We start from the raw sequence: 46,904 nt of genomic DNA, 5'->3' as shown, positions 1-46,904 counted from the left end.
GGGTACCAGCACCGGTACCGACGCCGGGACGAGCACGGGCACGGACGCGGGTACCAGCACCGGTACCGACGCCGGGACCACCGCGGGTACCGACGCGGGCGCGGCCGCGGGGACGGACGCCGGGACGGCCGCGGGCACGGCCGCCCAGGGCGCCACCGGCTGACACCGGACGGCGCCCGGCGGGTCCCGCGATCACCGGGACCCGCCGGTCACCCGGTGAACGCGTCGCGCACCGCCTCGTACTCCCGGGTCCACCACACCACCAGGGCCGACGCCGCGGGGAACTGCGGGTCGGCCCTGCTGTCGTGCAACTGGTAGCGCCAGCGCAGTATCCAGAAGTCGTTGAGCCGCTCCCACCACACGCGGTGCACCGCCGCCGACAGCTCCGCCGGGTCCGCGCCGGTCGCCCGCCGGTAGGCGCGGGCGTACGCCCGGACCTTGGTCAGTTCCAGGCCGCCCGCCGGCTGCACGAAGAAGATCACCGCGGCCCGTACCGCCTCCTCCGCGCGCGGCTGCACCCCCAGCCGGTCCCAGTCGATGATCGCTGCCGGCTCCGCGCCCCGGTAGAGCAGGTTCAGGGGGTGGAAGTCCCCGTGCACCCAGCCGCCCGCGTCGGCCGGCGGCGGCCTGCGGTGGGCGTGGTCGGCGAGCAGCCGCCGCCGCTCCAGCAGCCGGTGCACGGCCAGTTCGTCGAAGGAGCCGCGGGGATGCCGTCCCCGCGCCAGCGCGAGCAGCTCGTCGATGAGCCGGAAGGTCTCGTCCGGGTCGGCGCTGCCGTACTCGCGGTCGGCCCCGGGATGGGCCCCCATGACCTTCTCCAGGCAGGTGTGGACCAGCCCGAGCAGGGAGCCGAGCCGCCGGGAGCCGGTCGCCGTGAGCTGCGCACCGCCCCTGTGCCGCCCCTCGATCCAGGGGTGCAGGGCGTAGCAGCGCCCGCCGATCTCCGCGACGGTGCGGCCCTCGGAGTCGGGGAGCGGCGGGGCGACCGGGACGCCGAGATCGTGCAGCCGCTGGGTCGCGTGGTGCTGCCGGGTGATGGTGTCCCGGTCGGCGGTGGGGGCGTCCAGGTGCTGTTTGAGGAAGTAGGCGCCCCGGGTGGTCGAGAGGCGGTAGCCGCGATTGAGCAGGCCCTGGGTGACGGGGACGCAGGAGAGGGGTTCGCCCGGCTGCTCGTAGCGGCGCAGGAGCGCACGCACGGGTGGGGCGGAGGGTTCAGATGAGCGCGGCACTCACCAAATGTTAGATCACGGAGCGTGGTGAAGAAGACGCTCTTCGGAGTAGTCCAAGGAGTGGACAGAAGCGAACTGGGGCTCGATTCGCAGATACACCGGAGCGAAGCTCTCGCCGTCCGCGTGGCGGGGCGGCGGACCGAAGAGCGCGAGCTCCCGGGCGGTCGGCTCGACGATCCACGCGGTGCCGGTGAGCTGCACGGACCACAGGATGTCCGCGCCGAGGTTGAGGTTGTCGGCGCCGTAGGTGACGACGCTGCCGTGGCACGCGCGGTGGTAGCCGTGGCCGCTGTGCATCCGCAGCAGGACGCAGTCGTCGACCAGGATGTGCCGGGCGGGGGCGACGCAGGGCATGGCCCGCATGCTCGTCGCCACGCGGCCGTACGGAACGCGTCCGAGCAGCTCGATGGCGCGGAGTTCGGTCGACATGCCTCCACTGTCGTCCAGCGGGACGGGCCGGAGAAAGGGCCCAAGGGCCCGAGTCGGGACGTACCCGCCGGGGAAGCGGGCCCTACGGACGCAGGGCCCTCCGTACGGCCCTCCGGATCCGCCGTACGGCCGTACGGGCCCTGTGCGGCTACGTGGCCGTACGGAGGGCCGGACGGGCCGGAACGGGTCCGGACGGGCCGGATGGCGCGGATGGAGCACGAGGGGGCCGGGACGGGCCTACGGGCCGGATGGAGCGCGAGGGGGCTGCCCGGACGGGCCGGATGGGCCGCCGGGTCAGCGGCGCTCCGCCTGCAGGCGGGCCACGTAGGCCGCGGCCTGCGAACGGCGCTCCATGCCCAGTTTGGACAGCAGGCTGGACACGTAGTTCTTGATGGTCTTCTCGGCGAGGTGCAGCCGCTCGCCGATGGCCCGGTTGGTCAGCCCCTCGCCGATCAGGTCCAGGATCTTCCGCTCCTGGTCGGTGAGGTCGGAGAGCCGGTCGTCGCGGCGAGGGCTGTTCCCGTCGCGCAGCCGCTCCAGTACGCGCGCCGTGGCGACCGGGTCCAGCAGCGACTTGCCGGCCGCCACGTCCCGCACCGCGTTCAGCAGTTCGCCGCCGCGGATCGCCTTGAGGACATACCCGGACGCACCAGCCATGATCGCGTCGAAGAGGGCCTCGTCGTCGGCGAACGAGGTGAGCATCAGGCAGTGGATGGAGTCGTTCCGCGAACGGATCTCCCGGCACACCTCGACCCCGCTGCCGTCCGGCAGCCGGACATCGAGCACAGCCACGTCGGGACGGGTCGCCGGGATCCTGACCAGGGCATCAGCGGCCGTACCGGCCTCGCCGACGACCTCGATGTCGTCCTCCACGGAGAGCAGCTCATGGACCCCGCGCCGGACGACTTCGTGGTCGTCCAACAGAAATACGGTGATTTTTCCATCTTCGCGCACGGAATCAGTCTCACATACTCACTCTTCCCGTGTCCGGGGTGCGCGGGATAACGTGCCCGTGTTCCGGCGGCCCGCAAGGCTGTGACCAGTGATGTTCCCCTATTTCTCGATTTACTTGGAAATCCAAGCAAAATCGCAGGTCAAATGGGGTTTCGCAGTAATGCGAAACACTGGGTAACGTGCCTTTGACAGGGTGCTCGCCGGGGCACCTGTCACGCCTGTTCCCGGCCGAGAGCACCCACCCCGTGCAGACGTACGGAGACAGGCGAGCCGCACTGGTCGCCCGGCGGACCCCGGGGGCCGGACAGACGGAGGAGCACGCACGTGACCGTGGAGAGCACTGCCGCGCGCAAGCCGCGACGCAGCAGCGGTGCCAAGCGCAGCGCGAGCGCGACCGCGCGCACCAGCGCGAGCGCGAAGAAGGCACAGAGTTCCGAACCCCAGCTCGTACAGCTGCTGACGCCCGAGGGCGAGCGGGTCGAGCATTCCGAGTACGACAGCTACGTAGCCGACATCACGCCCGAATCGCTGCGCGGCCTGTACCGGGACATGGTGCTGACCCGTCGCTTCGACGCCGAGGCCACCGCTCTCCAGCGCCAGGGCGAGCTGGGCCTGTGGGCCTCGCTCCTCGGCCAGGAGGCCGCCCAGATCGGTTCCGGCCGGGCCCTGCGGGACGACGACTACGTCTTCCCGACGTACCGCGAGCACGGCGTCGCCTGGTGCCGCGGGGTCGATCCGACCAATCTGCTCGGCATGTTCCGGGGCGTGAACCACGGCGGCTGGGACCCGAACAGCAACAACTTCCACCTGTACACGATCGTCATCGGCTCGCAGACGCTGCACGCCACCGGTTACGCCATGGGCGTGGCCAAGGACGGCGCCGACAGCGCGGTCATCGCGTATTTCGGTGACGGCGCGTCCAGCCAGGGCGACGTCGCCGAATCGTTCACCTTCTCCGCGGTCTACAACGCACCGGTCGTCTTCTTCTGCCAGAACAACCAGTGGGCGATCTCCGAGCCCACCGAGCGCCAGACCCGCGTCCCGCTCTATCAGCGCGCGCAGGGCTACGGCTTCCCCGGCGTCCGCGTCGACGGCAACGACGTGCTCGCCTGCCTGGCCGTGACCCGGTCGGCGCTGGAGCGGGCCCGTCGCGGCGAGGGCCCGACCCTGGTCGAGGCGTTCACCTACCGGATGGGCGCCCACACCACGTCCGACGACCCGACCAAGTACCGGGCGGACGAGGAGCGGGAGGCCTGGGAGGCCAAGGACCCGATCCTGCGGCTGCGCACCTACCTGGAGCGGCAGGGGATCGCCGACGAGGCGTTCTTCGCGGCGCTGGAGACGGAGAGCGAGGCCCTCGGCAAGCGCGTCCGCGAGGCCGTGCGGGCCATGCCCGACCCCGACCACCTGGCGATCTTCGAGAATGTGTACGCCGACGGGCACGCGCTCGTCGACGAGGAGCGCGCGCAGTTCGCCGCCTACCAGGCGTCGTTCGCGGATGGCGAGGTCAAGTAACCATGGCTGTACAGAAGCTCCCCCTCGCGAAGGCGCTCAACGAGTCGCTGCGCAAGGCCCTGGAGACCGACCCCAAGGTCCTCGTCATGGGCGAGGACGTCGGCAAGCTCGGCGGTGTCTTCCGCGTCACCGACGGCCTGCAGAAGGACTTCGGCGAGGAGCGGGTCATCGACACCCCGCTCGCCGAGTCGGGCATCGTCGGCACGGCGATCGGGCTGGCGCTGCGCGGCTACCGCCCGGTCGTGGAGATCCAGTTCGACGGCTTCGTCTTCCCCGCGTACGACCAGATCGTCACGCAGCTCGCCAAGATGCACGCGCGTTCCCTGGGCAAGATCAAGCTCCCGGTCGTCGTGCGCATTCCGTACGGCGGCGGGATCGGCGCGGTCGAGCACCACAGCGAGTCGCCCGAGGCCCTGTTCGCGCACGTCGCGGGCCTCAAGGTGATCTCGCCGTCCAACTCCTCGGACGCCTACTGGATGCTGCAGCAGGCCATCCAGAGCGACGACCCGGTGATCTTCTTCGAGCCGAAGCGGCGTTACTGGGACAAGGGCGAGCTCGACACCGAGGCGATCCCCGGCGAGCTGCACAAGGCCCGTACGGTCCGCGAGGGCACCGACCTGACGCTGGCCGCCTACGGCCCGATGGTGAAGGTCTGCCTCGAAGCCGCGGCGGCGGCCGCCGAGGAGGGCAAGTCGGTCGAGGTCCTCGACCTGCGCTCGATGTCCCCGATCGACTTCGACGCGATCCAGGTGTCGGTGGAGAAGACGCGCCGGCTGGTCGTGGTGCACGAGGCGCCCGTCTTCTACGGCTCCGGCGCGGAGATCGCCGCACGCGTCACGGAGCGGTGCTTCTACCACCTGGAGGCACCGGTCCTGCGGGTGGGCGGCTACCACGCGCCCTATCCGCCCGCACGGCTGGAAGAGGAATACCTGCCGGGGCTGGACCGGGTGCTCGACGCCGTCGACCGCTCGCTCGCGTACTGAGGAGTGCCGTGACCATGACAGACACTTCTGCTCGCTACCGCGAGTTCAAGATGCCCGACGTGGGCGAGGGGCTCACCGAGGCGGAGATCCTCAAGTGGTACGTCCAGCCGGGTGACACCGTCACCGACGGGCAGGTCGTGTGCGAGGTCGAGACCGCCAAGGCGGCCGTCGAGCTGCCGATCCCCTACGACGGCGTGGTGCACGAGCTGCGTTTCCCCGAGGGCACCACCGTCGACGTCGGCGAGGTGATCATCGCCGTGGACGTGGCTCCGGGCTCGGATGACGAGCAGCCGGTGGCCGAGGCCCCCGCGGCCGCGCCCGCCGCCGCTCCGGCCGGGCCCGACGCCGGGGACGCCCCCCGGCCGGCCGCCGCCGAACCGGCCGCCCGCCAGCCGGTCCTCGTCGGATACGGCGTCGCCGAGGCGTCCACCAAGCGCCGTCCGCGCAAGCAGGCCACCGGCGTGCCGGCGCCGCAGGCGCTCGCGGCGGCGATCCAGGGCGAGCTGAACGGCCGCACGGGCGCCCCGGCCCCGGTCGCCCCGGCCCCGGTCGTCCCCGCCCCGGCCGCCCCCGCGGGCGGCTCCCGCCCGCTCGCCAAGCCGCCGGTGCGCAAGCTGGCCAAGGACCTGGGTGTGGACCTGGCGACGGTCGTCCCGACCGGGCCCGACGGGATCGTCACCCGCGAGGACGTCCACGCGGCGGTCTCGCCGGCGGCCGCTTCGGCCGCCGCCCCCGCGCCCGTACCGGCGGCGACGCCACCGGCCCCGCGGACCGAGGCGGCACCCGCCGCCGCGACCGCCCCGGCCGTGGGCGAGGCGCGCGAGACCCGTATCCCCGTCAAGGGCGTGCGGAAGGCCACCGCGCAGGCCATGATCGGCTCCGCCTTCACCGCGCCGCACGTCACCGAGTTCGTCACGGTCGACGTCACCCGCACCATGCGGCTGGTCGAGGAGCTCAGGTCCGACAAGGACATGGCCGGACTGCGGGTCAACCCGCTGCTGCTGATCGCCAAGGCACTGCTCGTCGCGATCAGGCGCAACCCGGAGGTCAACGCGGCCTGGGACGAGGCGGCCCAGGAAATCGTGCTCAAGCACTACGTGAACCTGGGCATCGCGGCGGCGACGCCGCGCGGCCTGATCGTGCCGAACATCAAGGACGCGCACGCCAAGACCCTGCCCCAGCTGGCCGAGTCGCTCGGTGAACTGGTGTCCACCGCCCGCGAGGGCAGGACGACCCCCGCGGCGATGCAGGGCGGCACGGTCACCATCACCAACGTGGGCGTCTTCGGCGTCGACACCGGTACGCCGATCCTCAACCCGGGCGAGTCGGCGATCCTCGCGGTCGGCGCGATCAAGCTCCAGCCGTGGGTCCACAAGGGCAAGGTGAAGCCCCGTCAGGTCACCACCCTGGCACTCTCCTTCGACCACCGCCTGGTCGACGGCGAGCTCGGCTCCAAGGTCCTCGCGGACGTCGCCGCGGTCCTGGAACAGCCGAAGCGGCTCATCACCTGGGGCTGACCGCCCCGGGCCGCAACGAGCGAGCACAGGGCCGTAGACGGCCGACGGGCCCGTCCGCATCGCGGACGGGCCTGTCTGTTGCGCACTACTTGTATCTATGCTGTGTGCATGCCTTCCGCACCCCCCGCCGCCGACCGCGTCTACACCCACGTCAAGCAGGCGGTCCTGGACCGCCGTTACGAGGGCGGCACGCTCCTCACCGAGGGCGAGCTCGCCGAGGCCGTCGGGGTGTCCCGCACACCCGTGCGCGAGGCGCTGCTCAAACTGGAGATGGAAGGGCTCCTCAAGCTCTACCCCAAGAAGGGCGCCCTGGTCCTCGCCGTCTCCGCGCAGGAGATCACGGACGTGGTGGAGACCCGGCTGCTGGTGGAGGAGTTCGCCGTCCGCAAGGCCGTACCGGCCTCCGCGCGCCTCGTCGAGCGGCTGGAGGAACTGCTGGAGGAGCAGCGGCAGCGCGCCGAACACGGCGACCTCGCCGCCGTCGCCGTGACCGACCGCTGCTTCCACCTGGAGATCGTCCGCAACGCCGGCAACGAGATCCTCTCCCGTCTCTACGACCAGATGCGCGACCGGCAGCTGCGGATGGGCGTCGCCGTCATGGAGGCCCACCCCGACCGGGTCGCCAAGAACATCGCCGAGCACGCCGAGATCCTCCAGGCCATCCGCGCCGGTGACGCCGAGGGCGCCGCCCGCTGTGTGCACCGCCACGTCAGCCGGGTCAAGGTCCTGGTCCGGGGTGAGGACCGGTGAGCGCGGGCACCGTCGGACTGCCGTCCGACCCTCCCGGAGGGAGGCGGGCCGCCCTGGTCTGGGGGGTCGGTGTCGCCGTCTACTTCGTCGCCGTCATCTTCCGTACGTCCCTGGGCGTGGCCGGCCTCGACGCCGCCGACCGTTTCGGCATCAACGCCTCGGCACTCTCCACCTTCTCCATACTCCAGCTGCTCGTGTACGCGGGCATGCAGATACCCGTCGGCCTGATGGTCGACCGGCTCGGCACCAGGAAGGTCCTGACCCTGGGCGTCGTACTGTTCACGGTGGGACAGCTGGGCTTCGCGTTCTCACCCTCGTACGGGACGGCCCTCGCCTCACGCGCCCTGCTCGGCTGCGGTGACGCCATGACGTTCATCTCCGTGCTGCGGCTGGGCTCCCGCTGGTTCCCCGCCCGGCGCGGGCCGCTGATAGCCCAGGTCGCCGCGCTCTTCGGAGTGGCGGGCAACCTGGTGTCCACGATCGTCATCTCGCGGACGCTCGACGGACTGGGCTGGACGACCACGTTCGCCGGCAGCGCGGCGGCGGGCGTCCTGGTGCTCGCGCTGCTCCTGCTCTTCCTGAAGGACCACCCCGAGGGCCACGAGCCCGCTCCCGCGGAACACGCCGGACCGGCGTTCCTGCGCCGCCAGATAGCGCAGTCCTGGCGGGAGCCCGGCACCCGGCTCGGCATGTGGGTCCACTTCACCACCCAGTTCCCCGCCATGGTGTTCCTGCTCCTGTGGGGCCTGCCCTTCCTCGTCGAGGCACAGGGCATGTCCCGGGGCACGGCCGGTGAACTGCTCACCCTGGTGGTGCTCTCCAACATGGTGGTGGGGCTCGCGTACGGCCAGATCATCGCCCGGCACCACTCGGCGAGGGCACCTCTCGCCCTCGGAACCGTCGCGGCCACGGCGGTGGTGTGGGCGGCCACCCTCGCGTACCCCGCCGACCGGGCCCCCATGTGGCTGCTGATCACCCTCTGCACGGTCCTCGGGGCGTGCGGCCCGGCGTCGATGATCGGGTTCGACTTCGCCCGCCCGGCCAATCCGCCGGAGCGTCAGGGGACCGCGTCGGGCATCGTCAACATGGGCGGCTTCACCGCGTCGATGACGACACTGCTGGCGGTCGGCGTGCTGCTGGACGCGACCGGCGACAACTACCGGGTGGCGTTCGCGTCGGTCTTCGTGCTCCAGGCGGTCGGGGTCGCGCAGATCCTGCGCCTGCGGGCCCGCACGGCCCGGCGCGAGCGGGAACGGCTGGTCGCGAGCCGCGTGGAGGCCGTGCACGTCCCGGTATGACCGCGGGTGAGGGCCCCGGGCGCGGCCGGACGGCCGGACGCCCGGACAGCGACCGATGGCGGCCGACGGCGGCCGGGCGGGAGGCGCGCGGTGGACGGCTCGGCGGGGGCGGGAACGCGCTACGGCGTCACCGCGAGGTTGTTCAGGATCGCCGCCGCCAGGTCCGTGTCGCCCTCCGTCCTGACCCGGTCCGCGACGGCCGCCGGGCGCACCCGCCCGCAGGCCAGCCGCATGTACGTCTCCCAGTCCATGGCGATCGTCGCGGCGGGACCCAGCGACGGCGCGCCGTCCACCGTCCCGTGGCCGTTCGCGTCCACGCGGACCGTGCGCAGGAACTCCACCGGGCCGTGGATGTCGAAGACGACGGCCGAGTTCGGCGGCGCGCCCGCGTCCTTGGCGACCACCTTCGGCAGGACGTGCAGGAAGTTGTCCCGGGCCACATAGGCGCCGGGGGAGTCCAGGTTGCCCGGCCGGCCCAGCGCGGTGCGCAGGTCCTGCTCGTGCACCCACACGTCGAACGCCCGCATCCGGTACGCCAGTTCCAGGGACTGCTCGGCGCCGAGGGGGGCGCGGATCAGGGTGTCCGGGGAGCGGGTCTCGTTGCGCAGCTGACGGGCGCGGCGGATGAGGGTGTACTCCAGCTCCGCGGTCATCTCCGGACCGGTGTGGTGCCGCCGTACATCGACCTGCATCTCCATGTAGCGGGCGAAGTCACTGCGCACATGGTAGAGATCGCGCGGCAGCGAGTGGATGGGCCGCGGATCGCCGAGCATCTCGCACTCCATGCCGATGATGTGCGAGACGATGTCGCGCACCGACCAGCCGGGGCAGGGGGTGGCGCGATTCCACTCACCCTCGACAAGTGGCTGCACCAGCTCGGATATCGCCTCGATGGAGTGGGTCCAGGCGTCGGCGTAAGTCTGGAGGCTGGGATGGACGGTCACGGGACCCCTCGGGCGGTTGGTGCGCGGGCTGGGTGCTGTAGGAGCTAAATTACGCTGACCTCAGGCACCTCGGCAGTGCTTTCGTGTGACGATCGTAGGCCCGTGTTGACGGCTTGAAATGCCAGGACGGTGGTAGTGTGCGCGCCTCGTTGATCCAGATCGCAGTAGACCCGGACGAAGCAGTCGATACCCGAAGGCAGCGCGTCGCCGCGCTGGTCCGTGAACGACGCGGCGCGGACCTGGTCGTCCTGCCGGAGCTCTGGCCGGTGGGCGCCTTCGCCTACGAGCTGTTCGCCGATGAGGCCGAACCGCTGGAAGGCCCGACGTACGCGGCGATGGCCGAGGCCGCCCGGGACGCCGGGGTCTGGCTGCACGCCGGCTCCATCGTCGAACGGGACCCGGACGGAACGCTGTTCAACACCTCGCTCGTCTTCTCGCCCGCCGGTGAGCTGGTCCGCTCGTACCGGAAGATCCACCGCTTCGGCTTCGACCAGGGCGAGGCCGTGCTGATGGCTCCGGGCGAGGATCTGGTGACCGTGCCGCACCCGGAGCTCCCGTTCGGCGTGGCCACCTGCTACGACCTGCGCTTCCCCGAGCTGTTCCGGGGCCTCGTCGACGCCGGCGCGCTGGCCTTCGTCGTCCCCGCCGGCTGGCCGGCCCGCCGCCGCGAGCACTGGACGCTGCTGGCCAGGGCCCGCGCGGTGGAGAACCAGGCATACGTCCTGGCCTGCGGCACCGGCGGCACCCACGCGGGCGTGGAGCAGGCCGGGCACAGCATCGTCGTCGACCCGTGGGGCGAGGTGCTGGCCGAGGCGGGCGCCGGCGAGGAGGTGCTCGACGTGGAGCTGGACCCCGCGAAGGTCACGGCCACCCGCGACCAGTTCCCGGCCCTCAAGGACCGTCTGCTGGGCCTGAGCGCCCCCCGACGCTGACACCGTCGTCCGCGCCCCGCCGTACCCCCGGGTGACCCGCCGGGTACGGCGGGCGCGGCGCTCCGGGACGCGCCGGCCCGGGCCCGGCCGGTGACCGGGGCGGCTCGTCCCGCCCGGGCGGGGGCCCGCGTCGTACCGGTGTGATCCGGCGTTCACGACCGGATGGCACTCTTGAAGCATGAACGATGCCGCCCCGGCGCCCACCCCCGCGCCCGCGCCCCGCCGTGCCCGTGTCCGTGCCCCCGAGCTGATCGGCAAGGGCGGCTGGCTCAACACCGGCGGGAAGGAACTGAAGCTCGCCGACTTCCGGGGTCGCGTATTGATCCTGGATTTCTGGACGTTCTGCTGCATCAACTGCCTGCACGTCCTGGACGAGCTGCGGGAGCTGGAGGAGAAGCACCGGGACACGGTGGTGATCGTCGGGGTGCACTCGCCGAAGTTCGTGCACGAGGCCGAGCACCAGGCCGTCGTCGACGCCGTCGAGCGGTACGAGGTGCACCACCCGGTGCTGGACGACCCCGAGCTCGCCACCTGGAAGCAGTACGCCGTACGGGCCTGGCCCACTCTCGTCGTCATCGACCCCGAGGGGTACATCGTCGCCCAGCACGCCGGTGAGGGGCACGCCACGGCCATCGCGACGCTCGTCGAGGAGCTGGAGGCCGAGCACGAGGCCAAGGGCACCCTGCGGCGCGGCGACGGGCCCTATGTGGCGCCCGAGCCGGTCGCCACCCATCTGCGCTTCCCCGGCAAGGCGATCCTCCTGGACGGCGGGAACCTCCTGGTCTCGGACACCACGCGCCACCAGCTGGTCGAGCTCGCCGCGGACGGCGAGAGCGTCGTCCGCCGGTTCGGCACCGGCGAGCGCGGGCTCGTGGACGGCAAGGCCGACGAGGCCCGCTTCAACGAGCCGCAGGGGCTGGCCGCGCTCCCCGACGGCCGGGTGGTCGTCGCCGACACCGTCAACCACGCCCTGCGGGTCCTCGACCCGGTCAGCGGGGAGACCGGCACGCTCGCCGGAACCGGCAAGCAGTGGTGGCAGGGCTCCCCCACCTCCGGGCCGGCGCGTGAGGTGGCGCTGTCCTCGCCGTGGGACGTCGCGTGGTGGCAGGGCAAGGTCTGGATCGCCATGGCGGGCGTCCACCAGCTGTGGTCGTACGACCCGGACGGCCCGGCCGGAGGCACCGTCCGGGTGGCGGCGGGCACCACCAACGAGGGCCTGGTGGACGGGCCGGCCGCCGAGGCGTGGTTCGCCCAGCCGTCCGGGCTCGCGGCGGCCGGGGAGCGGCTGTGGATCGCGGACTCGGAGACCAGCGCCCTGCGCTGGATCGACCTGGAGGGCGCGGTCCACACGGCGGTCGGCACCGGTCTGTTCGACTTCGGGCACCGGGACGGCGAGGCCGCCCAGGCGCTGCTGCAGCACCCGCTGGGCGTCACCGCGCTGCCCGACGGCTCGGTCGCCGTCTGCGACACGTACAACCACGCCCTGCGCCGCTACGACCCGGCGAGCGGCGAGGTCACCACGGTGGCGACCGATCTGCGGGAGCCGAGCGACGCGGTGCTGGTGGGCGAGGAGATCGTGGTCGTCGAGTCCGCACGGCACCGGCTGACCCGGCTGCGGCTGCCCGAGGAGGCCGTCCAGGTGGACGCCGTGGCGCACCGTACGCGGCGTGAGGCGACCGAGATCGCGCCCGGCACGCTGCGGGTGGACGTGGTGTTCCGCGCGCCGGCCGGCCAGAAGCTGGACGAGCGGTACGGCCCGTCGACCCGGCTGCTGGTCTCCTCGACGCCGCCGGAGCTCCTGGTGGCGGGTGAGGGCACCGGCACGGACCTCAGCCGTGAGGTGACGCTCGATCCGGCGATCACCGAGGGCGTGCTGCACGTGTCGGCGATGGCGGCGTCGTGCGACGACGACCCGGCGAACGAGTACCCGGCCTGCCATGTGCACCAGCAGGACTGGGGCGTCCCGGTGAAGGTCACGGAGCGGGGCGTCTCGCGCCTCCCGCTGATCCTCGCCGGTCTCGACGAGCCGCGGGAGGGCGACCGGGAGGGGACGGTCTAGTAGGCGAGGCCCTGGTGCCGGGACGGTCTTCCGGCCGCCCCGTCCAGGCAGCCGGCCACCCACTCCGCCGGGTTGTGGGTGGCCTTGGGGCCGCCCAGCCCTTCGGTCTCCATGCGTGCGCACCCCCCGCCGAGGAGCTCGCGCACCCGGTCGCCGTGCACGTCGTACTGGCGGATGCGGGTGCCCTGGACGAACCCGGCCTCGTAAGCGATGTCCGTGCCCCACGGGGGACGCTCGTGGTACGTGGTGATGATCAGTCCGCCCACCGTGAGGCAGGCGGCCGCCGCGGCGGCGACGGCGGTGACGAACCCGCGTCGCGTCGGCCCCCTTGTGGCGTACGAGGGCCGTGTGGTGTCCCAGCAGAACCATGCCGGACACCGTGTCAGGCCCGGCCTTTCGCGGACGTTTCGCGGCCGGGCGTCGGTGAGGGCGTCGGCGGCGGGGTCAGTAGCGCCGCTCGTCCTGCGGGTCGACCACCGTCGGCGCCACGGGCGGGACGATGGCCCGGCGGCGGCGCGCGATGCTGGTGAACGTCGCGACTCCGATGATGCCGACCGCCATCAGGATCAGTCCGACCAGGTCGAGGTTGACGCTCTCGGCCTCCCAGTCGGTCGCGAAGGTGAGGATCGCCCCCACCCCGATGAGAACAATGCAGCCACCCAGGCCCATGAATCCCGCCTCCTCGTCAGCGTAGGCGTTCCGGGTACCCCCTCCCGGAACGCCTACGCAACGACGTGGCGAGCGGCGTCACTTCACGTCGGCGTGGTCCGTCACGCCGTGGCTCCGCAGGTGCGCGCAGCCCGGGTGCCCGGGTGCCCGGCGAGCCGGCTGCCGTCGCCGGCCGCGCGGACCCCTCACCGGTCGTCCGGTCCTACCGGACGTCGACGGACGCCTCGACCGAGGGGCTCGCGAGGTGCTTGTCGTTCGGGAACTGGTGCAGGGCGAAGAAGGTGCCGTCGCCGCGCTCCTTGACGTTCTTGGTGAACGTGCCGTTGGCGGCGGACTTCACCTCGGTGACCAGCTGGGACTGGGTGGTGCCGTGGGGCCGGAAGTAGATGAGCACCGGCTTGTCGGCGTATGCCTGCCAGCTCGGCGTGCGGTGGAGCAGCGTGCCGGAGATCGTGACCCAGCCGCCCTTGGCGACCGTGGCGGGCGCGGCCTTGTAGTCCTTGATGCGGGTCTCGGCGCGGCCCGCGTACAGGACCGGGCTCATCGAGGACGCGACGGTCGCCGAGCCGGCGTAGGCGGCGCGGTAGTAGCCGGTCGGCTTGGCGGGGATGGTCTCGTAGAACCAGCCGTCCTTGTCGATCGGGATCGTCTTCAGCCTGGACCAGCCGTCCGTGCCGGTGCGGGACTCCTGGATCTCGACGGTGTGCACGGGCAGCGGGGCGCCCTCGACGTCCACGCTTCCGTACACGAGGAGTTCGGAGTTGCCGTTGAGCGAGGCGTTGTAGCCGGTGACGGCCGAGGTGGCGATGGAGTCGAAGGCGACCGGTACGACCGGCTTGTTGGAGAACCAGCCCTGGTGCGTGGCCTCCACCCGCAGCGAGCTGCCGACGGCCGGGACGGTCGTGTCGATGCTGAAGCGGCCGTCCCGGTCGGTGAGGCCGAGGCGCAGGTTCTCCCCGCGCTCGTCGGTGATCTGCAGCCTGACCAGATCGGCGGTCTTCCAGACGCCGGCGTCGTCGAAGTCGACCTTGCCGCTGATGGTGACGGGCGCGCCGAAGGCGCCGCCGTGCTGCGTCTTGTCCAGCGTGATGCGGGCCGGCAGTTTCCTGGCGGTGATGGTCTTCGTGCCGCTGTGGGCCGCGCCGTAGCGGGCGAAGACCTCGATGGGCTTGTACGAGTCGGCGCCCACCCAGTGGGTGAACCTGCCCTCGTGGTCGGTGTCGATGTACCCGGGGACGAAGTCTTCCTCGGACGAGACGAACAGGACCTTCCTGTCCACCAGCGGCTTGCGCTCGTGGGTGATCGGCTGCCATTCGACGAGTCGGCCGCTGACCTCCACCACCGGGTCGTCGGCCGTGGGGTTCGCGTTGTCGGGCCCGAAGCTCTCGAAGAGGGGCTGTGCGGTGTAGTCGTAGGTGCCGGCGTCCTTGAGCGTGGTCTCGTCGCCGTCGGTCTCGGTGATGACGAGGTCCACGGCGAACTTGCCGGTGATCTCCAGTCCGACGTCGCTGGTGGTGATCCAGTCGCCGGTCTTCCGGTCGCCTTCGGCGACCTGGAAGTCGTGGACGGTGTCGATGGCGACGTCCTCGCCGGTGCGGTGGATGACCGCGCGGATGGCCGTGACGTCGCTGTCGGTCCTCAGGTCGTCGATGAAGAGGTGGCCGAGCTTCTGCTGGTGGTGCGCGACCGACCCGATGGTCGCCTGGCCGTCGGCCGCGAAGGCGGTGCCGGGCACCGCGAGAGCGCCCAGCACCACGGACGTGGACAGGGCAAGGGAAATGCTGTGTCTCAACTGAGTGTCCCCCCGGACATATCAAGGGGCGCGTGTGAGAGAAAGGTCCGCAAGTGGTCGGAGTGACGCGCCCCGACCCCCACATCCTACGGGGGCCGGGGCGTGTCGCCCACTGGGTTTGTCAGTCCGTCAGAAACGCCGTCAGCGCGTTGGCGAGGAGGAACGGGTCGTCCGCGCCGCACAGTTCACGGGCGCTGTGCATCGACAGGATCGCCACGCCGATGTCCACCGTGCGGATGCCGTGCCGGGCGGCGGTGATCGGTCCGATCGTGGTTCCGCACGGCATGTCGTTGTTGGAGACGAACGACTGCCACGGCACGCCCGCCTTCTCGCACGCCGCCGCGAAGACCGCCCGGCCGCTGCCGTCCGTCGCGTACCGCTGGTTGACGTTGACCTTGAGGATGGGGCCGCCGTTGGCGCGCGGGTGGTGCGTCGGGTCGTGGCGCTCGGCGTAGTTGGGGTGCACCGCGTGCCCGGTGTCCGACGACAGGCAGACGGTCCCGGCGAAGGCCCGGGCCTTGTCCTCGTAACCGCCGCCGCGCGCGAGGACGGACCGCTCCAGGACGTTGCCGAGCAGCGGCCCCTGGGCGCCGGTGTCGGACTCCGAGCCGTTCTCCTCGTGGTCGAACCCGGCGAGTACGGGGATGTGGTCGAGCCTGTCGGACGCCGAGGCGGCGATCAGCGCGGCCACGCCCGCGTGGACGGACATCAGGTTGTCCATGCGCGGGCCCGCCAGCAGCTCACGGTCCCGTCCGAGGTAGGCGGGCGGCTCGATGGAGTGCACCATCAGGTCCCAGCCGGCCACCTCGCCGGAGTCCAGCCCCGCCTCGTCGGCGACGAAGCGGATCAGGTCGCCCTCGTGGACGTCGTCGCCCAGGCCCCAGATCGGCTGCATATGGCGCTGGCGGTCGAGCTTCAGCCCGTCGTTGGCCTGCCGGTCGAGGTGGATCGCCAGCTGCGGCACCCGCAGCAGCGGCCGGTCGATGTTCACCAGCCGGTGGCTGCCGTCGCGCAGGGTCAGCCGGCCGGCCAGTCCCAGGTCGCGGTCGAGCCAGGTGTTGAGCAGCGTTCCGCCGTACGTCTCGACGGCGACCTGCCGCCAGCCGTGTGCCCCGGTGTCGGGCTGCGGCTTCACACGGAGGTTGGGCGAGTCGGTGTGGGCGCCCACGATCCGGAACGGGGTGTGCGGGGCGGCTCCCTCCGGTACGTACCAGGCGATGACGGCGCCACCCCGGACGACGTACTTGCCGCCGCTCGTCGCGTCCCACGCGGCGGTCTCCTCGACCTGGCGGAAGCCGGCCTTCTCCAGCCGTTCCCCCGCGTTGGCCACGGCGTGGTACGGCGAGGGCGAGGCCGCCAGGTAGGTCATCAGGTCGTCGGTGTGGCCGCGGTCGAAGCGGGCGGATGAGCTGCTCATGCCCACACCATATGCGTGGCCCGGGGCGGCCAACGGGGCGTTGTGACCAACCGGTCCGTTCCGGTCCGGCGAGCGGGCCACGTTCCGTTGTCAGTGGTGCCTGTCAGTATCGGGAGCAGTCCGCTGAACGCGACCGGAGGTGCACTGGTGACAACGATGACCGCGCCCGTCTGCGCCGCATGCGAGGCACCCGGGGCGCAGTGGAGCGCCCCGCTCGGGATGCCGCTCTGCGCGGCGTGCACGAGCGCCGCGACGGGCACGCCGGAGCGGGATCCGGTGCGCCTCGGGGACATTCTGCCGGTGACCGCCGCGTCACTGCGGATACCCGTGCCGTCGCCGCGCACCGGCTCGCCCATGACCTGTCGTCACTGCGGTGGAGCCGCCCTGTGGCATCGCACGGTGGGCGGCGGGTGGGTGGCGGTCGAGCCGGGTTCCCGGCCCGCCGCGGCCGTGCCGCGGGGCGAGCGCTGGCACATCGCGGGCGACGGCACGGCCGTCAATCTGCGCGGTGCGGTGCCGTCGGACACCTGCCGGGTCAGCCACTTCTTCGTCTGCCCGCGCGGGCGGGGCGGCCTGGCGGCTGACGCTCGTGAGGGCCGTGAGGGCCGTGAGGGGACGGGGAGGGCGGTGTAGGGGGGCGCGGGACGGCGTGCGGGGAGCCGGGGAGCAGAGGGGCGCCGCGCCGGCGGGGGTACGACGGCGGCCCGCCCCCGTTTCCCGGGAGCGGGCCGCCGTCGTAGGAGAGGAGATCTAGAAGGCCGCCTCGTCCAGCTCCATCAGAGAGTTGTCGACCGCCTCGGCCAGCGCGCGCTCGGTCGAGACGCCCGGCAGGACGTTGGCGGCGAAGAACTTCGCGGCCGCGATCTTGCCCTGGTAGAAGGCGCGGTCCTTGTTGGACGCCGTCTCCAGCTTCTCGGCCGCCACCGCCGCGCCGCGCAGCAGCAGGTAACCGACGACGACGTCACCGGAGGCCATCAGCAGGCGGGTGGTGTTGAGACCGACCTTGTAGATGTTCTTGACGTCCTCGCCGGTGGCCGTGAGGTCCGTCAGCATCGTGCCGACGATCGCCTCCAGGTCGACGGCGGCCTTGGCGAGCGCGTCGCGGGCGGGGGCCAGCTCCTCGCCGCCGGTGCCGACGGCCAGGAACTTCTTGATCTCCTCGGCGAGGGCGTTCAGCGAGGCACCCTGGTCGCGGACGATCTTCCGGAAGAAGAAGTCCTGGCCCTGGATGGCCGTGGTGCCCTCGTAGAGGGTGTCGATCTTGGCGTCGCGGATGTACTGCTCGATCGGGTACTCCTGGAGGTACCCGGAGCCGCCGAAGGTCTGGAGCGACTGGGCGAGCAGCTCGTAGGACTTCTCGGAGCCGTAGCCCTTGACGATCGGCAGGAGCAGGTCGTTCAGGCCGTGCAGCGCCTTGGAGTCCTCGCCCGCGGCCTCCTTGACGGCGATCTCGTCCTGGACGGTGGCCGTGTACAGCACGAGGGAGCGCATGCCCTCGGCGTACGCCTTCTGCGTCATGAGCGAGCGGCGCACGTCCGGGTGGTGCGTGATGGTGACCTTCGGCGCGGTCTTGTCCATGAAGTTCGCCAGGTCGGTGCCCTGGACGCGCTCCTTGGCGTACTCCAGCGCGTTCAGGTAACCCGTCGACAGGGTGGCGATCGCCTTCGTGCCGACCATCATGCGCGCGAACTCGATGATCATGAACATCTGGCGGATGCCGTCGTGCTTGTCGCCGACCAGCCAGCCCTTGGCGGGGTGCTGGTCGCCGAACGTCATCTCGCAGGTGTTGGACGCCTTGAGGCCCATCTTGTGCTCGACGTTGGTGGCGTACACGCCGTTGCGCTCACCCAGCTCGCCGGTCTCCCAGTCGAAGTGGAACTTCGGCACCAGGAAGAGCGACAGGCCCTTGGTGCCCGGACCGGCACCTTCGGGACGGGCGAGGACGTAGTGGAAGATGTTCTCCTCCATGTCGTGCTCACCGGACGTGATGAAGCGCTTCACGCCCTCGATGTGCCAGGAGCCGTCCTCCTGCTGCACGGCCTTGGTGCGGCCCGCGCCCACGTCCGAGCCGGCGTCCGGCTCGGTGAGGACCATGGTGGAGCCCCAGCGCTTCTCGACGGCGATACGGGCGATCTTCTTCTGCGCCTCGTTGCCCTCCTCGAAGAGGATGCCGGCGAAGGCCGGGCCGGAGGAGTACATCCACACGGCCGGGTTGGCGCCGAGCAGGAACTCCGCGTACGCCCAGATCAGCGAGCGCGGCGACGTCGTGCCGCCGATCTCCTCGGGGATGCCCAGGCGCCAGTACTCGGAGTCCATGAACGCCTTGTAGGACTTCTTGAACGATGCCGGGACCGGCGCCGTGTTCGTCTCCGGGTCGAAGACCGGCGGGTTGCGGTCCGCGTCGGTGAAGGACTCGGCGAGGTCGTTCTCGGCGAGGCGGCAGAGCTCGTCGAGGATGCTCTTGGCGGTCTCGACGTCCATCTCCCCGAACGGACCGGTGCCGTACACCTTGTCGCGGCCGAGCACCTCGAAGAGGTTGAACTCGATGTCGCGGAGATTCGACTTGTAGTGCCCCATGGCGACGGCTCCGTAAGGCTCGGGAGGCGGGATCCTCGTACACGTACCAGTAAGTAGCTACGATGATGCTACCCGTCGGTAATAAGAGCAACCCCCCTCGGGTCATCTGTGACGCGTCTCTATCCGCCCGGGGTGCGCGACGGCGTGGAGCGGGGACGCGGGGGCCGCCCGTACGAGCGTCCGCGCACGGTGTGACGCGGGCGGGTGCGGGACGTGACGGGGACGCGTGCGGTGCGTGTACGAGGTGGCGCGCGGTACGGGGCACGGCGGGGCGCGGGGCGCCGGGGGGCGGATGCCGGACGGGTCCAGGGCCCCCGGCTCATCCTGGGCGCCGGGGAAGCGCCTGTCCGGGTGTGTGCGCGGGTCACCTCCCGCACCACCCCGCACCGGCGGCCCGCGCGACAGGTGCGGCGGGTGCGGCGGGTGACGGGGCGGCGGGCGCTCGGAGCGCCGGGCGGGCCCGGCCGGGAGACCCGGCCTGCCCGGGGGCTCAGTGCACGAAGGTGTAGCTGAGCCAGGGAGTGGCGTCGGGCGCGATGTCGTCCGCCGACATGGTCGGCACGTAGATCGACTCCTTGCCCGAGCAGTCGGGCGTCGGGTACAGGACCATGTCGTTCAGCGTGTCGTTCTCGACCTCGACGGCGCCGGGGGCCGTGATCTTGTGGCAGCCCGTCACCGGCGGGCTCGTCAGGGTGGTGTGGTGCCCGTCCGCGGTCAGGTACGTGAGGGTCCCGACCGCCGTGCGGCCCATGCCCGAGCAGCCCGCGACGGCCGCCGCCAGGAACACCGCGCCGACGGCGACTCGGATACGCCGGTGACCGGACATGGCCGCTCCTCGTCTGTGGTTCCGCGCTCGTGCTCGCCACCCTGCCGGTCCGCCGGCCGGACGGCATGCCGGAGGGGGCCGTCCGGGGGACGGCGGCGGCCCGTCGGGGCGCCGGGCGCGGGGCAGTTCACGGGTCGAGGGGAGTCGGGTGTACCGGCCCGGCGGGCGCGAGCCCTCGGTACTCTTACGGGCATGTACGGCTACGACCAGAACCAGGGCGCCCAGCAGCAGTACGCCCCGCCCCAGCAGGGGTACGCGCAGCAGCCGCCGCTGTACCCCGAGCCGTCGCCGCCCTCGCTCGCCGACGCGGTGCGGGCCTTCACCACCGGGTCGCTGTCCGCCGAGGACTTCCAGCAGATCTTCGCGACCTCCAAGGTGTACTGCCCGCGCGGTGACAACCCCGGATTCCTGGCGCTGCACAACACCCAGCAGCCGGTCATCCCGATGTTCACCTCCCTCAAGGAGCTGCGCAGGTACGCGGGCAAGGAGTCCAAGTACTTCGTGATCACCGGCGCCGAGGTGATCGACCTGCTGCCCACCGGGTACGGCTTCGTGCTCGACATGGAGGGCGACCACCGGATGGTCTTCGACGCGAAGGCCGTGGAGCAGATGGTCGACTTCGCGATGCGCCGCATGTACGGCTGACGGCCCGCCGGCCGCCGCCCGCTTCGTACCGAACGGGCGTGTCACCTCCGGGTGTGCCGTCTTCGGTACGCCGTCCGCCGTACGCGCCCCGCCCGCCCGCGCGCGCCGAAAGTCGTCGTACCGTGCGACTTCCGGCCGACGAGGCGGACGCCCGCGCTGCCTACTGTGCGCCGTATGCAGCAGATGAGTGAGTCCCCGTGGCGCGGAGGACCACCGCGCCCGTGCGCCGGTACGCCATCACCGGCCCCCTGGGGCGTGATGTCCTCGCCTCCGCCGAGCGGAAGCGCCCGCGCTCCAGGGACACGTCACGCTCCAGGGGCACGTCACGTTCCAGGGACCCGTCACGTTCCAGCCCGGCGAGGGCCGCTCCGGCGTGCCGTTCGCGTGCCCCTCGGGCCCGCCCGGGAGGACGGGCCGGTGATGCCGGCCGAGCGCGGGACGGGCCCGGCCGACCGGTGCGCCGTACGGCCGGAGGGCCCGGTCCCCGGCCGGTGTCCGGCGCTGCGCGCGGCGGTCCCGCCGGACGCCCCGCGGTCCCGCCGGCGGGGGGAGGTCCCGCCCGGACGACGGGGAATGCATGCGGCGGTCCGCGTGTTCCGGTAGCAAGAAGTTCAGCATTCAACTAATCTGAGGGTACGCCGCCGTTCAAGGAGGACCCGTCATGCCTGCCGTAACCGTCGAGAACCCGCTCACCCTGCCGCGTGTCGCCGCGCCGGCCGAGGCGGCCGCCCGTCCGGTGCTCGCCGTGACGACCGCGCCCACCGGCTTCGAGGGGGAGGGCTTCCCGGTGCGTCGCGCGTTCGCCGGGATCGACTACCGCCGCCTCGACCCGTTCATCATGATGGACCAGATGGGAGAGGTGGAGTACGGCGTCGGAGAGGCGAAGGGGACCCCCTGGCACCCGCACCGCGGCTTCGAGACCGTCACCTACCTGATCGACGGAACGTTCGTCCACCAGGACAGCAACGGTGGCGGCGGCACCATCCGCAACGGCGACACCCAGTGGATGACGGCGGGCTCCGGGCTGCTCCACATCGAGGCCCCGCCGGAGAACCTGGTCATGTCGGGCGGCCTCTTCCACGGCCTCCAGCTGTGGGTCAACCTGCCCGCCGCCGACAAGATGATGGACCCCCGCTACCAGGACATCCGCGGCGGCCAGGTCCAGCTCCTCACCTCCGCGGACGGCGGCGCGCTGCTGCGGGTCATCGCCGGCGAGCTGGACGGCCACGAGGGCCCGGGCATCACGCACACCCCGATCACCATGATCCACGCCACGCTGCGCCCGGGCGCCGAGGTCACGCTGCCCTGGCGGCAGGAGTTCAACGGGCTCGCGTACGTGCTGGCCGGGCGCGGCTCGGCCGGTACGGAGCGGCGGCCGGTCCGCATGGGCCAGACCGCGGTCTTCGGCGAGGGCGGCTCGCTGACCGTCCGCGCGGACGAGAAGCAGGACGGCCACACCCCCGACCTGGAGATCGTGCTGCTGGGCGGGCGGCCGATCCGTGAGCCGATGGCGCACTACGGGCCGTTCGTGATGAACAGCCAGGAAGAGCTCAGGCAGGCGTTCGAGGACTTCCAGGCCGGCCGCCTCGGACGCGTCCCGGCGGTCCACGGCATGGGCGAGAACCTCTGACGGACCGGGGGACGGACCAGGGGACGGGCCGGGGTCCTCGACGGACCGTGGGGCGGACCGGGGGCGGCGGAGGCACCGGCCCGGTTGACGGGGCGTCACCCGCCCGGGCCCGCCTACGGGCGGGCCCGTCGCGGGCGTGATCGGCTGGGGGCGTGATGCCGCTGCTGCCCGAGTCCGCCCGTCTGCTGCCCGAGCCCGTACGCCGTCTCGCCGCCTGGTGTCTCGTCATCCTGCTGGTCACCGGCGTCATGGCCGTCGCGATCTGGCTGTGCGTGACCTTCAAGACGGTCGTCACACCCGTCCTGCTGGCCCTTCTCGGGACCGCCCTCCTCGGGCCGCTGTACCGGCGGCTCGTCGCCATGAAGGTCAACCGCTCCCTCGCCGCCGGGCTGACCTGCGCGGCCGTGGTCGCCGTCGTCGGCGGCGCCGCCTACATCGTGGTCAACGCGCTCGTCGAGTCGGGCGACCAGATCGTCGCCTCCCTGCGACAGGCCGCGAGGGACCTGGCCGCCCACTTCGGCGCCGCCGGGACCTCACTGGACGACGTCGCCGCCAACTCCGAGGACCTGCTCGGCAGGTTCGGCCAGACCGCGGCCTCCGGAGTGCTCACCGGGCTCGGCGTCGTCGCCGAGACGGCCGCGGTGGCGCTCCTCGCGCTGCTGCTCGTGTTCTTCTTCCTCCGCGACTCGCCCCGGGCCGTCCGCGCCCTGCGCGCCCTGTCCCCGCGCTCCACCGGGGACACCGCCGAGGCCATGGCGCGACGCGCCTTCGAGGCCGTCGAGGGGTTCATGCGCGGCACCACCTTCATCGCGCTGATCGACGCCCTGTGCATCACCGTGGGGCTGCTCGTCCTGCGGGTGCCGGGTGCGGTCGGGCTGGGCGCGCTCGTCTTCGTCGGCGCCTACATCCCGTACCTCGGCGCCTTCATCTCCGGCGCCGTCGCCGTGCTCGTCGCGCTCGCCGACCGGGGCTTCGCCATCGCGCTCTGGGTGCTCGGCGTCGTCCTGGCGGTCCAGCTCCTGGAGGGGCACGTCCTCCAGCCCATGATCCAGAGCCGGACCGTGCAGATGCACCCGGCCGTGGTGCTGCTGGCGATCACCGCGGGCGCGTCCGTCGCCGGGATCCTCGGCATGCTGCTCTCCGTGCCGGTGACCGCCGCCGCGTTCGGCGTCTTCGGGGAGCTGCGCAAGCACTACACGGCGGGCGGTACCCACGACGGGGCGTCCTCGCCCTCGTAGAGCTCGAACCAGATCGACTTGCCCTCGCCCCGGGGATCCACGCCCCACTTGTGGGCGAGCATCTCCATCAGGACCAGGCCGCGTCCCGAGGAGGCCATCTCGCCCGGCCGCCGCTTGTGCGGCAGCTCGTCGCTGGAGTCCGCGACCTCGACCCGCAGCCGCCGGGTGCCGTGCTCGCCGGTGGCCTCCGCGATCAGCAGGGCGTCCCCGTCGGTGTGGACCAGCACGTTGGTGACCATCTCGGAGACCATCAGCACCGCCGCGTCGACCTGCTCCGCCTCCGCCCAGTCGTGCAGCAGCTCCCGCAGGTGCCCTCGGGCCCCCGCGATCCGTTCGGGCTCCGCCTGCGCGATGGTCAGGGCGGTACGGCGGGCCGCGGCCTCCTTCGACGGCGAGCCCGTGCGGCACAGCAGCAGCATCGCGATGTCGTCCTCGCGCCGGTCCGCGAGCGGGCCCGTCGTGTGGTGCGACCCCGGGCCGTGCACCGCCTCGACGAGGGTGTCGGCGAGCACCTCCAGGGACTCCCCGTCGTGCTGTTCCAGCAGGGCCCGGATGCGGCTCCAGCCGGTGTCCAGGTCGTGCCCGCCGGTCTCCAGCAGCCCGTCGGTGCAGATCATCAGGGTCTCGCCGGGCTCCAGGGTGAGCCGGGTCGTCGGATAGTCCGCGTCCGGGACGATGCCGAGCGGCAGCCCGCCGGCGGTGGGCCGCAGCATCACCGTCCCGTCGGCCATCCGGATCGCCGGATCGGGGTGGCCGGCCCGGGCGATGTCGAGCGTGCCGGTCTCCGGGTCGACCTCCAGGTACAGGCAGGTCGCGAAACGGGCGCCGTGGTCCCCCTCGACGCCGTCGGTGATCCCGTACAGGAAGCGGGAGGCGCGCGAGAGCACCGCGTCCGGCCGGTGGCCCTCGGAGGCGTACGCCCGCAGCGCGATCCGCAACTGCCCCATCAGCCCGGCGGCCCGCACGTCGTGCCCCTGCACGTCGCCGATCACGAGCGCGATCCGGCCGCCCGGCAGCTGGATCATGTCGTACCAGTCGCCGCCGACCTGGAGGCCGCCGCCCGTCGGCACGTACCGGGCCGCCACCGTCATCCCGGGGATCGCCGGGCCCAGCACCGGCATCATCGTGCGCTGGAGCCCCAGCGAGAGCTCCCGCTCGGACTCCGCGACCCCCGCCCGGGCCAGCGCCTGCGCGAGCATCCGCGCCACGGTCGTCAGCACCGAGCGCTCGTCGGGCGTGAAGACGACCGGGTACGTGAACGCCGCCATCCAGGCGCCCATGGTGCGGCCCGCCACGATCAGCGGCAGGAACGCCCAGGACGCCCGCCCGAAACGCTGGGCCAGCGGCCATGTCGTACCGAAGCGCTCCCGGTACTCGTCCGGGGAGGGCAGGTAGATCGCCCGGCCGGTCCGCACCACCTCGGCGGCCGGGTAGTCGGTGTCCAGCGGCATGTCCGAGAAGGGGACGTCGTCACCGGCGCTGTGGCCGTGGTGCCCGATGATCGTCAGCCGGTCGCCCGCCACCCCGAAGACCGCGAGCCCGTCCGGCGAGAACCCCGGCATGGACAGCGACGCCGCCACCCGCAGCACCTCGGCCGTGGACCTGGCCTCGGCCAGGGCCCGCCCCGCGTCCAGCAGGAACGCCTCCCTGGACCTGCGCCAGTCGCCCGTGACGGGGGTCCGGGCCGCGGTGCCGGGCTGCGGCTCGGCGACCTCCTGGAGGGTGCCCACCAGCTGGTAGTCCCGGCCCTTGATCAGGGGCTTGGAGCGGCTGCGCACGGTACGGACCACGCGCCCGTTCTCGTCCATGATCCGCAGCCGGGACTCGGCCAGGGTGCCCTCGGCGACCGCCAGGTTCACCACGCCGTCGATCTCGTTCCAGTCCACGGGGTGGAAGCGGGAGCGTACGGCCGCCTCGGTGAGTTCGGCGGGCTCGGCGGGCAGCCCGAGCAGCCGGGCGGCCTCCGCGTCGAGGGTGACGATCCCGGAGGCGTTGTCCCAGCGCCACAGGCCGGTCAGGATCGTGGCCAGTACGTCCTCGGTGCGCATTGCCCCACTTTAAGAAGATGGACCGATCAGCCGCCAGTGAGCGTACCGAAAGGGGATCTTGGTGCGGACGGTAACCTTGACGAGTCGAGCTATACCCCCGATCCCGAAGAGTGGATGAACGACGATGCATCGGTACAGGTCCCACACCTGCGGCGAGCTCCGCGCCTCTGACGTCGGCACCGACGTCCGGCTGAGCGGCTGGCTGCACAATCGGCGCGACCTGGGCGGCATCCTCTTCATCGATCTGCGCGACCACTACGGCATCACGCAGCTCGTCGCCCGGCCGGGCACGGCGGCCGCCGAGGTCCTCGACAAGCTGACGAAGGAGACGGTCGTCCGGGTCGACGGCAAGGTCGTCTCCCGCGGCGCCGAGAACGTGAACCCCGAGCTGCCGACCGGCGAGATCGAGATCGAGGCCGCCGAGGTCGAGGTCCTGGGCGCCGCCAAGCAGATCCCGTTCACGATCAACGCGGACGACGGCGTCAACGAGGAGCGGCGCCTGGAGTACCGCTTCCTCGACCTGCGCCGTGAGCGCATGCACCGCAACATCATGCTGCGCTCCGCCGTCATCGCCGCCATCCGCTCCAAGATGGTGGCCCTCGGCTTCAACGAGATGGCGACCCCGATCCTCGCCGCGACCTCCCCCGAGGGCGCCCGCGACTTCGTCGTCCCGTCCCGTCTGAACCCGGGCAAGTTCTACGCGCTGCCGCAGGCGCCGCAGCAGTTCAAGCAGCTGCTGATGATCTCCGGCTTCGACCGGTACTTCCAGATCGCGCCCTGCTTCCGCGACGAGGACGCCCGCGCCGACCGCTCGCCGGGCGAGTTCTACCAGCTCGACGTCGAGATGAGCTTCGTCGAGCAGGAGGACGTCTTCCAGCCGATCGAGAAGCTCATGACCGAGCTGTTCGAGGAGTTCGGCGGCGGCCGGCACGTCACCTCGCCCTTCCCGCGGATCCCGTTCCGCGAGGCGATGCTGACGTACGGCTCCGACAAGCCGGACCTGCGCGCCCAGCTGAAGCTCGTCGACATCACCGACGTCTTCGAGGGCTCGGAGTTCAAGGCGTTCGCGGGCAAGCACGTGCGCGCGCTGCCGGTGCCGGACGTCGCGTCGCAGCCCCGCAAGTTCTTCGACGGCCTCGGCGACTACGCCGTCGAGCAGGGCGCCAAGGGCCTGGCCTGGGTGCGGGTCGGCGAGGACGGCGGGCTCAGCGGCCCGATCGCCAAGTTCCTCACCGAGGAGAACGTCAAGGTCCTCACCGAGCGCCTCGGCCTCGCCGCCGGGCACGCCGTCTTCTTCGGCGCCGGCGAGTTCGACGAGGTCTCCAAGATCATGGGCGCGGTCCGGGTCGAGGCCGCCAAGCGCGCGGGCCACTTCGAGGACGGCGTCTTCCGGTTCGCCTGGATCGTCGACTTCCCGATGTACGAGAAGGACGAGGAGACCGGGAAGATCGACTTCTCGCACAACCCGTTCTCGATGCCGCAGGGCGGCCTGGAGGCCCTGGAGACCCAGGACCCGCTGGACGTCCTCGGCTGGCAGTACGACATCGTCTGCAACGGTGTCGAGCTGTCCTCCGGCGCGATCCGGAACCACGAGCCCGAGATCATGTTCAAGGCCTTCGAGATCGCGGGCTACTCGCGCGAGACGGTCGAGCAGGAGTTCGCGGGCATGCTGCGCGCCTTCGAGTTCGGCGCCCCGCCGCACGGCGGAATCGCCCCGGGCGTGGACCGCATCGTCATGCTGCTGGCCGACGAGCCGAACATCCGCGAGACGATCGCCTTCCCGCTCAACGGCAACGCCCAGGACCTGCTGATGGGCGCCCCGACGGAGCTGGACGAGGCCCGCCTGCGCGAGCTGAACCTCCAGCTGCGCAAGCCGGTCGCCGACAAGTAGCCCGACCGGCGGGCTGTGCCCCGCACGGTTCACCGGACCCCCGGCCCTCCCCAGGGCCGGGGGTCCGGTCGTACGCGGGGCCGGGACGGCCGCGTCCGGGGGCGTTCACAGCGGTCCACGGCTGACGCCCGTGTCCCCCCGTCCTCCTGATCTTGTTCACCGCCGCTCGGCACGGGCATACGGGCCCCGGAACCCGATGGTTCCGGGGCCCCTCTCCGTCATCGGGCGAATCCGGTACGAGGGGCAACCCGATCGCCCGCCATCGCGTTCCACAGGCGTGGGACACCGAACGGATAGGCGAGGAACGGATGAACAGCGGCCCCGACGGCGACTTCGAGGAGTTCGTCGCCGCCCGCGGCCCCAGGCTTCTGCGGGTCGCCTGGCTGCTGACCGGCGACGCGCACCTGGCCGAGGAACCGTCAAGAGCCAGGCCGCCAAGGCACTGCGCACCCTGCGTGCGGCACTGCCCGAACCCGCGGGGAGCAGCCGTGACCGATCCTGAGGAAGAGCTCCGGCTGCTGCTGGAGCGGGCCGTGCCCGCCCCGGGGGCGCCCGCCGACCGGATGCGCCGGGTGCGCGAGCGGGTCGAACGCCGGCGGCGGCGCCGCGGTGCCGTGGCGGGGACGGCGGTGGCCGTGGCCGGGCTGGCCCTCGCGGGCTCGCTGCTGCGGACCGGGGACCCGCACGGGACGGGCCCGCTCCAGGTGCCGCCGGCCGGTGCGCCGAGAGCGGACGCCCCGCGCGGACCGCTCGGGGCGGCGGTGGGCTATCCGGGGCTGGCCGGTCTGACGCTGAGGCTTCCGACGGGCTGGAACGGGCTGTGGGTGGAGGGCGACGCGCGGCAGAAGGCCGAAAGTGTCGGATTCGCCGGAACGGCGACCCTTACTCCGTACAAATACTCCTGTATGCATACAAGTCGTGGCCTCTGCGCGCCGATGGCGGAGCTCCCGGACGGCGGTGCGCTGCTGGAGCTGCGCCTGCGGCCGCGTGGCAAGGGCAGCCCCACGCCCGGGCCGGACGGGCTGCTCGGCGCGCAGCCCGACACGACCTGCCGGGCCCTGGGAGGAGCCAAGACGTACACCGCAGAACTCGCGGCACCGAAGGAGGCGGTCATCGACGTGACGGTCTGTCTGCGCGGTGACATCGACCGCAGGCTCGAAGAGACCCGACGCATCCTGGACGGCGCGACGTTCGGCGCCGACGCCACCCCCGTACCCGGCAGCACCGAAAGGCCCTGACATGCCCGCCCGCACCCGTGCCCGCGTCCTGACCTGCACGGCCTTCCTCCTGCTCCTGCCCCTGACCGCATGCGCGGAAGCGGGCGGCCTGCGGGACGACGGCGCCGCCCCGGCCACCGAGCGGCGCGCCACCGGCCGCAGCGCCCCGCCCGCCCCGCAGGCCCAGACGCTGCGCCCGCGCGAGATCCCGGCGCTCGGGCCGGCCGTCCGGGCCGCCGTCCCGGCGGAGGCCCGTCAGGCGGTCGTCGTCACCGGTGAGGCGCCCGACTCCAGCCGCTCGCAGGTCGTCCTCTACGAACGGCACCCGGCCGAGGGGTGGAGGCCGGTCTCCGACCCCTGGCCCGCCCACAACGCCCGGGACGGCTGGACCGACCATCACGTCCAGGGCGACCACCGCTCCCCGGTCGGCGTGTTCGGCCTCACCGACGCCGGCGGGCTCCTCGACGACCCGGGCAGCCGGCTCCCCTACGACCAGGGATCCGGCTTCGTCGCCCGGGGCACCGGCGCCCTGGGCGAACCGCTGGCGGGGTCCTTCGACTACGTCGTTGCCATCAACTACAACCGCGAGCCCGGCACGACCCCGCTCGACTGGACCCGCCCGCTGGGCGCGGAGCGCGGCGGCGGCATCTGGCTCCACGTCGACCACGACGGCCCCACCCAGGGCTGTGTCTCCCTGAAGAAGGACCGGATGCGCGAACTCCTGCGCTGGCTGGACCCGGCGAAGCGGCCGGTGGTGGTGATGGGGGACGCGGCGTCACTGGGCCGGTGAGCGGACACCCCGCCGCGACGGGGCCGGTACGCGGGAGCGTCCGGCCCCGCAACGACGGAACCGCCGCCTCCGGAGAGGCGGCGGTTCCGGGTGTCAGGGGGTCCGAGAGGGAGGTCAGTCCTTCTTCGGCTCCTCCAGGCGCGGGAACAGCACCGCGCCCTTCGTCACCGTCGCGCCGGGCCGGAGCCGGCCCCAGTCGGCCGCGCTCCGGACCGGCTGGGACGCCAGGGCCCCCAGGGACGCCTCGGCGCCCAGGGAGTCCCACAGCTTCCGGGAGGTGTCCGGCATGACCGGGTTGAGCAGGACCGCGACGGCCCGGAGGGACTCGGCCGCGGTGTAGAGGATCGTCGCCAGACGCGCCCGGCCCTCGGCCGAGTCGTCCTTGGCGACCTTCCACGGCTCCTGCTCCGTGATGTAGCCGTTGACCTGCTTCACGAAGTCGAAGATCGCCAGGATGCCGGCCTGGAAGTCCAGCTCCTCGCCGATCTTCAGGTCCGCCGTGGCGACCGCCTTGGCCAGGCCCTCGTGGATCGCACGCTCCGCGTCGCCGTCGGCCTCGGCCGCCGGCAGGGACCCCTCGAAGTACTTGCCGACCATCGCCGCCACGCGAGAGGCGAGGTTGCCGTAGTCGTTGGCGAGCTCGGAGGTGTAGCGGGCGCTGAAGTCCTCCCACGAGAACGAGCCGTCGCTGCCGAACGCGATGGCGCGCAGGAAGTACCAGCGGTAGGCGTCCACGCCGAAGTGCGAGGTCAGGTCCTGCGGCTTGATGCCGGTCAGGTTCGACTTCGACATCTTCTCGCCGCCGACCATCAGCCAGCCGTTGGCCGCGACCCGGCCGGGGACCGGCAGGCCCTGCGCCATCAGCATCGCGGGCCAGATCACCGCGTGGAAGCGGAGGATGTCCTTGCCGACCAGGTGCACGTCGGCCGGGAAGGTCGCGTCGAACTTCTCCTGGTTCGCGCCGTAGCCGACGGCCGTGGCGTAGTTCAGCAGCGCGTCGACCCACACGTAGATGACGTGCTTCTCGTCCCACGGGATCGGGATGCCCCAGTCGAAGGTCGACCGGGAGATGGAGAGGTCCTGGAGCCCCTGCCGGACGAAGTTCAGCACCTCGTTGCGGGCCGACTCGGGCTGGATGAAGCCGGGGTTCGCCTCGTAGAACTCCAGCAGCTTCGGGCCGTACTCGCTGAGCTTGAAGAAGTAGTTCTCCTCCTTGAGGATCTCCACCGGCTTCTTGTGGACCGGGCACAGCTTCGTGCCGTCCTCGGCCTCGATGAGATCACCGGGGAGCTTGTACTCCTCGCAGCCCACGCAGTAAGGGCCCTCGTACCCGCCCTTGTAGATCTCGCCCTTGTCGTACAGGTCCTGCACGAACTCCTGCACACGGTCCGTGTGCCGCTTCTCCGTCGTCCGGATGAAGTCGTCGTTCGCGATGTCCAGGTGCTCCCAGAGGGGCTTCCACGCCTCCTCGACGAGCTTGTCGCACCATGCCTGGGGCGTGACGTCGTTCGCCTCGGCCGTGCGCATGATCTTCTGACCGTGCTCGTCCGTGCCGGTGAGGTACCACACCTTCTCGCCGCGCTGACGGTGCCAGCGGGTGAGCACGTCGCCTGCGACGGTCGTGTAGGCGTGGCCCAGGTGAGGAGCGTCGTTGACGTAGTAAATGGGGGTCGTGACGTAAAACGCCTTCGCCCCCTGCTTCTCGGATCCAGTGGCCGCCATGGTCGAAATCCTATCTGTCCCGCGAAGCTGCCCTCACCTTCGTTCCATCGGGGGGACGGGGGTGGAGACACGGGCGAAACACGGGGGCGGGGAGAGTGGGGGCATGCGCGTACTGGTTGCCGAGGACGAGGAAGACCTGGCCGCCCTGGTGGCCATCGGGCTGCGGCGGGCCGGCTTCGCCGTCGACACCGTCCACAGCGGCGACGCCGCCCTCGCCCACCTGGATCTGCACGACTACGACGTCGTCGTCCTCGACCGCGACCTGCCGGGCGTCCACGGCGACGACGTGGCCCGCGCGCTGGTCACGGACGGCGCGCGCACCCGGATCCTGATGCTGACCGCCGCCTCCTCCACGGACGACCGGGTGGCCGGGCTGGACCTGGGCGCCGACGACTACCTCGGCAAACCGTTCGATTTCCCCGAGCTGGTCTCCCGGGTACGGGCGCTGCGACGGCGCAGCGCCCGGCCCGTACCGCCGCTCCTGGAGCGCGGGGGGCTGGTCATGGACACCGTGCGCAGGACCGCCGAGCGGGACGGACGGCGTCTGGACCTGTCGCCGAAGGAGTTCTCCGTGCTCCAGATCCTGCTGGAGGCGGACGGGGCGGTCGTCCCGGCCGAGGAGCTGCTGGAGCGGGCCTGGGACGCCCACGCCGATCCCTTCACCGGCGCGGTGCGGGTCTGTATGAGCAAACTGCGCGGCAAGCTGGGCGAGCCCTCGCCGATCCGGACGGTCCAGGGCGTGGGGTACGCGCTGTGATCGGCGCCGGTTCGACGATCCGGACCCGCATCGCCCTCGTGTACGGGGGCGCCTTCCTGGTCCTCGGGGGCTGCCTGCTCGCCGTCGTCTTCCTGCTCTCGCGGGCCGGTACGCGCGGGGAGGCCGACGCGATCGCCGCCGCCGCCGAGGCGGCCGGGCCGTTCCGGGACACCGTCCGGGTCGAGGGGGCCGGGCCGGGGACCCCGCTCCTGGAACCGGTCACCGCGTACCGGCTGACCGACACCGTCAGCCGGGCCGCCTCCGAGCAGATGCTGATGTGGTCGTGCGGCGCGCTGCTGGTCATCGCGGTGTGCGCGGTCTTCGTGGGGTGGTGGACGGCCGGGCGGGTGCTGCGTCCCGTCCACGCGATGACCGCCCGCGCCCGCACGCTCTCCGAACGCAATCTGCACGAGAGGATCGCGGCCGGCGGACCCGACGACGAGCTCAAGGAGCTGGGCGACACGATCGACGCGCTGCTGGCGCGGCTGGAGACGGCGTTCGACAGCCAGCGCCGGTTCATCGCGAACGCCTCCCATGAACTGCGGACCCCGCTGGCCACCCAGCGCACCGCGATCCAGGTGGGCCTGGACGCGGCCGTGCCCCCGGACCCCGAGGAGCTCGCGGCCGTGAAGCGGGTGCTGCTGGACAGCAACCGGCGCAGCGAGCGGCTGATCGACGGACTGCTGATGCTGGCGCGCGGCGAGCGGGGACTGGAGGAGCGGGCCGACGTGGACCTGGCGGAGGTCGTCGCGGAGGAGTGCGCCCGCCACGACGTGCCGTTCCCGAGGAGGAGCGGGGGCGCCGTGGGGCGGGGTGGTGGGCAGCCCGGCGGCGCGGTGACGGGCGGCGCGGTGAAGGGCGGCCCCGTGCGGGGCAGCCGGGTGCTGCTGGCGCAGCTGACGCGCAACCTGCTGGCCAACGCGGTGGCCTACAACGTACCCGGCGGGACCGTGGACGTGACGGTCGAGGGCGGCGTGCTCACGGTCGCCAACACCGGGCCGGTGATCGACGCGGACGCCGTCCCTGCGCTGTTCGAGCCGTTCCGGCGGGGCGAGGGGCGCGACCGGAGGGGGCCGGGGGCCGGGCTGGGGCTGTCCGCGGTCGATCGCGGTGGCGCACGGCGGAACGGTGACCGCCGAGCCGCGAGGGGAGGGCGGGGGCCTGATCGTGACGGTACGGTTGCCGACCGGCCAGGCCCCGGCGCCTCAGACGGTCCAGCGCGCGAGCGTCTCGCGGTAGAACGTGGCGTGCGGGACCTCGGCGGGGGTGGGGCCCGCGTGGAAGAAGCCCGTGTTCCCGGTCTCCTCCGCCTGGATCCTGCGGAGGTAGTCGAACGCCTTGGCGTCCTCCTCGCCGAACGCCACGAACTGCCAGAAGATCCCGCCGGCCTTCGCCGCGGCGTCGGTCAGCGCCTGGGTGGCCGCGGTCTTCGACTCGGGCGCGCCGTCCGTCTGGAACAGCACGAGAGCGGGGCGGTCGGCCGCCGCGGACTTCGCGTGCTGGTCCAGGACCTCCGCGATGGCACGGTCGTAGTTGGTCCGTCCCATCCGGCCGAGGGAGTTGTTCAGCTCCTCGATCCGTCCCTCGATGTCGTCGAGGGTGATCCGGCCGGTGCCGTCCATCTCGGTGGAGAAGAACACCACGGACACGGTGGCGTCCTCGTCGAGGTGCGCGGCGAGGGCGAGCGCCTGCTCGGCGAGGTGCTGGGCGCTGCCGTCCTTGTAGTACGACCGCATGGACCCGGACCGGTCCAGGACCAGATACACGGTGGCCCGCGTCCCGACGAGCCCGCGCTTCTTGAGGACGGCCCCGGCGGCCTTGTACGCGTCGACGACCCCCTGCGGCGCCCGCGACTTGACCCGGGCGAGCGGGACCGCGGGGCCGGCGGTGGCGGGCTCCGCAGCGGCGGGTTCCGAAACCGTCTCCTCGGCGGGCCGGCCGGTGGGCTGCTCGGTGGGCTGCTCCTCCGTCGTCTCCACGGCCTCGGACGCGGTGGCCTCGGCGGCGGGCGTTTCGTCGGCCGCCGCCGCATCGGCCGCCGGTTCGGCTTCGGCTGCGGGGACCTCGGCGGGCTCCTCGGCTGCGGCTTCGGCTTCGGGGGCCTCGGCTTCGGCTTCGGCGACCGCGGTGGCGGGCGCTTCTTCGGTCGCTTCGGCTGCGGGGGCCTCGGGCTCCGCCGCCTGGGCCTCGGCCGTCGCGTCGGTCTTCGCCTCGGCTTCGGGCGCCTTGGCGGGTTCCTCGGTCTCGGTCTCGGCCTCGGTCTTCGCCTCGGCTTCGCCGTCGGACGTGTCCGCCGCCGCCCCGGCGGGCTCCTCGGGCTGGGCCTTCGGCTCCGCCTCGGGCTCGGTGTCCGCCTCGGCGTCCGCCGTGGGAGCGGTCTCGGCGACCGCAACGGCCTCGGCGGCCTCCGCCGGCTCCTCGGGCTCGGCCTTCGCGTCGGCGACCGCAACGGCCTCGGCCTCCGCTGCGGGCTCGGGCTCGGGCTCGGCGACCGTAACGGCCTCGGCGGCCTCCGCCGGCTCCTCGGGCTCCGCCTCGGCCGTCGCCCCGGCGGCCTCCGCCGGCTTCTCCGCGTCCGGGGCCGTCGGTGCCGCGGTGCCGGTCTTCGGCGGGATCGTGGGCTCGTCCACCCGCTGGGCGGGAGGGGCCGCGGTCTCGGGCTCGTTCACCTGGGGCGCCGCGGGGGAGGAATCGCGGGCCGCCGGGACCGTCGGGCGGGTCGGCGCGGGGTTGTCGAAGGACGCCGCCACCAGGTCGGCGGCCGTCTGCTCGGCGGCCGACCGTTCCGCGGCCGTCTGCTCCGCCACCGACTTCTCCGCCGCCGACGGGGGCGTCGGGGACGGGACCGTCGCCGTGGGCTCCTCCGGCACAGTGCGTTCCGTCTGGGGCGGGACGGAGGCGGCCGCCGGCTCGTCACCCTCCGCACGATCGCGTCCAAACACCTTGCGCAGCAAGCTCCGAATGCCCATGGGCGATGCCTTTCGCATATTGGGTGCCGTATATGTCCGTACTGCTAGGAATCATCCCTGGCCAGGACGGACACGTAAGGTTAGCCGCCCCGAGTGGCGCGGAAAGGCAAGGGGCATTCGCGTCAACCCCGCCCCGGACGCCCCGGATTCATTCGTCGTTCATCTCACCGCCGCCGCCCTGCTGACGTGCCCGTTTAGCGTCACCGCCGGATGCAATAACCCGACACCATGTCGGCGCGGGGTGCGCCGAAGGAGGACGAAGTGCGCAAACTGCTGCCGTTGCTGAGCACCGACTCGCACGCGGGCGGTCGGTCCGCCCTCACCTGCCGCTACCGCTGCGGTGACGCCTGTTTCCACGAGGTGCCCAACACCAGCGACAACGAGTACGTCGGTGACGTCATAGCCGGTGCGCTGTCGAGACGTTCGATGATGCGCGCCGCCGCCGTCGTGACCGTCGCCACCGCCGCCGGCGGCGCCGTCGCCCTGCGGAGCGCCGCCCCCGCGCAGGCCGCGCCCGCCGCGCACCGGCAGCCCGGCAGGACCGAGGGCGCCCGCGGCCTGCGGTTCGCCGCCGTGGCACCCAACAAGAACGACAAGGTCACCGTCCCCGACGGTTACGCCCAGAGCGTGGTCATCCGCTGGGGCGAGCCCATCCTGCGCGGGGCGCCCGCCTTCGACGCCGACCGGCAGACCGCCGCGGCGCAGGCCGGGCAGTTCGGCTACAACAACGACTTCCTGTCCCTGCTCCCGCTCCGGGGCGAGCACGGACGCCAGGTGCTCGTCGCCAACCACGAGTACACCGACGAGATCCTGATGTTCAAGGGATACGACCCCGAGAACCCGACCCGCGAGCAGGTGGAGATCGCCTGGGCCGCGCACGGTCTGTCCGTGGTCGTCGTCCAGGAGGAGCACCGCTCCGGCCGGCTCACGCCCGTCACCCGCCATCCGGTCAACCGCCGGCTCACCGCCACGAGCGAGTTCCGGCTCACCGGCCCGGCGGCGGGCGGCGCCCTGCTGCGCACCTCCGCCGACCCGTCCGGCCGCACGGTGTACGGCACGCTCAACAACTGTGCGGGCGGCACCACGCCGTGGGGCACCACCCTGCACGGCGAGGAGAACTTCAACCAGTACTTCGCCAACGGGTCCAGTGCCACCGACAAGCGGTACGGCATCGGCACCGGCGCCACCGAGCGCAAGTGGGAGCGGTTCGACAAGCGCTTCGACGTGAAGCAGGAGCCGAACGAGCCGCACCGGTTCGGCTGGGTCGTCGAGCTCGACCCGTACGACCCCGACTCCACCCCCCGCAAGCGCACCGCGCTCGGCCGTTTCAAGCACGAGGCCGCCCAGCCCCGCCTGACCGCCGACGGACGCCCCGTCGTCTACATGGGTGACGACGAGCGGTTCGACTACTTCTACAAGTTCGTGTCGAGCAAGCGGATGAAGAAGGGCACCAGCCGCGCCGCCCGCGAACACAACCTGACGCTGCTCGACGAGGGCACCCTGTACGTCGCCAAGCTGACCGGCGACTCGCCCGGCCAGATCGACGGCACGGGCAAGCTGCCCGACGACGGCGAGTTCGACGGCTCCGGTGTGTGGATCCCGCTCGCGACCGGCGACGTCTCGCACGTCCCCGGCATGACCGCCGAGGAGGTGTACGTCTTCACCCGCCTCGCCGGCGACAAGGTGGGCGCCACGAAGATGGACCGCCCCGAGGACGTGGAGCCGTCCCCCCGTACCGGCCGGGTGTACGTCGCCCTGACGAACAACTCCGACCGGGGCAAGGCCGGCAAGGCGGCGGCCGACGAGGCCAACCCTCGCAACCTCAACAAGCACGGGCAGATCCTGGAGCTCGCCGAGCACTGGGACGACCCGGCGGGCGACGGCTTCGCCTGGCGGCTGTTCCTCGTCGCCGGCGACCCGAACGACCCGGCGACGTACTTCGCGGGCTTCCCCAAGGAGAAGGTCAGCCCGATCTCCTGCCCCGACAACGTCGCCTTCGACCCGCACGGCAACCTGTGGATCTCCACGGACGGCAACCAGCTCGGCTCGCACGACGGCCTGTTCGGTGTGGCCACCCGGGGCGAGCGCCGTGGTGAGCTCAAGCAGTTCCTGACCGTGCCGACCGGCGCGGAGACCTGTGGGCCGATCATCCAGGACCGGCGCGTCCTGGTCGCCGTGCAGCACCCGGGTGAGGTCGACGGGGCGTCCGTCGAGAAGCCCGCGTCCAGCTGGCCCGACGGGCCGGGCAGGATCGTCCGCCCGTCGGTCGTCGCGGTCTACCGCAAGGACGGCGGCGACATCGGCGTGTAGCACCGCCTCACGGAGTGGCGCGGACCTGTTCGCGCCACTTCGTGAACTGCTCCACCGGGTCGCCCGTGTACGACCACGGCACCCATGACGCCCGCGCCCCGAGCAGCTCGAACAGGCCCCGGGCCTCCTCCGTCAGGCCCGCGTGACAGGCGGCGTGCGTGAGGTAGTTGAGGGGCTCGACCTCCTCGGGGCGCACCGGGCCGGGCTTCCGTCCGGTGATCCAGCGCTCCCAGGTCCGCCGGACCTCCGTCGCCGCCAGCTCGTGCTTCCAGTGCTGGTCGAACCCGCGGACCGGGCCCCGTCCACGGGCGCCGTCCGCGATGTACCGGTACTCCTCGACCCGGGCGATCTGCACCAGCACCGGCAGGGGCGAGCCCGGGGGCGCGACCCCGGCCGCGTCCCGCGCGAAGTCGTACATCGAGCCGTGCGTTCCGTGCCACCGCGCCGACCAGTACCGCAGCAGCTGCACATGGCCCTCCAGGTTGTGCGGGTCGCGGCGGCGCAACTCGTCCCACCAGCCGCGCAGTTCCCGTCGGCCGACCCCGTCGTCGTACAGCCGCGCGACCGTCATCAGCGACACCCACGGCATCGGGTCGGCGGGCCGGGCGTCGGCCGCGATGAGGCAGGTCATGACCGTGGCGTCGAGCCGCGCCCGGTCCATGGCCGTGCCGCGCCCGGCCGAGATCGCCTGGTTGAAGACCCGTACCACCTCGGTCGCGGCGCGCAGCACGGCCGCGTCGGGATCCTCGGGCTCGGCCGCCCGCCACGCCTCGACGGCGGAGCTGCCCGCCGCGGCGTGGGCCAGCAGCCTCAGCCGGTGCGTACGGCGGGCCCAGCAGTCACCGGTGGAGCGCAGCAGATCGCGGACGCCCTGCCAGCGGCCGATGATGATGTCGTGGCGCGCCTCGGTCAGCGCGCGGTCCCCGAAGTCCGGGTCGAAGTCCGGCTCGAAGCGTACGGAGCGGCGGCGTGCGGCCATCCCCTCCCTCCTTCCCCTCACCAAGCACTACGTAGGAAGCACCGGAAGCGTCGAACACACCGGTGGACCGGCGTCCGCGGCTCCCTCCCGGGTGACCGTCGGGCACGGGCGGTCACCGGTCACACACATGGAGACGTGAAAAATCAGAAATCGGTCGCGAGGACTTCGTTCTCGTTGCCCTGACGGCATGTGCGGGAGGCGTCGTACGGCGCCGCAGCGGCCATGGCGCGCGTCGCGTCCAGCCTGGCCGGACGGTAGTACGGACTCCCCTTGTGCCAGTACCAGAGCATCGGGACGACCCCCGCCGCCAGCCCGCCCAGCCCGATCGCGACCGAGGCGGCGCCCAGTTCCCCCAAAGACTCGAAGAACACCCAGAACATGAAGGCCGAGCCGAGCAGCGGCCACACCCCGCCGAGCAGGAAGTCCCGCGCGGTCCGCAGCAGCATGCCCCGGTACGCGACCACCGCGGCGATCCCCGCGAGTCCGTAGTAGAAGGCGATCTGGAGCCCCATGGCGCTGACCGCCGCGGACAGGATCTCGCCCACCGTGCCGAGCGCGGTCACGGCCACGAACATCACCAGGGCCACCGCGCCGACGACGGCGATCGCCACCCAGGGAGTGTTCCAGCGCCGGTGCACGGCGCCGAGCGCGGACGGCATCGTCCGGTCCCTGCCCATCGCGAACAGGGAGCGCGTCACCTGGATGAGGGTGGTCTCCAGGGTGGCGACGGTGGACAGCAGTACCGCCACGATCAGCAGCTTCCCGCCGACGCCCGGCCAGACCACGTCCCCGAGGAGGGTCAGTACGTTCGCCCCGCCCGCGTCGATCGCACCGGCGGACAGGATGACGTTGACGGCGATGGTGAACGCCTCGAAGAGGAGGAAGACGACGCCGATGCCCACGAGCGCGGCCAGACCGGCCGTGCGGCGGCTGTCGCGGGTCTCCTCACTGAGGTTGCTGGTGACGTCCCAGCCCCAGTAGTAGAACGCCGCGATCAGCGCGCCGGACGCGAACCCGGACGCCCCCTCGAAGTGCCCGAAGCCCAGCCAGGACCAGTCGAAGGCGACCGACGTCCCCCGGTGCGCGAGCGCGACCAGCACGAACAGCAGCAGGATCAGCAGCTCGACGCCCGACATGATCAGCTGCGCCCGTACGGTGATCCTCGCGCCGCCGAGGACGACCAGCAGCATCATCAGGAACCAGCCGGCGCCGACGGCGGTCGCCGTCGCGGTGCTGTCCGCGAGCCCCGGGGCGAACAGGCTGAGCGTCATCTGCCCGGCGGGCAGTGAACCGGCGACCATGAAGAGGGTCGCGGCGACGACCAGCGCCCAGCCGGAGAGGAACCCGAGGAAGGGGTGGAGGGTGCGGCCCACCCAGGAGTAACTGGCGCCCGCGTTGACGTCGATGCGGCCGAGACGGCTGAAGGACAGGACGATGCCCAGCATCGGGATCGCGCAGTAGAGGAGTGCGGCCGGCGCCGCCAGGCCGACGGCGCCGACGAGCACGGCGGTCGTCGCGGCCAGTGAGTAGGCGGGCGCACTGCCCGCCACCGCCATCACGATCGTGTCGAGCGTACCGAGGACATTGGGCTGGAGCCCTCGGCCTTGAATGCTGCGCATGGCGAATGTCCTTGGATGGCAGGGCATATGGCGGTAGGTCACGAGCAGGACCCGCATGTGACGGCATACCGGAGCATGCGCCCGCACATGGGGATCCTGCGCATCGTAGTCGTGAGCCACAGCACCGGTGACGTCACCCGGAAGGATGAAATCCGGGGTGCGAAAAGCGGCTGCTCAGAGAGTTTTCAGGGATTCAAGGCGCTGTCGGCGTCCCGTCCACGCCCCGTCCACGCGCTGTTGGAGCGGTGTCCATGGGGGCCCGCTCCGGGCTCTTCGGCCGCTGGTCCCGGCTCCGTTCGCGCGGCCCGGGGGCCGTTCGTGGCGGGGGCCGTTCGTGCCGGTGTCGTTCGTGGCGGGGACGGTTCGTACCGGGTACCGGTCATGCCGGTGTCGTTCATGCCGGGCGCCGGTCATGCCGGGGGTGAGGCGATCGAGCGTGCCGCGCGGACCTCCTGGCGCAGCGCGTCGAGTACGCCTTCCTCGTCGCCCTCCAACCGGGCGCGCACCTCCACCAGGACGTCGCTCTCGCGCAGTCCGGCGGCCAGTTCGCGCAGTTGCCGCGTGATGTCGGCGACCTCGGCGGCGGCCGGGGGCGGGGCGCCGTGGTTCACCCGGACCCGGGCGGCCGTCGTCGCGTCCACGATCCGCTCGACGGCGACGACCAGCGGCCACCAGGCGGCGGCCCGCAGGCCGGTGGGCGGCGGCTCGGTCAGGGCGCGCTGGAACTCGCTGCGCACGGTCGACAGATCGCGGTAGAGCCGTCGCCGGGCCCGCAGCCGCCCGCTCTGGTCGACGTCTGTGCCGGGGCCGAACGCCCGGGACACGTACTGCGCGGTGTCGGCGACCGTGTCCGCGAGCCGGTCGCCGATCCGGGTGTGCCAGCTCTCCGGCCACAGCAGGTAGCCGAAGACCAGCACGATCGCGCACCCCAGCAGCGAGTCCCAAAGGCGTGGCAGCACCAGGCCGAAGCCCTCGTGGCCGAGGAGGTCGGACAGGAGCAGGATCACCGGGGTGACCGCGGCGGTCTGGAACGCGAACCCCTTCGCGGACACCGCCGGGATCAGCGCCGCCAGCACCATCATGACCGGCACGAGCCACCAGCCGCGTTCCACCTCCGCCAGCACGGCCGCCGCCACCAGCAGTCCGGCCGCCGTGCCCAGGGCGCGCAGCACGGCCCGCGAGAAGACCGAACCGAAGTCCGGCTTCAGTACGAAGGTGACGGTGAGCGCGACCCAGTACGAACGGGGGACGGTGATCGCCGACCCCAGGGACTGGGCGAGCCCGATGCACAGCGCGAGGCGCAGTCCGTACCGCCATGAGGCGCCCGAGAACAGCACCCCGCGGGTGACGCGGCGGATCCGGATGCCGAGGGCGGCGGGGCGGCCGAGCCGGTCGTCGATGTTGAAGGGGTCGGGCTCGGCCTCGTGGACGACGGTGGCGGCGTGGCGCAGGGCGTGGTCGACGGCCCGTTCGGAGGGGGTGGTGGGCTGCGGCAGGGCGAGTCCGGCGACCGGTTCCTCGTGGTCCGCTTCGACGGCCGGCCGGCCGCTGCGGACGGGACCGTCCGATGGGCCGTCGCCCGGGCCGGCCGGCCGTCCGGTCGTGCGGGCGGGCCGGGCGGGCGGCCGCGTTCCACGGCCGTGGCCAGGCCCGCGACGGCCGCCGGGATCGCGGCGGGCAGCGGACGGCCGCGCAGATGGGCGGCGGGGGCCGCCTCGATGACCGGGATGAGCGCGTTGAGCTGGGCGAGCAGGCGCACCTGGGCCGGGCTGCGGCCGCTGTCCCGGGCGCGGCGGGCGAGCGCCAGGTCGTAGGCGGTGTCCAGGGCCAGGGTGACGGCCCGGCGCTTCTCGTCGTACGCGGGTGTACCGGCCGCGGCCAGCAGGTCGGCGACGGCCCGGTAGGTGGCGGCCACCGCGGCCCGTTCCGGCACACCGCCGCGCAGGGGCCAGCCGAGCAGGGTGAGGACGAGGACCAGGAGGCCGCCGGCCAGGAGCAGCAAGGGCGCCGTCCACCAGGGGCTGGGCAGCGGGATCCCGGCGCCGACCACGGAGTTGAGGAGCAGCAGCAGGCCCGAGACGGAGGCCACCGCGCCGATCGACGAGATCATCCCGGACACCAGCGCGATGAGGGTGAGCACCCCGACCGCCGCCCACCCCTGGCCGTGGACGAGCGTGCCGAGCGTGAGGCCGGCCGCGCCGAAGAGCTGCGGTACGGCGATGTTGTAGACCCGCATCCGGTAGGCGTCCGCGGTGTCGCCGATGACTCCGGACATGGCGCCCATGGAGACCAGCGCGCCGTACTCCGGCCGGCCGGAGGCGAAGCCCACCGCGAGGGGCGCGGCCAGCGCGACGGAGGCGCGGACCACGGCCGGCCACGGCACCGGTGCCTCCTGCGGGCGCAGTCCGCGCGTCAGCCACTCGGGCGGGGCGAGCCGGGCCGGCCGGCGCGGTGGCGGGGTGTCCACGCCGCTCAGCCGCGGTAGCCCTCGACCTCGCCGGGCGGGCGGACCGCCGCGCTGCCGGGGTCCTCGCCGAACTCGGACTTGGCGCGCCGCTGCCGCAACAGGTCCCAGCACTGGTCCAGTTGTACTTCCAGGGCCTGCAGCCGCACGCGCTCGTCCCCGGTCAGACCGCCGGTGCGGTCGCGCAGGGCGCGCTCCTCGCGGACGAGCGCACCGATGTGGTCGAGGATCTGCTCGTTCTCCATGACCTCCACCTTCCCGGATCAGGGGCCGCCGTGCAGGTCGAGGTCCACCAGCAGGGCCCGGTGGTCGGTGCGCGGCAGCGGGAGGAAGCGGGCGCCGCGCACCGAGAAGTCCTCGCTGACCAGGACGTGGTCGATCTGGACGTACGGCGGCACCGGCCCGCCCTGCGGCCAGGACGGGGTGCGGGCGGCGCCGCCGAGCCGGGCGGCGTCGTGCAGGGAGCCGGAGTCGAGCACGGCGCGGAAGGCGGCGTGGTCCTGGGAGGCGTTGAAGTCCCCGGCGAGGAGCGTGGGGCCGCCCGCGTGTCCGGCCGCGAAGGCCGCCACCCGGCCGAGCTCGCGCTTCCACACGTCCACCTGCCCCGGCACCGGCGGCATCGGGTGGGCGAGCTGGAGGCGTACGTCCTTCCCGGCGATCCGCGCCGTGGCGCCGGGCATGCCCAGCGTGCCGGTCAGCGCGGGCTCCCCGGTGAGCGGGTGGGAGCTGAGGATCAGCGAGCCGGCCGGTCCGGCCTCCGGGGCGTCGGCGCGATGGGGGTGGCCGGCGCGCAGCGCGTCGGTGAGCACATCGGCGCAGCCCGGATCGCACTCCGACACGAAGACCAGGGCGGGGCGCTCGCGGCGGATGGCGTCGAGCAGCTCGGGGGCCGCCCGGCCGAACTCGACGTTGGCGGCCAGTACGCGCAGCTGCGCGACGACCGGCCCGTGGGCGCGTGTGCGGTCCGGACCGTAGGGCTGGGCGTACCAGCCGGTGACGGCGAGGGCGACGGCGGCCCATGCGATCAGGAGGGGGCGGCGGGCGGCCAGGGCGAGCAGCAGGGCGAGGCCGGCGGGGACGGTGAGCCAGGGGAGGAAGGAGAGGAGTTGCGGTACGGGAGTGATGGCGTCGGTGCCGCCCGTCCGGCAGACGGCCACGACGGTCGGCCCGGCGAGCAGGGGCCCCGCGGCCCAGGCCGCTCCACGCCGCCAGGTGCGGGGCCCGGTCCGGGGCAGCCGAGGGTCCTGAGCCGTACGCACGCTGTCCAACAGGCCGCCTCCGCAGTCTCGGTGTCCCGGGGAATCCTCCCCCGGGGGGAAGGGCGCGATGCGGCGGGGGAGACGTTCGGGCGGGGTGCGGCCCCCCCGCCCGACGCGTCCGGCCGGCGGCACGCGGGCGAAAGGGGCTTGCCCTTCACATCCTGGATATCTAATATCCAGGATATGAAGATGAGCGAGGGCGTGGAGTGGGCCCTGCACAGCTGCCTCAACCTGGCCTGGATCGGGCCGGAGCGAGCCGTGAAGGCCGCCCGTCTCGCGGCCTACCACGAACTGCCCGCCGCCTACCTCAACAAGCAGCTCCAGGCCCTCGTCAGGGCCGGCATCGTCACCTCGGTCTCCGGACCCAGGGGCGGATTCCGGCTGGCGCGGCCGCTCGCACGGATCACGCTGATGGACGTGGTCGCGGCGATCGAGGGGCCGGAGGAGGCGTTCCGCTGCGCCGAGATCCGGCAGCAGGGGCCGGGCGCCGCGCCGCCGGGCGGCCCGCGGTGCGCCATCGCGGGCGCCATGGGGCGGGCGGAGCTGGCCTGGCGGCGCGAACTGGCGGCCCACACCCTCGAATCCGTACGGCAGCGGGCCGAGGAACAGGCACCGGACGCGCCCGAGCGCGTCCGCCGGTGGTTCGCCGGCTGAGGACGACCGCCGCGCGGGCGGTAAGGGAGACCTCGCACGCACCGCGCGGCCCGCACGCCCTGCACCACCGCAGGTACAAGCCCCGCACCGCCACAGGTGCAGCCACGCACCACACCGGAACCACGCAACCCACCGGACGTACGGGAAGGAAGCATCCGTCATGAGCGACGAGCGCACTCTCACCAATCCCGCTGGACTGCACGACCCCACCCCCTTCGGCTACAACCACGCCGCCTCCGCGCCCGGCGAACCGGTCTTCATCGGCGGGCAGTACGCCTCCGACGCGACCGGTCAGGTCGTGCCGGGCGACTTCGCCGCCCAGGTGGAACTGGCCTTCGGCAATCTGCGCACCGCGCTGGCGGCCGTCGGTCTCGGCTTCGAGCACGTCGTGCGCCTCGGCTCGTACATCGTCGACCACGACCTGGCGAAGCTGGAGGTCCTGGGCAAGGCGCTGCACGCCGGCTGGGGCGACCGGCTGCCGGCGCAGACGCTCAGCGGCGTGGCGTCGCTGGCGCTGCCCGGGATGCTCTTCGAGGTCGACGCGGTCGCGGTCCGTCCCGCCGCTCCCGCCGGGTGACGGGACCGCCGGGAGGCCGGGCCCCGGCCGCGGCTGATCCACTTGCCGGGGGCGGGGCGGGGGTGTGCTCTTGGATGGTGGGGGTCAGTGGGAAGGAGCTCCGCGATGGCCGCACAGGTAACGGTGCCCGCACGGCACGGACGTCCGTCGGACCGTCCGCACGGTCATGGACGCACCGCGTTGGTCTGGTCCGCAGCCCTCGGCATCTTCTACGGCTTCTACGCGCAGTTCCTCCAGCGCTCCGGCGAGGGCCCGGTCACCGGCGGCCAGGTGGTGCTCGGAGTGGTCAGCGCGGTGGTCTTCGGGGCCCTCTGCTACGGCCTGGCGCGGGTGCGCGGGTCGCTGCCGCGTGAAGTGCGCGCGGGAGCGTTCGGGGCGCTGGCCGGGATCTCGGTCGGTTTCCTCCACAGCCTCACCGGCGCGAGCATCCTGACGGCGGTGGTGCTGGGGCTGATCCTGGCGGGCGCCGTCTCGTTGGGCATGTTCTACGCCTTCTACACGCACGAGTGACATCCCGGCGATGGCCCCGGCGCGACCGCCGGGGCCATCGTTCTCGTCAGCGGCCGTCAGCGGCCGTCAGCGGCCGGGCGTGCGCCGAGCCGCGACCGGTCGGCCCGCCCTCACACCTCGCCGCGCACCACGACCACGGGGCATGGTGCGTGCTGGGTGACGTGCAGGCCGACCGAGCCCAGGACGGCCGCCTTGAAGCCGCTGTAGCCGCGGTCCCCCACCACCAGCAGGTCGGCTCCCGCGGCCCGGTCCACCAGCGCCTGCGCGGGGTGGCCGGCCACCACGACCCGTTCGACGGCCGCCGCCGTCGCCTCGTCGAGCCCGGCCGCCACCGCCTCGTCCAGGGTCTGCCGGGCGATCGTCTCCGGGTCGAAATCCGGGGGCCAGCCCGGCGCCGCGCCCGCCCACCCGGTCGCCGGGTACTCCCAGCCGGTCACCACCTCCAGCGTCGCCCCGGTCAGGGCGGCCTGCCGGGCAGCCCACCTCAGCGCCTTCAGGGACGGTTCCGAGCCGTCCACGCCCACCACGATCCTGCCTGCTGTCATGCCGACGGCCTCCACCTTCGTCGTCCGGTGTACCGGGACGGGTCGTTGTGCACGCGTCTACCCGAAGGGGATCAGTCGACCCGCAGCCGGGCGAGCTGCTGCGCGAACGGCACGAGGTCATCACCGAACGCCTCACGGAGACCGCCCGCACCGGTGCCGCCCTCCGGCCGCCGGCCGATGCCGCCCTCCGGCCGTCCGCCGTCCCGCACGCCGACCGGGCCCTCGGTCCGGTGGACCACCGGGCGGCCCGCCATCAGCTCGGCGAGCTCGCCGCCGGCCCGGACGATCCGCGACGGCAGGCCGTCGGTCGGCCCGTCCCCGGCGGAACCCCAGTCCTCGGACGCCGCGAACACGGCGGTGGGAACCACCAGCGCCCGCAGGTAGGCGAAGAGCGGCCGCAGGGCGTGTTCCAGCACCAGGGAGTGCCGCGAGGTGCCGCCGGTCGCCGCGATCAGTACCGGCTTCCCGGCCAGCGCGTCCTTGTCGACCAGGTCGAAGAAGGACTTGAACAGACCGCTGTACGAGGCGGTGAAGACGGGCGTCACCGCGATCACCCCGTCCGCATCGGTCACCGCGTCGAGCGCGGCCCCGAGCGCGGGCGGCGGGAAGCCGCTGACCAGGTTCTTCGCGATGTCGACGGCCAGGTCGCGCAGTTCGACGACCTCCACCTCCACGGGCCGCCCGGCCTCCGCCAGGCCGGCGCGTACGGCGTCGGCGAGACGGTCGGCCAGCAGCCGGGTGGACGAGGGGCGGCTCAGCCCCGCGGAGACGACGGTCAGCCTCATGACGCGGACACCTCCTTCTCGGTACGGGCTTCACGGGCTTCCTGCCCGGTAAGGGGCGCGGCCCCCAGGGCGGGGTGCAGCGGGGCGGTCTCCGGCACGCCGGCCGGCCGCAGGGCGGCGAACTCCTTGCGCAGGACGGGCACGACCTCCTCGCCGAGGATGTCGAGCTGCTCCAGGACGGTCCTGAGCGGCAGGCCCGCGTGGTCCATCAGGAACAGCTGCCGCTGGTAGTCGCCCACGGCCTCGCGGAAACCGAGGGTCCGCTCGATGACCTGCTGCGGGGAGCCGACGGTGAGCGGGGTCTGCTCGGTGAACTCCTCCAGGGACGGGCCGTGTCCGTAGACCGGCGCGTTGTCGAAGTACGGACGGAACTCCCGTACGGCGTCCTGCGAGTTGCGGCGCAT

37 protein-coding genes and 4 pseudogenes are annotated in these 46,904 nt (G+C 72.6%); 20 read left to right on the top strand and 21 right to left on the bottom strand.

Annotated elements, in window-relative coordinates; translation table 11 throughout:
* Positions 1 to 209: 209 nt before the first annotated feature.
* The 3 genes from PUR26_RS02560 to PUR26_RS02550 form a co-directional block, all read right to left on the bottom strand.
* Positions 210 to 1,229: a phosphotransferase gene (locus PUR26_RS02560; protein ID WP_329868684.1), complete on the bottom strand. Its 1,020-nt coding sequence runs from the start codon at positions 1,227 to 1,229 to the stop codon at positions 210 to 212.
* Between the two features lie 15 nt (positions 1,230 to 1,244).
* A complete protein-coding gene (locus PUR26_RS02555; protein ID WP_329868682.1) occupies positions 1,245 to 1,658 on the bottom strand; it encodes a pyridoxamine 5'-phosphate oxidase family protein in 414 nt (137 codons plus the stop codon).
* 294 nt (positions 1,659 to 1,952) lie between these two features.
* The gene (locus PUR26_RS02550; RefSeq protein ID WP_329868680.1) at positions 1,953 to 2,612 is read right to left on the bottom strand and encodes a response regulator transcription factor; all 660 of its coding nucleotides are present in this window, start codon (positions 2,610 to 2,612) and stop codon (positions 1,953 to 1,955) included.
* A gap of 324 nt (positions 2,613 to 2,936) precedes the next feature.
* On the opposite strand from PUR26_RS02550, the gene pdhA reads away from it, so the two are divergent.
* The 5 genes from pdhA to PUR26_RS02525 all read left to right on the top strand — a co-directional run bounded on the left by pdhA (position 2,937) and on the right by PUR26_RS02525 (position 8,675).
* Positions 2,937 to 4,127 (top strand): pyruvate dehydrogenase (acetyl-transferring) E1 component subunit alpha, encoded by a 1,191-nt coding sequence (gene pdhA / locus PUR26_RS02545; RefSeq protein WP_329868678.1) that lies wholly within the window; start codon positions 2,937 to 2,939, stop codon positions 4,125 to 4,127.
* Positions 4,128 to 4,129: 2 nt separating this feature from the next.
* Positions 4,130 to 5,110: an alpha-ketoacid dehydrogenase subunit beta gene (locus PUR26_RS02540; RefSeq protein ID WP_329868676.1), complete on the top strand. Its 981-nt coding sequence runs from the start codon at positions 4,130 to 4,132 to the stop codon at positions 5,108 to 5,110.
* Positions 5,111 to 5,124: 14 nt separating this feature from the next.
* Positions 5,125 to 6,627, top strand: a complete 1,503-nt coding sequence (locus tag PUR26_RS02535) for a dihydrolipoamide acetyltransferase family protein (protein ID WP_329868674.1) — start codon at positions 5,125 to 5,127, stop codon at positions 6,625 to 6,627.
* A gap of 108 nt (positions 6,628 to 6,735) precedes the next feature.
* Entirely contained in the window at positions 6,736 to 7,377 is a 642-nt protein-coding gene (locus PUR26_RS02530; protein WP_329868672.1) for a GntR family transcriptional regulator, read from the top strand.
* Positions 7,374 to 8,675 (top strand): MFS transporter, encoded by a 1,302-nt coding sequence (locus tag PUR26_RS02525; RefSeq protein WP_329868670.1) that lies wholly within the window; start codon positions 7,374 to 7,376, stop codon positions 8,673 to 8,675. The genes PUR26_RS02530 and PUR26_RS02525 overlap by 4 nt, the downstream gene beginning before the upstream one ends.
* A gap of 119 nt (positions 8,676 to 8,794) precedes the next feature.
* Here the strand turns inward: PUR26_RS02525 and PUR26_RS02520 are convergent, their stop codons facing one another.
* Complete coding sequence (locus tag PUR26_RS02520) at positions 8,795 to 9,619, bottom strand: maleylpyruvate isomerase family mycothiol-dependent enzyme (protein WP_329868669.1); 825 nt, start codon at positions 9,617 to 9,619, stop codon at positions 8,795 to 8,797.
* 137 nt (positions 9,620 to 9,756) lie between these two features.
* Here PUR26_RS02520 and PUR26_RS02515 point away from each other — a divergent pair, with 137 nt between their 5' ends.
* Positions 9,757 to 10,551 (top strand): carbon-nitrogen family hydrolase, encoded by a 795-nt coding sequence (locus tag PUR26_RS02515; protein ID WP_329868668.1) that lies wholly within the window; start codon positions 9,757 to 9,759, stop codon positions 10,549 to 10,551.
* A gap of 178 nt (positions 10,552 to 10,729) precedes the next feature.
* On the top strand, positions 10,730 to 12,610 hold the full coding sequence (locus tag PUR26_RS02510) for an NHL domain-containing thioredoxin family protein (RefSeq protein ID WP_329868666.1): 1,881 nt from the start codon (positions 10,730 to 10,732) through the stop codon (positions 12,608 to 12,610).
* Here PUR26_RS02510 and PUR26_RS02505 read toward each other — a convergent pair.
* The 4 genes from PUR26_RS02505 to PUR26_RS02490 all read right to left on the bottom strand — a co-directional run bounded on the left by PUR26_RS02505 (position 12,607) and on the right by PUR26_RS02490 (position 16,488).
* The gene (locus tag PUR26_RS02505; protein ID WP_329868664.1) at positions 12,607 to 12,876 is read right to left on the bottom strand and encodes a hypothetical protein; all 270 of its coding nucleotides are present in this window, start codon (positions 12,874 to 12,876) and stop codon (positions 12,607 to 12,609) included. The two genes, PUR26_RS02510 and PUR26_RS02505, sit on opposite strands and share 4 nt — an antisense overlap.
* A 178-nt stretch (positions 12,877 to 13,054) precedes the next feature.
* Positions 13,055 to 13,279 (bottom strand): DUF6458 family protein, encoded by a 225-nt coding sequence (locus PUR26_RS02500; protein WP_329868662.1) that lies wholly within the window; start codon positions 13,277 to 13,279, stop codon positions 13,055 to 13,057.
* Between the two features lie 202 nt (positions 13,280 to 13,481).
* Entirely contained in the window at positions 13,482 to 15,071 is a 1,590-nt protein-coding gene (locus PUR26_RS02495; protein WP_329868660.1) for a hypothetical protein, read from the bottom strand.
* Between the two features lie 121 nt (positions 15,072 to 15,192).
* Positions 15,193 to 16,488, bottom strand: coding sequence for a M18 family aminopeptidase (locus PUR26_RS02490; protein WP_329868658.1), 1,296 nt, complete (start codon positions 16,486 to 16,488; stop codon positions 15,193 to 15,195).
* 156 nt (positions 16,489 to 16,644) lie between these two features.
* Between PUR26_RS02490 and PUR26_RS02485 the strand changes: the two genes are divergently transcribed.
* Positions 16,645 to 17,121 carry a DUF6083 domain-containing protein gene (locus PUR26_RS02485; RefSeq protein ID WP_329868692.1) on the top strand — a complete coding sequence of 159 codons (477 nt, stop codon included), beginning with the start codon at positions 16,645 to 16,647 and terminating at the stop codon, positions 17,119 to 17,121.
* A 117-nt stretch (positions 17,122 to 17,238) separates the two neighbouring features.
* On the opposite strand, the gene PUR26_RS02480 is transcribed toward PUR26_RS02485, so the two are convergent.
* Both PUR26_RS02480 and PUR26_RS02475 read right to left on the bottom strand, forming a co-directional pair.
* Entirely contained in the window at positions 17,239 to 19,065 is a 1,827-nt protein-coding gene (locus PUR26_RS02480; protein WP_329868656.1) for an acyl-CoA dehydrogenase, read from the bottom strand.
* A gap of 490 nt (positions 19,066 to 19,555) precedes the next feature.
* A complete protein-coding gene (locus PUR26_RS02475) occupies positions 19,556 to 19,891 on the bottom strand; it encodes a hypothetical protein (protein WP_329868654.1) in 336 nt (111 codons plus the stop codon).
* 192 nt (positions 19,892 to 20,083) lie between these two features.
* Between PUR26_RS02475 and PUR26_RS02470 the strand changes: the two genes are divergently transcribed.
* The 3 genes from PUR26_RS02470 to PUR26_RS02460 all read left to right on the top strand — a co-directional run bounded on the left by PUR26_RS02470 (position 20,084) and on the right by PUR26_RS02460 (position 23,404).
* Positions 20,084 to 20,536, top strand: a complete 453-nt coding sequence (locus PUR26_RS02470) for an SseB family protein (RefSeq protein WP_329868652.1) — start codon at positions 20,084 to 20,086, stop codon at positions 20,534 to 20,536.
* A 661-nt stretch (positions 20,537 to 21,197) separates the two neighbouring features.
* Positions 21,198 to 22,166: a pirin family protein gene (locus PUR26_RS02465; protein ID WP_329868650.1), complete on the top strand. Its 969-nt coding sequence runs from the start codon at positions 21,198 to 21,200 to the stop codon at positions 22,164 to 22,166.
* Positions 22,167 to 22,321: 155 nt separating this feature from the next.
* Positions 22,322 to 23,404, top strand: a complete 1,083-nt coding sequence (locus PUR26_RS02460; protein WP_329868690.1) for an AI-2E family transporter — start codon at positions 22,322 to 22,324, stop codon at positions 23,402 to 23,404.
* On the opposite strand, the gene PUR26_RS02455 is transcribed toward PUR26_RS02460, so the two are convergent.
* The gene (locus tag PUR26_RS02455) at positions 23,359 to 25,452 is read right to left on the bottom strand and encodes a SpoIIE family protein phosphatase (protein ID WP_329868648.1); all 2,094 of its coding nucleotides are present in this window, start codon (positions 25,450 to 25,452) and stop codon (positions 23,359 to 23,361) included. The two genes, PUR26_RS02460 and PUR26_RS02455, sit on opposite strands and share 46 nt — an antisense overlap.
* Before the next feature lie 124 nt (positions 25,453 to 25,576).
* Between PUR26_RS02455 and aspS the strand changes: the two genes are divergently transcribed.
* From aspS to PUR26_RS02440, 3 genes and pseudogenes are all read left to right on the top strand, one after another.
* Positions 25,577 to 27,343: an aspartate--tRNA ligase gene (gene aspS / locus PUR26_RS02450; RefSeq protein WP_329868646.1), complete on the top strand. Its 1,767-nt coding sequence runs from the start codon at positions 25,577 to 25,579 to the stop codon at positions 27,341 to 27,343.
* Positions 27,344 to 27,651: 308 nt separating this feature from the next.
* Positions 27,652 to 27,759: pseudogene (locus PUR26_RS02445) on the top strand (SigE family RNA polymerase sigma factor); the annotation flags it as partial.
* An 823-nt stretch (positions 27,760 to 28,582) separates the two neighbouring features.
* On the top strand, positions 28,583 to 29,350 hold the full coding sequence (locus PUR26_RS02440) for a L,D-transpeptidase family protein (protein ID WP_329868644.1): 768 nt from the start codon (positions 28,583 to 28,585) through the stop codon (positions 29,348 to 29,350).
* A 114-nt stretch (positions 29,351 to 29,464) separates the two neighbouring features.
* Here PUR26_RS02440 and metG read toward each other — a convergent pair whose 3' ends face one another.
* Positions 29,465 to 31,072, bottom strand: coding sequence for a methionine--tRNA ligase (gene metG, locus PUR26_RS02435; protein ID WP_329868642.1), 1,608 nt, complete (start codon positions 31,070 to 31,072; stop codon positions 29,465 to 29,467).
* A 103-nt stretch (positions 31,073 to 31,175) separates the two neighbouring features.
* On the opposite strand from metG, the gene PUR26_RS02430 reads away from it, so the two are divergent.
* Positions 31,176 to 31,829, top strand: a complete 654-nt coding sequence (locus PUR26_RS02430; RefSeq protein ID WP_329868640.1) for a response regulator transcription factor — start codon at positions 31,176 to 31,178, stop codon at positions 31,827 to 31,829.
* Positions 31,826 to 33,068, top strand: a pseudogene (locus PUR26_RS02425) (sensor histidine kinase). The gene PUR26_RS02430 and the pseudogene PUR26_RS02425 overlap by 4 nt, the downstream one beginning before the upstream one ends.
* On the opposite strand, the gene PUR26_RS02420 reads toward PUR26_RS02425, so the two are convergent.
* The gene (locus tag PUR26_RS02420; protein WP_329868639.1) at positions 33,035 to 34,699 is read right to left on the bottom strand and encodes a VWA domain-containing protein; all 1,665 of its coding nucleotides are present in this window, start codon (positions 34,697 to 34,699) and stop codon (positions 33,035 to 33,037) included. The pseudogene PUR26_RS02425 and the gene PUR26_RS02420 sit on opposite strands and share 34 nt — an antisense overlap.
* A 360-nt stretch (positions 34,700 to 35,059) precedes the next feature.
* On the opposite strand from PUR26_RS02420, the gene PUR26_RS02415 reads away from it, so the two are divergent.
* Positions 35,060 to 37,108, top strand: a complete 2,049-nt coding sequence (locus PUR26_RS02415) for a PhoX family protein (protein ID WP_329868637.1) — start codon at positions 35,060 to 35,062, stop codon at positions 37,106 to 37,108.
* Positions 37,109 to 37,115: 7 nt separating this feature from the next.
* On the opposite strand, the gene PUR26_RS02410 is transcribed toward PUR26_RS02415, so the two are convergent.
* The 5 genes and pseudogenes from PUR26_RS02410 to PUR26_RS02390 all read right to left on the bottom strand — a co-directional run bounded on the left by PUR26_RS02410 (position 37,116) and on the right by PUR26_RS02390 (position 43,429).
* The gene (locus PUR26_RS02410; protein WP_329868635.1) at positions 37,116 to 38,087 is read right to left on the bottom strand and encodes a hypothetical protein; all 972 of its coding nucleotides are present in this window, start codon (positions 38,085 to 38,087) and stop codon (positions 37,116 to 37,118) included.
* A gap of 143 nt (positions 38,088 to 38,230) precedes the next feature.
* Positions 38,231 to 39,706, bottom strand: a complete 1,476-nt coding sequence (locus PUR26_RS02405) for an APC family permease (RefSeq protein ID WP_329868634.1) — start codon at positions 39,704 to 39,706, stop codon at positions 38,231 to 38,233.
* A 410-nt stretch (positions 39,707 to 40,116) separates the two neighbouring features.
* Positions 40,117 to 42,173: pseudogene (locus tag PUR26_RS02400) on the bottom strand (FUSC family protein).
* Positions 42,174 to 42,178: 5 nt separating this feature from the next.
* On the bottom strand, positions 42,179 to 42,415 hold the full coding sequence (locus PUR26_RS02395; RefSeq protein WP_329868633.1) for a DUF2630 family protein: 237 nt from the start codon (positions 42,413 to 42,415) through the stop codon (positions 42,179 to 42,181).
* A gap of 18 nt (positions 42,416 to 42,433) precedes the next feature.
* The gene (locus tag PUR26_RS02390) at positions 42,434 to 43,429 is read right to left on the bottom strand and encodes an endonuclease/exonuclease/phosphatase family protein (protein WP_329868688.1); all 996 of its coding nucleotides are present in this window, start codon (positions 43,427 to 43,429) and stop codon (positions 42,434 to 42,436) included.
* 189 nt (positions 43,430 to 43,618) lie between these two features.
* Between PUR26_RS02390 and PUR26_RS02385 the strand changes: the two genes are divergently transcribed.
* The 3 genes from PUR26_RS02385 (at position 43,619) to PUR26_RS02375 (ending at position 45,170) form a co-directional block, all read left to right on the top strand.
* Positions 43,619 to 44,083: an RrF2 family transcriptional regulator gene (locus PUR26_RS02385; RefSeq protein WP_329868686.1), complete on the top strand. Its 465-nt coding sequence runs from the start codon at positions 43,619 to 43,621 to the stop codon at positions 44,081 to 44,083.
* 160 nt (positions 44,084 to 44,243) lie between these two features.
* A complete protein-coding gene (locus PUR26_RS02380; RefSeq protein ID WP_329868631.1) occupies positions 44,244 to 44,660 on the top strand; it encodes a RidA family protein in 417 nt (138 codons plus the stop codon).
* Between the two features lie 105 nt (positions 44,661 to 44,765).
* Entirely contained in the window at positions 44,766 to 45,170 is a 405-nt protein-coding gene (locus tag PUR26_RS02375) for a hypothetical protein (RefSeq protein WP_329868629.1), read from the top strand.
* Between the two features lie 110 nt (positions 45,171 to 45,280).
* Here PUR26_RS02375 and PUR26_RS02370 read toward each other — a convergent pair whose 3' ends face one another.
* The 3 genes and pseudogenes from PUR26_RS02370 to PUR26_RS02360 all read right to left on the bottom strand — a co-directional run.
* Entirely contained in the window at positions 45,281 to 45,715 is a 435-nt protein-coding gene (locus tag PUR26_RS02370; protein WP_329868627.1) for a universal stress protein, read from the bottom strand.
* 71 nt (positions 45,716 to 45,786) lie between these two features.
* Positions 45,787 to 46,500, bottom strand: coding sequence for an FMN reductase (locus PUR26_RS02365; RefSeq protein WP_443076942.1), 714 nt, complete (start codon positions 46,498 to 46,500; stop codon positions 45,787 to 45,789).
* Positions 46,497 to 46,904: pseudogene (locus tag PUR26_RS02360) on the bottom strand (5,10-methylene tetrahydromethanopterin reductase); the annotation flags it as partial. The gene PUR26_RS02365 and the pseudogene PUR26_RS02360, both read right to left, overlap by 4 nt.

The organism is Streptomyces sp. SP18CS02 (genome assembly GCF_036322365.1).
GTDB lineage: Bacteria > Actinomycetota > Actinomycetes > Streptomycetales > Streptomycetaceae > Streptomyces.
This window is presented reverse-complemented; position numbering and strand designations above follow the sequence as displayed.

Coding starts and splice junctions, on each gene's coding strand:
- PUR26_RS02555 (WP_329868682.1), bottom strand. CDS start 1,658: ATGTCGACCGAACTCCGCGCCATCGAGCTGCTCGGACGCGTTCCGTAC.
- PUR26_RS02540 (WP_329868676.1), top strand. CDS start 4,130: ATGGCTGTACAGAAGCTCCCCCTCGCGAAGGCGCTCAACGAGTCGCTG.
- PUR26_RS02535 (WP_329868674.1), top strand. CDS start 5,125: ATGACAGACACTTCTGCTCGCTACCGCGAGTTCAAGATGCCCGACGTG.
- PUR26_RS02530 (WP_329868672.1), top strand. CDS start 6,736: ATGCCTTCCGCACCCCCCGCCGCCGACCGCGTCTACACCCACGTCAAG.
- PUR26_RS02510 (WP_329868666.1), top strand. CDS start 10,730: ATGAACGATGCCGCCCCGGCGCCCACCCCCGCGCCCGCGCCCCGCCGT.
- PUR26_RS02500 (WP_329868662.1), bottom strand. CDS start 13,279: ATGGGCCTGGGTGGCTGCATTGTTCTCATCGGGGTGGGGGCGATCCTC.
- PUR26_RS02490 (WP_329868658.1), bottom strand. CDS start 16,488: ATGAGCAGCTCATCCGCCCGCTTCGACCGCGGCCACACCGACGACCTG.
- PUR26_RS02485 (WP_329868692.1), top strand. CDS start 16,645: ATGACCGCGCCCGTCTGCGCCGCATGCGAGGCACCCGGGGCGCAGTGG.
- PUR26_RS02480 (WP_329868656.1), bottom strand. CDS start 19,065: ATGGGGCACTACAAGTCGAATCTCCGCGACATCGAGTTCAACCTCTTC.
- PUR26_RS02475 (WP_329868654.1), bottom strand. CDS start 19,891: ATGTCCGGTCACCGGCGTATCCGAGTCGCCGTCGGCGCGGTGTTCCTG.
- PUR26_RS02470 (WP_329868652.1), top strand. CDS start 20,084: ATGTACGGCTACGACCAGAACCAGGGCGCCCAGCAGCAGTACGCCCCG.
- PUR26_RS02465 (WP_329868650.1), top strand. CDS start 21,198: ATGCCTGCCGTAACCGTCGAGAACCCGCTCACCCTGCCGCGTGTCGCC.
- PUR26_RS02460 (WP_329868690.1), top strand. CDS start 22,322: ATGCCGCTGCTGCCCGAGTCCGCCCGTCTGCTGCCCGAGCCCGTACGC.
- PUR26_RS02455 (WP_329868648.1), bottom strand. CDS start 25,452: ATGCGCACCGAGGACGTACTGGCCACGATCCTGACCGGCCTGTGGCGC.
- aspS (WP_329868646.1), top strand. CDS start 25,577: ATGCATCGGTACAGGTCCCACACCTGCGGCGAGCTCCGCGCCTCTGAC.
- PUR26_RS02440 (WP_329868644.1), top strand. CDS start 28,583: ATGCCCGCCCGCACCCGTGCCCGCGTCCTGACCTGCACGGCCTTCCTC.
- metG (WP_329868642.1), bottom strand. CDS start 31,072: ATGGCGGCCACTGGATCCGAGAAGCAGGGGGCGAAGGCGTTTTACGTC.
- PUR26_RS02430 (WP_329868640.1), top strand. CDS start 31,176: ATGCGCGTACTGGTTGCCGAGGACGAGGAAGACCTGGCCGCCCTGGTG.
- PUR26_RS02410 (WP_329868635.1), bottom strand. CDS start 38,087: ATGGCCGCACGCCGCCGCTCCGTACGCTTCGAGCCGGACTTCGACCCG.
- PUR26_RS02405 (WP_329868634.1), bottom strand. CDS start 39,706: ATGCGCAGCATTCAAGGCCGAGGGCTCCAGCCCAATGTCCTCGGTACG.
- PUR26_RS02395 (WP_329868633.1), bottom strand. CDS start 42,415: ATGGAGAACGAGCAGATCCTCGACCACATCGGTGCGCTCGTCCGCGAG.
- PUR26_RS02385 (WP_329868686.1), top strand. CDS start 43,619: ATGAGCGAGGGCGTGGAGTGGGCCCTGCACAGCTGCCTCAACCTGGCC.
- PUR26_RS02380 (WP_329868631.1), top strand. CDS start 44,244: ATGAGCGACGAGCGCACTCTCACCAATCCCGCTGGACTGCACGACCCC.
- PUR26_RS02375 (WP_329868629.1), top strand. CDS start 44,766: ATGGCCGCACAGGTAACGGTGCCCGCACGGCACGGACGTCCGTCGGAC.
- PUR26_RS02370 (WP_329868627.1), bottom strand. CDS start 45,715: ATGACAGCAGGCAGGATCGTGGTGGGCGTGGACGGCTCGGAACCGTCC.
- PUR26_RS02365 (WP_443076942.1), bottom strand. CDS start 46,500: ATGAGGCTGACCGTCGTCTCCGCGGGGCTGAGCCGCCCCTCGTCCACC.